The 54,998-nt window shown below is 67.6% G+C and carries 55 protein-coding genes (2 of these 55 cut by a window edge); 15 read left to right on the top strand and 40 right to left on the bottom strand.

The window, feature by feature from the left end:
* Positions 1-340: the 5' portion of a heme-binding protein gene (locus tag NMQ16_RS03650; protein WP_257079142.1), read on the bottom strand. The gene continues 80 nt to the left of window position 1, outside the view; 340 of the gene's 420 nt are visible here — the first part of the coding sequence; it begins with the start codon at positions 338-340; its stop codon lies beyond the left edge, outside the window.
* A gap of 319 nt (positions 341-659) precedes the next feature.
* Here NMQ16_RS03650 and NMQ16_RS03655 point away from each other — a divergent pair, with 319 nt between their 5' ends.
* On the top strand, positions 660-1,481 hold the full coding sequence (locus NMQ16_RS03655; protein ID WP_257079143.1) for a formate/nitrite transporter family protein: 822 nt from the start codon (positions 660-662) through the stop codon (positions 1,479-1,481).
* Between the two features lie 61 nt (positions 1,482-1,542).
* Here the strand turns inward: NMQ16_RS03655 and NMQ16_RS19195 are convergent, their stop codons facing one another.
* From NMQ16_RS19195 to def, 8 genes are all read right to left on the bottom strand, one after another.
* Positions 1,543-2,793, bottom strand: coding sequence for a sigma-54 dependent transcriptional regulator (locus NMQ16_RS19195; protein ID WP_306441647.1), 1,251 nt, complete (start codon positions 2,791-2,793; stop codon positions 1,543-1,545).
* 13 nt (positions 2,794-2,806) lie between these two features.
* Positions 2,807-4,909, bottom strand: coding sequence for an ATP-binding protein (locus NMQ16_RS03675; RefSeq protein ID WP_257079144.1), 2,103 nt, complete (start codon positions 4,907-4,909; stop codon positions 2,807-2,809).
* The gene (locus NMQ16_RS03680; protein WP_257079145.1) at positions 4,906-5,499 is read right to left on the bottom strand and encodes a DUF4390 domain-containing protein; all 594 of its coding nucleotides are present in this window, start codon (positions 5,497-5,499) and stop codon (positions 4,906-4,908) included. The genes NMQ16_RS03675 and NMQ16_RS03680 overlap by 4 nt, the downstream gene beginning before the upstream one ends.
* Positions 5,492-6,754 (bottom strand): 16S rRNA (cytosine(967)-C(5))-methyltransferase RsmB, encoded by a 1,263-nt coding sequence (gene rsmB / locus NMQ16_RS03685; protein WP_373566754.1) that lies wholly within the window; start codon positions 6,752-6,754, stop codon positions 5,492-5,494. Before rsmB ends, NMQ16_RS03680 begins: the two co-directional genes overlap by 8 nt.
* A gap of 115 nt (positions 6,755-6,869) precedes the next feature.
* Complete coding sequence (locus NMQ16_RS03690; RefSeq protein WP_257079146.1) at positions 6,870-7,259, bottom strand: DUF2237 family protein; 390 nt, start codon at positions 7,257-7,259, stop codon at positions 6,870-6,872.
* A gap of 1 nt (position 7,260) precedes the next feature.
* Entirely contained in the window at positions 7,261-8,109 is an 849-nt protein-coding gene (gene htpX / locus NMQ16_RS03695; protein ID WP_257079147.1) for a zinc metalloprotease HtpX, read from the bottom strand.
* 173 nt (positions 8,110-8,282) lie between these two features.
* Positions 8,283-9,242: a methionyl-tRNA formyltransferase gene (fmt, locus tag NMQ16_RS03700; RefSeq protein WP_257079148.1), complete on the bottom strand. Its 960-nt coding sequence runs from the start codon at positions 9,240-9,242 to the stop codon at positions 8,283-8,285.
* Positions 9,242-9,745 (bottom strand): peptide deformylase, encoded by a 504-nt coding sequence (gene def, locus NMQ16_RS03705; protein ID WP_257079149.1) that lies wholly within the window; start codon positions 9,743-9,745, stop codon positions 9,242-9,244. The genes fmt and def overlap by 1 nt, the downstream gene beginning before the upstream one ends.
* A gap of 329 nt (positions 9,746-10,074) precedes the next feature.
* On the opposite strand from def, the gene NMQ16_RS03710 reads away from it, so the two are divergent.
* From NMQ16_RS03710 to NMQ16_RS03725, 4 genes are all read left to right on the top strand, one after another.
* Entirely contained in the window at positions 10,075-11,094 is a 1,020-nt protein-coding gene (locus NMQ16_RS03710) for a LysM peptidoglycan-binding domain-containing protein (RefSeq protein WP_257079150.1), read from the top strand.
* A gap of 29 nt (positions 11,095-11,123) precedes the next feature.
* Entirely contained in the window at positions 11,124-12,209 is a 1,086-nt protein-coding gene (dprA, locus tag NMQ16_RS03715; protein WP_257079151.1) for a DNA-processing protein DprA, read from the top strand.
* A gap of 78 nt (positions 12,210-12,287) precedes the next feature.
* Positions 12,288-12,749, top strand: coding sequence for a DUF494 family protein (locus tag NMQ16_RS03720; RefSeq protein WP_069038828.1), 462 nt, complete (start codon positions 12,288-12,290; stop codon positions 12,747-12,749).
* A gap of 148 nt (positions 12,750-12,897) precedes the next feature.
* The gene (locus NMQ16_RS03725) at positions 12,898-15,561 is read left to right on the top strand and encodes a DNA topoisomerase III (RefSeq protein ID WP_257079152.1); all 2,664 of its coding nucleotides are present in this window, start codon (positions 12,898-12,900) and stop codon (positions 15,559-15,561) included.
* A gap of 156 nt (positions 15,562-15,717) precedes the next feature.
* On the opposite strand, the gene NMQ16_RS03730 is transcribed toward NMQ16_RS03725, so the two are convergent.
* Positions 15,718-15,861, bottom strand: coding sequence for an entericidin A/B family lipoprotein (locus NMQ16_RS03730; RefSeq protein WP_069038830.1), 144 nt, complete (start codon positions 15,859-15,861; stop codon positions 15,718-15,720).
* Between the two features lie 53 nt (positions 15,862-15,914).
* The gene (locus NMQ16_RS03735) at positions 15,915-16,310 is read right to left on the bottom strand and encodes a hypothetical protein (RefSeq protein ID WP_257079153.1); all 396 of its coding nucleotides are present in this window, start codon (positions 16,308-16,310) and stop codon (positions 15,915-15,917) included.
* Between the two features lie 180 nt (positions 16,311-16,490).
* Here NMQ16_RS03735 and NMQ16_RS03740 point away from each other — a divergent pair, with 180 nt between their 5' ends.
* The 6 genes from NMQ16_RS03740 to NMQ16_RS03765 all read left to right on the top strand — a co-directional run bounded on the left by NMQ16_RS03740 (position 16,491) and on the right by NMQ16_RS03765 (position 22,213).
* Positions 16,491-17,069, top strand: coding sequence for an NnrU family protein (locus NMQ16_RS03740; protein ID WP_257079154.1), 579 nt, complete (start codon positions 16,491-16,493; stop codon positions 17,067-17,069).
* Positions 17,070-17,079: 10 nt separating this feature from the next.
* Positions 17,080-17,508, top strand: a complete 429-nt coding sequence (locus tag NMQ16_RS03745; RefSeq protein WP_257079155.1) for a PPC domain-containing DNA-binding protein — start codon at positions 17,080-17,082, stop codon at positions 17,506-17,508.
* 327 nt (positions 17,509-17,835) lie between these two features.
* Entirely contained in the window at positions 17,836-19,527 is a 1,692-nt protein-coding gene (locus NMQ16_RS03750) for an ATP-dependent helicase (protein ID WP_257079156.1), read from the top strand.
* A gap of 6 nt (positions 19,528-19,533) precedes the next feature.
* A complete protein-coding gene (locus NMQ16_RS03755) occupies positions 19,534-20,559 on the top strand; it encodes a FecCD family ABC transporter permease (RefSeq protein WP_373566746.1) in 1,026 nt (341 codons plus the stop codon).
* Positions 20,556-21,335, top strand: a complete 780-nt coding sequence (locus NMQ16_RS03760) for an ABC transporter ATP-binding protein (protein ID WP_257079157.1) — start codon at positions 20,556-20,558, stop codon at positions 21,333-21,335. The genes NMQ16_RS03755 and NMQ16_RS03760 overlap by 4 nt, the downstream gene beginning before the upstream one ends.
* On the top strand, positions 21,332-22,213 hold the full coding sequence (locus tag NMQ16_RS03765) for a cobalamin-binding protein (protein ID WP_257079158.1): 882 nt from the start codon (positions 21,332-21,334) through the stop codon (positions 22,211-22,213). The genes NMQ16_RS03760 and NMQ16_RS03765 overlap by 4 nt, the downstream gene beginning before the upstream one ends.
* A 62-nt stretch (positions 22,214-22,275) precedes the next feature.
* Here the strand turns inward: NMQ16_RS03765 and NMQ16_RS03770 are convergent, their stop codons facing one another.
* The 7 genes from NMQ16_RS03770 to NMQ16_RS03800 form a co-directional block, all read right to left on the bottom strand.
* A complete protein-coding gene (locus NMQ16_RS03770) occupies positions 22,276-23,574 on the bottom strand; it encodes an MFS transporter (protein WP_257079303.1) in 1,299 nt (432 codons plus the stop codon).
* 160 nt (positions 23,575-23,734) lie between these two features.
* Complete coding sequence (locus tag NMQ16_RS03775; RefSeq protein WP_257079159.1) at positions 23,735-24,592, bottom strand: HDOD domain-containing protein; 858 nt, start codon at positions 24,590-24,592, stop codon at positions 23,735-23,737.
* Between the two features lie 111 nt (positions 24,593-24,703).
* Positions 24,704-25,006, bottom strand: coding sequence for a YqjK-like family protein (locus tag NMQ16_RS03780; protein WP_257079160.1), 303 nt, complete (start codon positions 25,004-25,006; stop codon positions 24,704-24,706).
* Entirely contained in the window at positions 25,003-25,383 is a 381-nt protein-coding gene (locus NMQ16_RS03785) for a phage holin family protein (protein WP_069038837.1), read from the bottom strand. The genes NMQ16_RS03780 and NMQ16_RS03785 overlap by 4 nt, the downstream gene beginning before the upstream one ends.
* A gap of 5 nt (positions 25,384-25,388) precedes the next feature.
* The gene (locus tag NMQ16_RS03790; protein ID WP_069038838.1) at positions 25,389-25,709 is read right to left on the bottom strand and encodes a YqjD family protein; all 321 of its coding nucleotides are present in this window, start codon (positions 25,707-25,709) and stop codon (positions 25,389-25,391) included.
* A gap of 51 nt (positions 25,710-25,760) precedes the next feature.
* Positions 25,761-26,795: an SGNH/GDSL hydrolase family protein gene (locus NMQ16_RS03795; RefSeq protein ID WP_257079161.1), complete on the bottom strand. Its 1,035-nt coding sequence runs from the start codon at positions 26,793-26,795 to the stop codon at positions 25,761-25,763.
* 49 nt (positions 26,796-26,844) lie between these two features.
* Entirely contained in the window at positions 26,845-27,639 is a 795-nt protein-coding gene (locus tag NMQ16_RS03800) for an exodeoxyribonuclease III (RefSeq protein WP_257079162.1), read from the bottom strand.
* Positions 27,640-27,691: 52 nt separating this feature from the next.
* Here NMQ16_RS03800 and pyrE point away from each other — a divergent pair, with 52 nt between their 5' ends.
* Together pyrE and NMQ16_RS03810 are read left to right on the top strand one after the other, a co-directional pair.
* Positions 27,692-28,312, top strand: coding sequence for an orotate phosphoribosyltransferase (gene pyrE / locus NMQ16_RS03805; protein WP_257079304.1), 621 nt, complete (start codon positions 27,692-27,694; stop codon positions 28,310-28,312).
* 2 nt (positions 28,313-28,314) lie between these two features.
* Positions 28,315-28,935 carry a DUF4124 domain-containing protein gene (locus NMQ16_RS03810; RefSeq protein ID WP_257079163.1) on the top strand — a complete coding sequence of 207 codons (621 nt, stop codon included), beginning with the start codon at positions 28,315-28,317 and terminating at the stop codon, positions 28,933-28,935.
* A gap of 9 nt (positions 28,936-28,944) precedes the next feature.
* On the opposite strand, the gene NMQ16_RS03815 is transcribed toward NMQ16_RS03810, so the two are convergent.
* From NMQ16_RS03815 to NMQ16_RS03825, 3 genes are all read right to left on the bottom strand, one after another.
* Positions 28,945-30,444, bottom strand: a complete 1,500-nt coding sequence (locus tag NMQ16_RS03815; RefSeq protein WP_257079164.1) for a YifB family Mg chelatase-like AAA ATPase — start codon at positions 30,442-30,444, stop codon at positions 28,945-28,947.
* 64 nt (positions 30,445-30,508) lie between these two features.
* On the bottom strand, positions 30,509-30,904 hold the full coding sequence (locus tag NMQ16_RS03820) for a RidA family protein (protein ID WP_257079165.1): 396 nt from the start codon (positions 30,902-30,904) through the stop codon (positions 30,509-30,511).
* 25 nt (positions 30,905-30,929) lie between these two features.
* Positions 30,930-31,298 (bottom strand): DUF202 domain-containing protein, encoded by a 369-nt coding sequence (locus tag NMQ16_RS03825; protein ID WP_257079166.1) that lies wholly within the window; start codon positions 31,296-31,298, stop codon positions 30,930-30,932.
* A 291-nt stretch (positions 31,299-31,589) separates the two neighbouring features.
* Here NMQ16_RS03825 and NMQ16_RS03830 point away from each other — a divergent pair, with 291 nt between their 5' ends.
* Positions 31,590-32,717, top strand: a complete 1,128-nt coding sequence (locus tag NMQ16_RS03830) for an aminotransferase class V-fold PLP-dependent enzyme (protein WP_257079167.1) — start codon at positions 31,590-31,592, stop codon at positions 32,715-32,717.
* On the opposite strand, the gene NMQ16_RS03835 is transcribed toward NMQ16_RS03830, so the two are convergent.
* The 4 genes from NMQ16_RS03835 to NMQ16_RS03850 form a co-directional block, all read right to left on the bottom strand.
* A complete protein-coding gene (locus NMQ16_RS03835) occupies positions 32,689-34,083 on the bottom strand; it encodes a sensor histidine kinase (RefSeq protein WP_257079168.1) in 1,395 nt (464 codons plus the stop codon). The two genes, NMQ16_RS03830 and NMQ16_RS03835, sit on opposite strands and share 29 nt — an antisense overlap.
* Positions 34,084-34,165: 82 nt before the next feature.
* Positions 34,166-36,229 (bottom strand): TonB-dependent receptor, encoded by a 2,064-nt coding sequence (locus tag NMQ16_RS03840; RefSeq protein ID WP_257079169.1) that lies wholly within the window; start codon positions 36,227-36,229, stop codon positions 34,166-34,168.
* Positions 36,230-36,441: 212 nt separating this feature from the next.
* Positions 36,442-36,942: a nickel-responsive transcriptional regulator NikR gene (nikR, locus tag NMQ16_RS03845; protein ID WP_257079170.1), complete on the bottom strand. Its 501-nt coding sequence runs from the start codon at positions 36,940-36,942 to the stop codon at positions 36,442-36,444.
* Between the two features lie 13 nt (positions 36,943-36,955).
* A complete protein-coding gene (locus NMQ16_RS03850) occupies positions 36,956-38,407 on the bottom strand; it encodes a nickel-dependent hydrogenase large subunit (protein ID WP_257079171.1) in 1,452 nt (483 codons plus the stop codon).
* 263 nt (positions 38,408-38,670) lie between these two features.
* Between NMQ16_RS03850 and NMQ16_RS03855 the strand changes: the two genes are divergently transcribed.
* Positions 38,671-39,324 carry a hypothetical protein gene (locus tag NMQ16_RS03855; RefSeq protein WP_257079172.1) on the top strand — a complete coding sequence of 218 codons (654 nt, stop codon included), beginning with the start codon at positions 38,671-38,673 and terminating at the stop codon, positions 39,322-39,324.
* Positions 39,325-39,344: 20 nt separating this feature from the next.
* Here NMQ16_RS03855 and NMQ16_RS03860 read toward each other — a convergent pair whose 3' ends face one another.
* From NMQ16_RS03860 to NMQ16_RS03930, 15 genes are all read right to left on the bottom strand, one after another.
* A complete protein-coding gene (locus NMQ16_RS03860) occupies positions 39,345-40,340 on the bottom strand; it encodes a HupU protein (protein ID WP_257079173.1) in 996 nt (331 codons plus the stop codon).
* Entirely contained in the window at positions 40,337-40,831 is a 495-nt protein-coding gene (locus tag NMQ16_RS03865; protein WP_257079174.1) for a hydrogenase maturation protease, read from the bottom strand. Before NMQ16_RS03865 ends, NMQ16_RS03860 begins: the two co-directional genes overlap by 4 nt.
* Positions 40,828-42,348 (bottom strand): Ni/Fe hydrogenase subunit alpha, encoded by a 1,521-nt coding sequence (locus NMQ16_RS03870; RefSeq protein WP_257079175.1) that lies wholly within the window; start codon positions 42,346-42,348, stop codon positions 40,828-40,830. The genes NMQ16_RS03865 and NMQ16_RS03870 overlap by 4 nt, the downstream gene beginning before the upstream one ends.
* Before the next feature lie 243 nt (positions 42,349-42,591).
* Positions 42,592-43,140: an NADP oxidoreductase gene (locus tag NMQ16_RS03875; protein WP_257079176.1), complete on the bottom strand. Its 549-nt coding sequence runs from the start codon at positions 43,138-43,140 to the stop codon at positions 42,592-42,594.
* Positions 43,137-43,829: a 2Fe-2S iron-sulfur cluster-binding protein gene (locus tag NMQ16_RS03880; protein ID WP_257079177.1), complete on the bottom strand. Its 693-nt coding sequence runs from the start codon at positions 43,827-43,829 to the stop codon at positions 43,137-43,139. The genes NMQ16_RS03875 and NMQ16_RS03880 overlap by 4 nt, the downstream gene beginning before the upstream one ends.
* The gene (locus NMQ16_RS03885; protein WP_257079178.1) at positions 43,826-45,658 is read right to left on the bottom strand and encodes an NAD(P)H-dependent oxidoreductase subunit E; all 1,833 of its coding nucleotides are present in this window, start codon (positions 45,656-45,658) and stop codon (positions 43,826-43,828) included. Before NMQ16_RS03885 ends, NMQ16_RS03880 begins: the two co-directional genes overlap by 4 nt.
* The gene (locus tag NMQ16_RS03890; protein WP_257079179.1) at positions 45,658-47,106 is read right to left on the bottom strand and encodes a sigma-54 dependent transcriptional regulator; all 1,449 of its coding nucleotides are present in this window, start codon (positions 47,104-47,106) and stop codon (positions 45,658-45,660) included. The genes NMQ16_RS03885 and NMQ16_RS03890 overlap by 1 nt, the downstream gene beginning before the upstream one ends.
* Positions 47,103-48,845, bottom strand: coding sequence for an enoyl-CoA hydratase-related protein (locus NMQ16_RS03895; RefSeq protein WP_257079180.1), 1,743 nt, complete (start codon positions 48,843-48,845; stop codon positions 47,103-47,105). The genes NMQ16_RS03890 and NMQ16_RS03895 overlap by 4 nt, the downstream gene beginning before the upstream one ends.
* Positions 48,845-49,921: a hydrogenase expression/formation protein HypE gene (gene hypE / locus NMQ16_RS03900; RefSeq protein WP_257079181.1), complete on the bottom strand. Its 1,077-nt coding sequence runs from the start codon at positions 49,919-49,921 to the stop codon at positions 48,845-48,847. Before hypE ends, NMQ16_RS03895 begins: the two co-directional genes overlap by 1 nt.
* Positions 49,922-50,202: 281 nt before the next feature.
* Positions 50,203-51,327: a hydrogenase formation protein HypD gene (gene hypD / locus NMQ16_RS03905; protein WP_257079182.1), complete on the bottom strand. Its 1,125-nt coding sequence runs from the start codon at positions 51,325-51,327 to the stop codon at positions 50,203-50,205.
* Positions 51,324-51,566, bottom strand: coding sequence for a HypC/HybG/HupF family hydrogenase formation chaperone (locus NMQ16_RS03910; RefSeq protein ID WP_257079183.1), 243 nt, complete (start codon positions 51,564-51,566; stop codon positions 51,324-51,326). The genes hypD and NMQ16_RS03910 overlap by 4 nt, the downstream gene beginning before the upstream one ends.
* Complete coding sequence (locus NMQ16_RS03915; protein ID WP_257079184.1) at positions 51,557-52,696, bottom strand: carbamoyltransferase HypF; 1,140 nt, start codon at positions 52,694-52,696, stop codon at positions 51,557-51,559. The genes NMQ16_RS03910 and NMQ16_RS03915 overlap by 10 nt, the downstream gene beginning before the upstream one ends.
* Complete coding sequence (hypB, locus tag NMQ16_RS03920; RefSeq protein WP_373566747.1) at positions 52,693-53,622, bottom strand: hydrogenase nickel incorporation protein HypB; 930 nt, start codon at positions 53,620-53,622, stop codon at positions 52,693-52,695. The genes NMQ16_RS03915 and hypB overlap by 4 nt, the downstream gene beginning before the upstream one ends.
* A gap of 181 nt (positions 53,623-53,803) precedes the next feature.
* Positions 53,804-54,148 carry a hydrogenase maturation nickel metallochaperone HypA gene (gene hypA / locus NMQ16_RS03925; protein WP_257079186.1) on the bottom strand — a complete coding sequence of 115 codons (345 nt, stop codon included), beginning with the start codon at positions 54,146-54,148 and terminating at the stop codon, positions 53,804-53,806.
* Positions 54,141-54,998, bottom strand: partial view of a hydrogenase formation protein gene (locus tag NMQ16_RS03930; RefSeq protein ID WP_257079187.1) — the 3' portion only. 234 nt of this gene lie beyond the right edge of the window; 858 of the gene's 1,092 nt are visible here — the last part of the coding sequence; its start codon lies off the right edge, out of view; the stop codon is at positions 54,141-54,143. The genes hypA and NMQ16_RS03930 overlap by 8 nt, the downstream gene beginning before the upstream one ends.

A 54,998-nucleotide genomic window follows, 5' to 3' on the forward strand; every position in this document is an offset into this window, starting at 1 on the left:
CCGATACGCCGACCCCGCCGACGCATTCGCCGTCCACGATGATCATTTCGCCGCCTTCCAGCGGCAGCACCGGCATGCGCAATGCGGCGAGGCGACCGCTGTTGACCACATCCTCGATCGCCTTGCTCGGCTTGCGAGCGAGCGCGCAGGTGCGGGCCTTCTCCGGTGCGATCTGGGTGCTCATCGGCGGCGCGCCATCAAGGCGTTGCAGCCACATCAGGTTGCCGCCGTCGTCGACGATGGCGATGGTGACGGGCCAGTTGCGTTTCAGGGCTTCGGCTTCCGCCGCGGCCGCAATCTGCCGCGCGTCGTCGAGCGTCAGGGTGAGGCGGGTTCTCATGGTCGTACTCCGTCAATGTCAAGAGAGGGCGTTGAACCCGAAAGCCGGTACTGCTCCGCTGCGCTGCGGAGAAGGCCGGTCAGGGGTTTTCGTGCGACGCTTGGCCGTGACGGGTGGTCCGGCGGGTGCGCGGGCCGGCGGGCGGATTGCTCACCGGCACTGTGCGTCTGGCTGACTTCTGTGGTGCATGTTCCACGCGGCGAGCAAACTGGTGGGCTGCCGCGGGGCCGGCAATCTACCGGCGTCACGGTCAGCATCCTACACTGTCGGCCTGCCCGCGCGAGACGGGTTCCGCACACAAAACCGACAAGGAGAACGCATGGCCAGCAATCTGGGGATCGATCTGTACTCGCCGAAGGAGATTGCCGAGAAGGTCGAAAACATCGGCATCGTCAAAGCCAACCTGCCGGTGCGCACGATGTTCATGCTCGGTGTGCTGGCTGGCGCCTTCATCGGCTTCGGTGCGCTGTACTTCACCCTGGTGGCCAGCGATGCCTCGCTCGGCTTTGCGCTGACCCGTGTGCTGGGCGGGCTTGCCTTTTCGCTCGGCCTCATCCTGGTGGCCGTGGCCGGCGCCGAGCTGTTCACCGGCAACAATTTCCTGGTCATGGCCTGGGCCGAGGGGCGCATTCCATTCAGTCTGCTGGCGCGCAACTGGGCCATCGTATATGTGGCGAATGCGGTCGGCGCGCTGGGCATGGTGGCCCTGGTGTTCCTGTCACATCACGGCGACATGAACGGCGGAGCGGTGGCGGAAACCTATGTGAAGGTGGCGGCGGCCAAGACGGCCACACCTTTCCTGATCGTGTTCGTGAAGGGCATCCTGTGCAATGCCCTGGTCTGTCTCGCAGTCTGGCTGGCGACCGCCGGGCGCAGCGTGACCGACAAGGTGCTGGCGATCGTGTTTCCGGTATCGGCGTTCGTGGCCGCCGGATTCGAGCACTGCATCGCCAACATGTATTTCATTCCGATGGGCATGTTGCTGCATGCGAACGGCGTGCTGCCGGCTGGCGTCGATCTGTCGGGACTGACCGCGGCCGGGCTGGCGGGCAACCTGGTCGCGGCGACGCTGGGCAACATCGTCGGCGGCAGCATTCTGGTCGCCGGGGTGTATTACATGACCTTCCGCCAGCGCGCCTGACGGAACCGGGGGCGTCCACCGCGCGGGCTTCGCGTTCAGGACTGCCGTTCGGTGCCGCCCATCAGTCCTGATGTTCGGTGCGGCGGCCGACCGGCAGCCCGAGTTGCTTGAGCTTGCGGTACAGGTGGGTACGCTCCAGCCCGGAGCGCTCCGCCAGCCGGGTCATGTTGCCGCCTTCGCGCTCCATGTGGTGTTCGAAATACAGCCGCTCGAACGCCTCGCGCGCATCGCGCAACGGCTGGTTCAGGCCGGGCAGTGCCGCGTTGCCGGCGGGGCGCAGCAGCGCGCGCAGCGCGCTCGCGTCCAGATCATCGTCGAGCGTGGCCAGCGCAGCCGAACGCAGTGCCGACACAAGTTCGGCGTAACCGCCCGGCCACGGGTGCTGGCGCAGCAGTGGCCGAGCCGACTCGGCCAGCGCGCGCACCGGAATTTCGCCCGCGTCCGCCAGATGTTTCAGCACGTCGTCAGCCAGATCGCCGATTTCGTCGCGCAGTTCGGCCAGCGTCGGCAGCGGCAGCACGACGTCGAACAGCCGCGACAGCAAGGCATCGTCCCAGCCGCCGGCGGCCTGCAGTTCCGCCAGCGGCTGGGCACAGCTGGCAATCAGTTTCGCGTCGAGCCGTTCCAGCCGGTCGACCGCGAAGGCGAGGTTTTTCTGCTGCATGCGCGACAGCGTGCCGATATCGCCAGCATGGATGACGCCGCCGCGCGCTGCGTCGAGCTGTTCCTGCGTGATGGCGCCCGGTATGCCGGCCAATTCGATCCAGCGCCGCCCGGGCACCGCCAGCGTGCGTGCTGCCAGTTCGGCGAAGCTCGACGGGCCGCAGCGCAGCATGATGATGCGCGAACGGCTCGCCATCTGTTCCAGCCGGCGGCGCAGGTCGCGCAGCGGGCCGCTGCGCGTGACGCCGGTCAGCGAAGGCGCGGCCGGGCGCTGTTCGGCTGGCGCACTGCGGATCAGCGCGCGCTTCACGCTGGACAGCAGCTTGGCCAGCGCGATCGGCTTTTCGAGGAAATCGAGTGCGCCGATGCGTGTCGCCTCAACGGCCGAATCGATGGTGCCGTGGCCGGACATCATGATGACCGGCATGGTCAGTTGCCCGCCCGAGGCCCATTCCTTCAGCAAGGTGATGCCGTCGGTGTCGGGCATCCAGATGTCCAGCAGCACCAGGTCAGGTCGCGCGGACAGACGCGCATTGCGCGCCGCAGCCGCGTTCTCCGCCAGCGTCACGTCATGCCCCTCGTCCCGCAGGATTTCGGACAACAACTCCCGGATACCCATCTCATCGTCGACCACCAGTATGCGAGCCATGTTTTCCTGACTTTCAGGCTGCCAGCGGCAGCGCTATGCGGATTTCAGCGCCGTGCGGCGCAATGTTTTCGATTTCGATGCGACCATCGTGCTCATCCACGATCTTCTTCACGATGGCCAGCCCAAGGCCTGTACCCCGTGCTTTCGACGTGACATAGGGTTCGAACGCGCGCGCCAGCACCTGGGCTGGAAAGCCGTGGCCGTTGTCGCGCACCGACAGCTCGACGCGGTTGCCGCGGCGGCGCGTGTGCACGCTGATCTGCGGCGTGCCGGCTTCGGCCGAAGCATCCTGCGCATTCTGCAGCAGGTTGTGGATGACCTGTCGCAGCTGGCCGGCGTCACCACTGATGTGCGGCAGGTCGGTCGCCAGATTCCGTTCAATGCGGGGCGTCGAGGTTTCGTAGAGGCCGAGCACTTCGTCCACCAGCCGGTTCAGGTCGAGCGGCGTCAGTACCGGCTGCGGCAGCCGCGCGTAGTCGCGGAAGGAATTGACCATGTTCTTCATCGCCTCGACCTGATCGACGATGGTCGAGGTGGCACGCGCCAGCAGGCGCTGGCCGTCCTCGTCGAGCTTGTCCGCCAGCTTGAACTGCAGCCGCTCGGCCGACAGCTGTATCGGCGTCAGCGGATTCTTGATCTCGTGCGCCAGTCGGCGTGCCACCTCGCCCCACGCGGCGCTGCGCTGCGCGGCAATCAGCTGCGTGATGTTGTCGAACACCACGACGAAACCGCCGCCGCCGGCCTGCGGCAGTTGCGAACCGCGCAGCAGCAAAGTCTTGCCCGGGCCGAACGGATCGGCGATGTCGATCTGCCGGCTCCACGACTCCTGCCCCTCGTCGATGGCCGCCAGGATGGTGTCGCGCAACTCAGGATGACGCGGCCATTGAGCCAGCGCAATGTCTTCCCAGCCTTCGAGCCGGTCATCCAGGATGGCCAGCGCGCCCTGGTTGGCGGCACGCAACCGGGTGGACGGACTGAACGCCAGCACACCGGTCGACAGATTGCCGAGGACGCCTTCGAGGTAGGTGCGTGCCGCCTCGGTCTCGCTGCGGCTGCGCTCGGCCTGCGCGCGCGCATCGTTGAGCTGTTCGGTCATGCGACGGAACGACTGGGTCAATGTGCCCAGCTCGTCGCGCGTGGCGAGCGCCGGGATCGGGCTGAAATCGCCCTGCATCACCGCATCGGTGCCGCGCGCCAGGATGGACAGCGGCGCCGACATGCGTCGGCTGATCACGAAGGCCACGGCCAGCGCCGACAGCAGCGCGAGCAGCAGCGCCAGCGTCAGTGTCAGCGCGAAGATGCGCTTGAGTCCGGCACGCGCCAGCGACAGTTCCTGATAGTCGCGATAGGCGCTCTGCACCGCCTCCGCATTCAGCGCCAGCGAAGCCGGCAGCGGCTGCAGCAGCTGCAGCACCGGGGCGTCGGACGCCAGTGTCGCGCCGCCGATGAACACCAGCGCACGCACGGTCAGGCCGTCGTTGCTGTCGGTGTCCACGGTGGTCAGACCCATGCCCTGACGCGCCTGGCGCAGCTGCGACGGCGATGGCAATGAAGGCACCAGCCGGGTGGCCGACGAACTGGTCGTGACCACCTGTCCCTGCGGCGAAAACAGCGTTGCACTCTCCACGCCGGCCTGCTCACGCAGCACGTCGAGCCGTGCGCTGCGCTTGAGCACCGGTGTGTCGGACAGGTCGCGCGCCATCGTACGGGCCTTTTCCAGCAGGTCGGCTGACAGGTAGTCGAGCGTGTTGCGACCGAGGATGAGGCCGCCTTCGAGTGCCTGTTCGATGCGCACGTTGAACCACGAATCGACGGAACGCGACACGAAATTCACCGACAGCACGTAGATCAGCGCGCCCGGCGCCACCGCCAGCGCAGCAAACGCCGCGAACAGGCGCAGCTTCAGGCGCGAGCCGAACACCGCGGCGCGGTGCTCGCGCAGCAGGTGCGCCACCAGCCAGGTCACAAGACCGAGCAGGCCGAGCGCCACAGCCACATTCAGGCCGAGCAGCAGCGGGTAGCTGCGCGCGAACAGCGCGGTATTTTCACTGGCCAGCGACAGCAGCAGCAGCAGCACGCCACTGAGCGCAGTACTGGCGAAGATGAAGTTCCTCATTGCCGCACCGCCTGCTGTGCGGTGAAACCCCAGCGCTGCCACTCGGATTCCAGCGTCCAGTCGCGATTGCTCATCGCGCTGAGCTGGAACGGCTTGGGCAGCTGGGTCACATCGAGCCGCAGGCGCAATGCGGCGACATAGCTGCCGCCGGCCTTCAGACGCCCCGAGTCGATGATCGGCCAGTTGCGCAACCGGCCGATCAGCTTGAGCGCTTCGTCCAGCGTGTCGAAGCCCTGATGCAGCGCGCCGGTGGATACCCGGTACTGCTGGGTCAGTGCGTGATAGCTCAGCCGGTAGGTCAGCGCGCGCTCGACCACGTCTTCATCAAGCCAGTACCAGCGTGGCCGGCTGATTTCGAATTCGAGCACGAAGTACAGCGCCACACCGCGTGTCACCGCTTCGGCAAGCCGCGGCGACAGCGTGACGCCGATGTCGGTCGACAGCTGATAGCCCTCGTCGCTGTGATCGAGCCGGACATCGCGCATTTCCACATCGGCCGCAGCGTGACCGGGGGTCATCAGGCAGACCGTCAGCAGGCAGGCCAGGATGCAGCGCCATACCCCCGGCCAGAGCGGGAGTCGTTCAGACACCGGGGGTTTTCTGCAGCAGGGCGTAGTAGAACCCGTCATGCTCGGCGTCCGGCAGCAGTTGCAGATCGAATGCGCCGCATGGGCTCAGGCGTTGGCAGTCGGCATGGCGGGTCACGAAGGCGGCGACCTGTTTGTGGTTTTCCGCGCGGAAGACCGAACAGGTGGCGTAGAGCAATTTACCACCTGGCGCCAGCACGCGCCAAAGGCTGTCCAGCATGGTGCGCTGCTGCTTCGCGAAACGGGCGATGTCGTCCGGCCGGCGCAGCCACTTCGCATCCGGATGTCGCCGCACGACGCCGGACGCGCTGCACGGCACGTCAGCCAGGATGCGGTCGAACAGCCTGCCGTCCCACCACTTGTCGACCGCCGCGGCATCGCCGATCTGCACCCGACCGTCCAGCCCGAGCCGTGCAAAATTCTCGCTGATGCGCTGCGCACGCGGCGCGCTGTGGTCGAGCGCCAGCAGTTCGATATCGGCGCATTCCAGCAGATGAGATGCCTTGCCGCCCGGTGCTGCGCAGGCATCGAGCACGCGCTGCCCAGAACGTACGTCGAGCAGTCCGGCGGCGCGCTGGGCACCCAGATCCTGCACCGACATCAAGCCGTCGGCGAAGCCCGGCAGGCGGGCGACCGGGCAAGGCTTGTCGAGCAGCAGGCCGGCATCACCGTGACGGGTCGTTGCGATGTCCTCGGCTGCCAGGCGGGCTTGCACCTCCTCCACGGTCGCGCGCCGGAGATTGACCCGCAGTGCCATTGGCGGATGGTTGTTGCCCTGCTGCGCGATGTCCTGCCAGTGATTCGGGTGGTCGCGGCGCAAGCGGTCAAGCCACCAGCGCGGGTGCTGCAGGCGCGCTGCGTCGTCACCCGCGACCGCGGCATCCAGTTCGTCGCCGCGCCGCTGCGCGCTGCGCAGCACCGCATTCATCAGCCCGCCGAAGCGGTCACCACCGAGCGTGCGCGCCGCGTCGACCGCCTGGCTGACCGTGGTGTGCGCGCTGTCCGGCCGCGCATCGAGGCGGCACAGCGCAACCAGCAGCAACGCACGCCGATCAAGCTCGCGCAGCGGCTTGGGCACCAGCACGGCGAGCCGGGCCTCGATCGCGGCATGCGCGCGCAGGCACTGGTAGGCCAGATCGCGCACGGCGGCGGTATTGGTCGACAGTGTGTCAGGCATGCGGCTGAACGCGTCGTCCAGCGCATCACCCTTGAGTACGGCAGCCACGGCGTGGGCGGCTCCGAGCAGGGCTGCCGCCAGTGAATCGGCGGCGACCGGCTGACCGGAAGAAGATACGGAATTCAATGCATGGGTACCGGCAAGAGGCGAGTCAGGACCCGCTCCGGAGCGGGTCCTGACGGGGGTAAGCAGACGATCAACCCGTCCAGGCGTGCTGGCGCAGCGCTTCGATCGGCGCATAGCGCAACGCAGCCTCGTGCGTGGCGACCAGGATCACCTTCGGTGCCTGACCGGCGTCAAAGGCTTCACGCCAGCGTGCTGCGCACAGGCACCAGCGGTCGCCGGCCCGCAGGCCGGGGAAGTCGTACTCCGGGCGCGGCGTCGACAGGTCATTGCCGCGCGCGCGGGAAAACAGCAGGAAGTCGTCGGTCAGCACCGCACACACGGTGTGCGAGCCGAAGTCGTTGTCGTCGGTGTTGCAGCAGCCGTCGCGGAAAAAACCGGTCAGCGGCTTGAACGAACAGGGCTCGAGCGGCCCGCCGAGCACGTTGCGGGCATTGCCGTCGGGCCGCCAGTCGCGATCCATGTCAGCGTGCCAGCGCGCGCAGGCGCGCCACGCGTTCCGCCGTTTCCGGGTGGGTGCTGAACAGGCCGCGCAGGCCGCCGCCCGAAAGGGGATTCATGATCATCATCTGGCCGGTCTCCGGGTGCGCTTCGGCGGTTGCCATGGGGATACCCCGCGCGTAAGCGTCTATTTTAGTGAGTGCGTCCGCCAATGCATGCGGATCATTCGATATTTCCGCGCCGCCCCGGTCGGCCCCGAACTCGCGCGTGCGCGAGATCGCCATCTGGATCAGCATGGCAGCAATCGGCGCCAGCAGGGCAACAATGATGCCGACCACCGGGTTGGCCGGACGGCCGTCCGCATCACGGCTGCCGCCGAACAGCATGCCGAACTGCGCCAGCGCCGAGATGGCGCCGGATACTGTGGCCGAAATGGTCGAGATCAGGATGTCGCGGTTTTTCACATGCGCCAGTTCGTGCGCCATCACGCCACGCAGCTCGCGCGCGGACAGCATGCGGACGATCCCGGTGGTTGCCGCCACGGCTGCATTCTCCGGGTTGCGGCCGGTTGCGAAGGCATTCGGTTGCGCTTCGTCGATCAGGTAGACGCGCGGCATCGGCAGTTCGGCCTGCTGCGCCAGTTCAGCCACCATGTTGTAAAGATAGGGCGACGAGGCGGCGTCGACTTCGCGCGCGTTGTACATGCGCAGCACCATCTTGTCGGAGAACCAGTAGGCCCACACATTCATCGCGCCGCCGAACAGCAGCGCGAGCAGCATGCCCTGCTGCCCGCCGATGGCCGCGCCGACGACGCCGAACAGCGCGACGATGCCGGCCATCAGGATCGAGGTTTTCAGCCAGTTGCCAAACATTGTGCTTACCAGTCAGTGAAATCGGACGCCGTATAGATTGCGCACTCAGCCGAAAATTCAAGCCGAAAACCGCAGTTGATCGGCGTTGCGGGCAGGGTGGCAGGAAAGGCGCGACTACAAGGCAGGAGGCTCCCTGCAAGGACGAGCAACGCCACCGGGCGCCCGGCCGACGCTCAGCCCGGCAGCTGTGCCTGCTGGCCCGCTGCAAGCGCGTGACCGCGCAGGAATTCGGCCACCGGCAGCCGGCGCCCGCCGGCCTTCTGCAGTTCGGTGATGCACAGAGAGCCTGCGCCGCAGCCGATCACCACGCCTTGATCATCGACCCGGCTGATCAGGCCGGGTGCGCCCGGCTCGGCCAGCACTTCGGCCCGCCAAAGCTTGATCGGCGTGCCATCCACCGACATCAGCCCGCCGGGAAAGGGATCGAAGGCGCGCAGCCGGCGACCCAGTTCGGACGCGGAGCGACGAAAGTCGAGGGCCGCTTCGGTCTTGCCGATCTTGGCCGCGTAGCACGCGCCATGGTCCGGCTGCGCGCGCGGCGTGACGCGGCCTGCCAGCAGGTCGGGCAGGGTATCGATCAGCAGCCGCGCGCCGGCTTCGGCCAGCCGGTCGTGCAGCGTGGCGGTCGTGTCGATGTCCGTGATGTCGACCACATGCTCGGCGAGCATCGGGCCGGTGTCCAGACCGATGTCCATCTGCATCAGCGTGATGCCGGTGCGGGCGTCGCCCGCTTCGATGGCGCGCTGTATTGGCGCCGCGCCGCGCCAGCGCGGCAGCAGCGACGCATGGATATTGATGCAGCCGAGGCGCGGAATGTCGAGCACGGCACGCGGCAGCAACATGCCGTAGGCGACGACCACCAGCAGGTCGGGCGCAGCCTCCACCAGCGGCGCGCGCAGTTCCGGCGTTTTCAGCGTATCGGGCTGATCCACCGTCAAGCCATGCGCCAGGGCGCACGCCTTCACCGGACTGGGCGTGAGCTTCATGCCACGGCCGGCCGGCCGGTCAGGCTGGGTCAGCACAAGCGGGATGTCGCAGTCGAAACCGATCAGCGCCTCGAGCGCACGAGCGGCAAATTCCGGTGTGCCGGCGAACGCGATGCGCGGCGGGTCAGTGAGTGAGCGTGAGGGCATCAGGCGCTTTCGCGGGCCTGCTTCGCGATGCGATTCTTGATGCGGCTCTGTTTCAGTTGCGACAGGTGATCGACGAACACCTTGCCCTGCAGATGATCCATTTCGTGCTGGATGCACACGGCGAGCAGGCCATGTGCATCGATTTCGTGCTCGGTGCCGTCGAGCGAAAGCGTGATGACCCGGATGTGCTCCGAGCGCGTCACCTTTTCGTAGATGCCGGGTACCGACAGACAGCCTTCCTCATACACCTGCTCGCCGTCGCGCTCGACGATGCGCGGGTTGATCAGCGTGATCAGCCCGGTCTTGTCCTCACTGATATCAATCACGATGACCTGCTTGTGCACATCGACCTGGGTCGCGGCCAGTCCGATTCCGGGTGCGGCATACATCGTTTCTGCCATGTCGGCGGCCAGTCTGCGCGTGCTTTCATCGACCCCCTGCACCGGCGACGCTTTCTTGCGCAGACGGGGATCGGGAAATTTCAGTATCGGAAGTAGTGCCATAAAAGTCGTGCTGATTTAATGGATTAGCAGTGAATTTTCATGCAGACTGTCATTAGTTGAAGCAGCTTGCTACACTGACGCATGCCGATGGCCTGAGCCTTGCCTGCCGTCATGCAACGCGCGCCGCAATCCATGGTGCAACCCATGATCTCCGGCGGCGGAACCAGGACGTGCGCGGCTCATGTCGCCGCGCACGCTGCCGTAGCAAACGCTTGAACCAATATCGAGAGGCAAACCCCCGGCCGGGTTCCGGCGGTGCAACACGAAACGAGGCGACCCTCCGTCCGTAACCGTTGTGCTACCGGCATCCGCCAGTGCGAGGCCACACCATGCGCAAGATTATATGCTCCCTGCTGGTCGCCCTTTCAAGCGCGACCGCCTTCGCCCAGTCAGACGGTGCGCCCGCCATTGCCAGCAACGCGCCTGACCGCCATGTCGTCAAGCCGGGGGACACGCTGTGGGGCATTGCCGGCCTGTTCCTGAAGGAGCCGTGGCGCTGGCCCGAAGTCTGGCGGATGAATCGCGAACAGATCCGCAACCCGCACCTGATCTACCCCGGGCAGATCGTCTATCTGGAAGATTTCAACGGCTCGCCCCGCCTGCGCGTCGGTCAGCCGGTCAAGCTTTCGCCCAGGACCTACGAAGAAGCGGTGCCCGAGCCGATTGCCTCGATTCCGCACAAGGCCATCGAACCCTTCCTGACCAGACCGATTGCGGTGGAAGCCGGTTTCAACGAAACGGCGCCGCGCATCGTCGGCACGCAGGAAGGCCGCGTGTACCTGAGCGCGGGCGATGTGGCCTACGTGACCGGCGTGACCGACAGCTCGTCGCTGTGGCATGTCTATCGGCCTGCCGCGCCGATCCGCGATCCGGAAACCAAGGCCGTGCTGGGCTTCGAGGCCGAATACCTGGGGGATGCGCGGCTGACGCGCGAAGGCGACCCGGCTACGTTCGAGGTCGAATCAGCACAGTTCGAAATGGGCAAGGGCGACCGGCTCATTCCGGCCCCACCGTCTGAACTGGTCGCCTACGTGCCGCGAGCCCCCGAAAAGAACATCGAAGGCAGCGTGGCGCGCATCGTCGGCGGCGTGGCGTCGGCCGGACGTCACAACGTGGTACTGCTGAACCGTGGCGCGAATGACGGCGTAGAGGTCGGTCACGTATTCGCTGCCTTCGTCGCCGGCAAGCAGGTCACCGAGCGCCGCGACCAGCAGATCAATACCTTCCAGATCCCGGACGAGCGCTCGGGCGTGGTGTTCGTGTTCCGGGTGTTCGACAACATTTCCTACGCGCTGGTGATGGATGCCAAGCGCCCGATCGCCGTCGGCGACCGCATCCGCAAGCCCTGAACGCCGACGACTCGATCGCGCGGTCGCCGGTGGAGCGCGTATCCGATGCATCGCTTGCAGCCTGGCTGCGGCTCACGCTGACACGCGGACTCGGGCTGGACGCACAACGCCGTCTGCTGTCGGCATTCGGCCCGCCGGAGCGGGTGTTCGCGGCGTCCGGCCCGGCGATCGCCGCGGCGGTCGGCGACAAGGCGGCCCGCCTGCTGGCCGCCTTCGATGACGATGCAGCGATCGCGCGAACGCTCGACTGGGCGCACCAGCCGGGCAATCACCTCGTCACGCTGGCCGACGCCGCGTATCCGCAAGCCCTGCTCGAAATCCCCGATCCCCCGACGCTGCTGTATGTGAAAGGCCGCGTCGAGTTGCTGAACCGGCGTGCGCTTGCCATCGTCGGCGCGCGCAACGCCACCGCACAGGGCGCACAGACGGCCGAACAATTTGCGCGCGAGCTGTCGCGCGGCGGCCTGACCATCGTCAGCGGCCTCGCGCTGGGCTGCGACGCCGCCGCCCACCATGGCGCGCTCGACGGCCCGGGTTCGACCATTGCGGTGATCGGCACCGGTGCCGACCGCATCTACCCGCCGCGCAATCAGGACCTCGCGCGCCGCGTGGCCGCGCAGGGCGCCGTGCTCACCGAATTTCCGCTCGGCACACCGGCGCTACGGGAAAACTTTCCGCGCCGCAATCGCATCATTTCCGGCCTGTCACGCGGTGTGCTGGTGGTCGAGGCGGCCGCACGCAGCGGCACGCTCATCACCGCCCGCCTTGCCGGCGACCAGGGGCGCGAGGTGTTCGCGATTCCCGGGTCGATCCACTCGCCGCTGTCCAAGGGCTGCCATCAGCTGATCCGCCAGGGGGCCAAGCTGGTGGATGACGCGCGCGACATCCTGTCCGAGCTGCAGCCTGAGGCGCCACCGGCCGGGGCCACCGCCGCACGCGTGACGGACGACGCCTCGGCGCTGCTTGATGCAATGGGCTTCGATCCGGTCGGAATCGACCTCATCGCGCAACATACCGACTTGACGGCAGACACCCTCTCCGCCATGCTGCTTTCGCTGGAACTCGAAAGGCGGGTGGCGTTGCTGCCGGACGGTCGATTCCAGCGCATCAGGTGATACGGTTCGGGTCAGCCCGAGCCGGGTGACAAACCGCCGGTGGGCCTTGCCGCCAACCGGCACGCGCGGAGCCGAATCATGATCGACGTTCTGGTCTATCTTTTCGAAACTTACGCGCATCTGGACAGTTATCCCGAGCCTAACCAGCTCGCGCGCAAGCTCACGGCTGCCGGTTTCGAGCAGGACGAAATCGAGGAAGCAATGGGCTGGCTGTCCGGTCTTGAAAGCGCCGGTGGCGCCGACAAGCCGAAGATTGCCGAAGAAAGCCGCTCCATCCGGCTGTACTCGGCGGCGGAGCAATCGCGGCTCGATACCGAATGCCGTGGCTTCCTTTCATTCCTCGAAGATGCCGGTGCGATCAACGCCCTGACCCGCGAAATCGTGGTCGAGCGTGCGCTGGCGCTGGAGGATGACGAGGTGTCGCTGAGCCAGCTCAAGGTGATCGTGCTGATGGTGCTGTGGAACCAGCAGGCGACCACCGACACCCTGGTCCTCGAGGAGCTGCTGTCCGACGAAGACGAGCCGCGCGCCCCGCATTGATCCGGCGCGCGACGTGGCGGGCATGGCGGGGTCCCGCGTATTCGCTTGCCTGTTCGGAATTTTTGTCCCTATCATGCGCCGCTTTCACGCCGCTTGATCCGGCGCGCACCCGGTGCGCCGCAGTCGGCGATCGGGTCATCGGGCAGGCATGGGCAAAAAACTGATCATCGCGGAAAAGCCGTCGGTAGCGCAGGACATCGCGCGCTCCGTCGGCGGATTCACGCGCGAAGGTGACTACTTCGAAAGCGACGACTACGTGTTGTCGTCCGCAGTCGGCCATCTGCTGGAACTGGCCGTGCCCGAGGAATACGAGGTCAAGCGCGGCAAGTGGTCGTTTGCCCACCTTCCGGTCATTCCGCCCCGCTTCACGCTCAATCCGATCGACAAGACCGCCGAGCGGTTGCGCCTGCTGACCCGGCTGATCAAGCGCAAGGATGTCGACAGCCTCGTGAATGCCTGTGACGCGGGCCGCGAGGGCGAGCTGATCTTCAATTACATCGTCGAGCACAGCAAATCGACCAAGCCGATCGAGCGTCTTTGGCTGCAGTCGATGACGACGACGGCGATCCGCGACGGCTTCGTGAAGCTGCGCAGCGCGCAGGAGGTCGAAGGTCTGCGTCAGGCCGCGATGTCGCGTGCCGAAAGCGACTGGCTCATCGGCATCAACGGCACGCGCGCGATGACCGCGTTCAACTCGAAGACCGGCGGCTTCCACCTGACGACGGTCGGCCGGGTGCAGACGCCGACGCTGGCCATCGTCGTGCGGCGCGAGGAAGAAATCCGTCGCTTCAAGTCGCGCGACTACTGGGAAATCGAAGGTCTTTTCGGCGCAGTGGCGGGTGAGTACACCGGCCGCTGGATCGACGAGAAATTCAAGCGGCCGGAAGGCGACGAGCACGCCCGCGCCGAACGCGTGTGGGACGAGGCGAAAGCGCGTGCCATCCAGGCCAAGTGCGCCGGCAAGACCGGCACGGTCGAGGAAGAGGCCAAGCCATCGACCCAGCTGTCGCCGCTGCTGTACGACCTCACGTCGCTGCAGCGCGAAGCCAACGGACGCTTCGGTTTCTCTGCCCGCGTCACGCTGCAGATCGCGCAGGCACTGTACGAGAAGCACAAGGTGCTGACCTATCCGCGTACCGATGCGCGCGCGCTGCCGGAAGACTATCTGCCGACGGTCAATGACGTTCTTGCACGCCTGCCGCAGACCTATGCGCCGCATGCCAACGAAATCGTGAAGCACGGCTGGGTCAAACCGAACAAGCGCATCTTCAACAACGCCAAGATTTCCGACCACTTCGCCATCATTCCGACCGGCACCGAGCCGAAGTCGCTGTCCGAGGCCGAAGCCAAGATCTACGACCTGGTGACGCGCCGCTTTCTCGCGGTGTTCTTTCCGGCCGCCGAATACCAGATCACCACCCGGATCACCCGCGTCGAGGGCGAAGCCTTCAAGACCGAGGGCAAGGTACTGGTGAATGCCGGCTGGCTCGCCGTGTATGGCAAGGAGGCGGCGCTGGTCGATGACGAGGCCAAGGCCAAGGGTGAAACCGTTGCGGCCAGTCTGGTGCCGGTCAAACCGGGCGAGACGGTCAAGGTTGAAGACATGCTGGTCAAGGCGCTGCAGACGCGCCCGCCGGCGCGCTACTCGGAAGCGACGCTGCTGTCCGCGATGGAAGGCGCCGGCAAGACCATCGACGACGAAGAGCTGCGCGCAGCGATGGCCGGGCGTGGTCTGGGCACACCGGCGACCCGCGCGCAGATCATCGAGAACCTGATCCTCGAAAGCTACATGCTGCGCGAAGGTCGCGAACTGATTCCGACCGCCAAGGGTTTTCAGCTGATGATTGCGCTGCGCGGCCTGAAGATCGACGAACTCAGTTCGCCCGAACTGACCGGCGAGTGGGAATACAAGCTGTCGCAGATCGAGCGCGGCGAGCTGTCGCGCGAAGCCTTCATGGGCGAGATCGCCGACATGACGCAGCGCATCGTGCATCAGGCGAAGAGTTACGAAAGCGACACCATTCCGGGCGATTTCGCGACGCTGGAAGAAAAGTGCCCGCGCTGCGGCGGTGTCGTGAAGGAAAACTACAAGAAGTTCCAGTGTCAGAGCTGCGACTTCGCGCTGTGGAAGATCGTCGCCAGCCGCCAGTTCGAAACGCACGAAATCGACACTCTGCTGCGCGACCATCAGGTCGGACCGCTGACCGGCTTCCGCAACAAGATGGGCCGGCCATTCAATGCGCTGATCAAGCTCAACGACAAGCTGGAGCCGGAGTTCGACTTCGGCCAGCCGCGCGATGACGAAAATGCCGAGCCGGTCGATTTCTCGTCGCAGACACCGCTTGGCGCCTGCCCGAAGTGCGCGGCAAGAGTGTACGAACAGCCGATGTCCTACATCTGCGAAAAGGCGGTCGGTCCGGACAAGAGCTGCGACTTCCGCTCGGGCAAGATCATCCTGCAGCAGCCGATCGAACCGGAACAGATGCAGAAGCTGCTGGAGGCCGGTCGCACCGATCTGCTGAAGGGGTTCGTGTCGTCGCGCACCAAGCGCAAGTTCTCCGCTTTCCTGGTGCGTCAACCGGATGGCAAGGTAGGCTTTGAATTCGAGCCGCGCGCGGTCAAGCCGAAAGCCGGGGCGAAGGAGACCAAGGCAGCAGTGCCGGGCGCCGATCTGGCGGAAAGCGAATCGCCTGCCGGAGCGGCGATGAAGAAGGCGGTCGCAAAAAAGGCTGCACCGGGCAAGACCGCAGTGAAAAAGGCCGCGCCTAAAAAAGCTGCACCGAAGAAGGCCGCTGCGAAAAAACCGGCCTGACGGCAGGGTTCTCTTCCTCGCCGATGTGATGCGCCTGGCGCATCCGCTCGCGCGAAGTCCGGTGCATGCGGGCTGGCCGCGTGATCTCTGGCGGCCAAAAAAATGCCCGACTCGAGGCCTGAGTCGGGCGAAGCGGGAAAGGGTGAAGCGCGGGTACTACATCTTCTTCTGCACGTCGCGCGCGGTGTCCTGCACCGCCTCGCCACCGGACTCGATGTCCTTGCCGGCGCCGGCAATCGTGTTGCAACCCGCCAGTGCAAGACCGGCACTCAGAATAAGTATCGTCATCAGCTTGTTCATGCTTGTCTCCGTTGGGAAAGTGGGTGCTGCGTTCATAAATCTGGCCTTGTGTTTCAGATCGTGCTGCGAAGCTGCGACACCGCGGGCAGGATTTCACCGTCATCGTCGCTCGAAGCCGCATCACCCTCTGAGTCGGGCGTCAACATCAGACCGTCGTCCACCGCCTGCAGACGATAGGCAGGCACCGCCAGACGCAGGCCGGCATTGCCCGAGCGCGACACGCGCACCATGGCGTAGCGCGCGCTGCGTTCGCCGTGGCGCCCGGACACGGTCTGCTCGACCACGCCCAATGTGACGCCGTCGGTGTCGAACACCTCCCGTCCATCAAGCTTCGACAATGCGGATAGGCTGTCGGGTGCGGCGGTGCCGCGCCCTATCTGGAAAGCGGTCAGCAACGCGGCGCTCAGCAGGGCGCCACACAGCGCCGACATCAGCAATCGAATCGTCATGATGCGTTTCTCCGTCTGCATGACACGACTGCAGTATGCGCAGCGGTCACGGCGCCGCCTGTCGTCCGCACGGCGGGGTGGCTGTAGGACGATTCCCGCATCGACGCAGGTGCGCACGGCCCGTCTCGGGTACGCTCGCGCTCTGACCCTTGCTCTGACCCCTCTCGTGGAGAAAATGTGATGGCTATGCTGGTACTCGGTCTGGTGTTGCTGCTGGGCGTCCACTCGACGCGGCTGATTGCTCCGGGCCTGCGCGACGCAGGCGTCGCGCGCCTCGGTCTGCTGCCGTGGAAAATCCTTTATGCGGTGCTGTCCCTGATCGGCCTGGTGCTGATCGTGCAGGGTTATGGCGAAGCGCGCATGGCGCCGACGCTGCTGTGGGCACCACCGGTATGGACGCGCCACCTGGCCGCGCTGCTCACGCTGCCGGCCTTCGTTCTGATGGCCTGTGCCTATGTGCCGGGCACACGCATCCGCGCAAAACTCGGCCATCCGATGGTGGCCGGCGTGAAGATCTGGGCGTTCGCCCACCTGATCGCCAACGGTACGCTGGCCGACCTGCTGCTGTTCGGCAGCTTTCTGGTGTGGTCGGTCGTCATGTTCGCCACGCTGCGCCGGCGCGACCGCGCAGCCGGTCTGCGACGCCCGGCGGGCAGTGCATCGCGCGATGCAATCGCCATCGTCGCCGGTGTCGTCGGCTGGGCGGTGTTCGCCGGCTGGCTGCATCTCGCGCTGATCGGCGTGAAGCCTTTCGGCTGAACGTGCGGCCATGATCACCCTGCACATCGAGCGGCTTCGCCCGGGCGACGATCTGAGGCGCTGCCTGGAAGCCGTCGCGCGCCGGCAGGACATCGGCGCCGCCTTCGTGCTGTCGGCGGTGGGCAGCCTGGCGCCCGCCACGCTGCGACTGGCGGGTCGCGACAGGGCCACCGTCATCGATGGCAACAGCGAGTTGCTGACGCTGTCCGGAACGGTGAGCCGACACGGCGTTCACCTTCATGTCATGGTGGCCGACGCCGACGGACGCGTCACCGGTGGTCACCTGCTGGCGGGCAGCATCGTGCGCACCACGATGGAACTGGTTCTCGGCATCGCCACCGGCTGGGACATCCGGCGCGAGATCGACCCGGCAACCGGTTTCGAGGAAATGGTGGCCGAGAACCTGCATGAACTGCTCGGCGCCCGTGGCCCCGATTGAGCACACTGCCTGCAAATGAGGCGTCGTGCCCACATCCTTGCTGGCGGCGGCGCTGCCCTCGCCATACAGCTTTCGCCCACAGCCTTGTCCACAGAAACTGTGGATGGACTGCGTGACCAGCATGCGCGAGCAATCACCTCAATTGTCCGCACCCTGCCTCAATAATGAGCAACCCTATTGACACCGTTGCAGCATGCGGCGCTCCGGCCGGTGTTACCGCGTGATGAAGCATCTTGTCCACAGATACTGTGGATAACCGGCATGCGGCGCACGGCGATCGGCACACGCCGTGTAAGCTCGCACCGATCTGACGACAGGACGCAACACGTGGCAAAGGTGGTACCCGATGGCTGGCGCGAAATGGATGGCGGCAACGACGCCGGCGATGCCATCCGTCCGGGTGCCGCAGCAGAGCGCGAACGCGCCACGCTGGCGCTGCTCGAGCGCGCGCTGCCGGCGGCCTACACCGTCTATCACGGCGTGCACTGGACGCGTCTCGATCAGGGGTTTTCGATCTACGGCGACATTGACTTCGTCATCGTCAACGCCGCCGGCAACCTGCTCGCCATCGAACAGCGCAGCGGCTATCTCGAAGAAGGTCAGCACGGCCTGCTGACCCGCCACCGCGGACGCGACCGCAATGTCGCGGTCGGCATCGCGCGCTCGCGCCATGCCCTGCACACCCGTCTGGCATCGCGTCTGGGCGGCGCCGATGCCACACTGCCCAGCCTCGAATACCTGCTGTACTGCCCGGACCACTTCGTGCGCCAGGCGCATACCGCCGGCATCGAGCCGGAACGCATCGTCGACGCGGCGCTGCGCGACACGCTGGCAGCGCGCATCCAGTCGATTCTTCCGCCGGGCGAACACGGCGCGCGCGCCGCCGAAGTGCATCGTTTCCTGCGCGACGAAATCAAGCTCGAAGCCGACGTCAGCGCGCGCATGGGCATCGCGCGCGAGCGCGTGACCCGGGTTGCCGGCGGCCTCTCGCAGTGGGCGCGCGCGCTCGACTTCACGCCCTACCGACTGCGCGTCGTCGGCACGGCCGGTTCGGGCAAGACGCAACTCGCGCTCGCCGAGTACCGCGCTGCAGTCGAAGCCGGGCTGCGTCCGCTGTATGTCTGCTTCAATCGTCCGCTGGCCGATCACCTCGCGCGCATCGCGCCCGAGGGCGGGCTGGCGTGCACCTTCCACCACCTGTGCGAGCGCGTGCTGGCCGAGCACGGCGAGCGGCCCGACTACGCACGCCCCGACGCGTTCGACGCGCTGATCGCGCGCGCCGGCGAACTCGACGTGCCGGACGCCCTCCGTTTCGACACCGTCATCGTCGACGAGGGCCAGGACTTTTCCACCGACTGGGCGACCCGGCTGTGGCGGCATGCCGCCGACGAGGCGCGTCTGATCTGGCTGGAAGACCCGATGCAGAACCTGTATGGCCGTACGCCGATCGATCTTCCCGGCTGGGTGACGCTGCGCGCGCGCAGCAATTTCCGCAGCCCGCGCCCTGTCGTGCACATGCTGCAGACGCTGCTGCAGGACGTGCTGCCCGAAGCCGCGCAGATCGAGGCGGCATCGCCGTTCGATGCCGACGACGTCGAGCGGCTGGTGTATGACGCCGAACATCCGCTGACCCAGCGCGTCAAGGAAGCGATCCGCCTGTGCTTCGCCGCCGGCTTTCGCACCGAAGACGTCGCCATCGTCAGCTGGCGTGGCCGCGAACAGTCGGAACTGCTGCGCCACGACCGGCTCGGCGCCAACGCGCTGCGCAGCTTCACCGGCCAGTACGACCTGCTCGGCCAGCCGGAATATTCCGAAGGTGATGTGCTGATCGAATCGGTCTACCGGTTCAAGGGTCAGTCGGCGCCGGCGGTCATCCTCGCCGAAGTCGACTTCGATGCGCTGGACGAGCGCACGCTGCGCAAGCTGTTCGTCGGCGCCACACGCGCCATGATGAAGCTGGTACTGGTGGTCAGCGAACGTGCCGGGCGCACGCTCGACGAACGCCTTGGGCGGGGCTAGCGGTACATGTCCATCCCTGCTGACGCCATGCAATCCCCTGCGTCCGTGCGCACCCGCACGCCGCGTCTCCGCACGCTGGCGCTGCCACTGCTCGCCATCGGCCTTCTGCTGTCGATCGCGCTGTCGCTGTCGCTCGGCAGCGTGCCGGTCAGCCCGGCACAGCTGTGGCAGATCATGACGACCGGCGGCGATGCCGGGGTGGCCGGCGACGTGGTGCTCGGCCTGCGACTGCCACGCGTGCTGGCGGCCGCAGCCTGCGGTGGACTGCTCGCGCTGGCCGGCGCGCTGATGCAGGTCCTGCTGCGCAATCCGCTGGCCGACCCCTACGTGCTCGGCATTTCCGGCGGCGCCTCGGTCGGCGCACTGCTGGCCATGGCGGCCGGACTGGCGGGCGCGCTGTTCGAGCTGTCCGCCCTCGCCGGGGCACTGACCGCGATGGCGCTGGTGTTCGGGCTGGCTCACGGCGAGGGCGGGCGCACGCCGACGCGGCTCCTGCTGACCGGCGTCATCGTGTCGGCCGGCTGCGGCGCGGCGGTGTCCTTCATGCTCACCGTGGCGAACGAGCAGTCGCTGCGCGGCATGCTGTTCTGGCTGATGGGCGACGCCGGCGTGGCCGCGCCGCCCGCAGCCGCGCTGTGGGCGCTGGCCATCGGCGTGCTGGTGTGCGTGCCGCTGGCGCGTGACCTGAACCTGCTGGCGCGCGGCGACCTCACCGCGCAGACGCTCGGCGTACCGGTGCTGCGCCTGCGCCTGGCGATCTACCTGATCGCGTCGGCGCTGACCGCCGTCGCAGTGACCACGGTCGGCGCGGTCGGATTTGTCGGTCTGGTCGTGCCGCACCTGATGCGGCTGGCGCTCGGCAACGACCAGCGTCTGCTGCTGCCGGCCAGTGCGCTGGCGGGCGCCCTGCTGCTGCTGCTGGCCGATACCGCAGCGCGCACCCTCATCGCGCCGGCGCAACTGCCGGTCGGCGTGCTGACGGCGCTGCTCGGCGTGCCGGTATTCCTGTTCCTGCTGCATCGCCGTCAATGAGCACCGTCGCTCCCCTGCTCGTCGCGCGCGGTGTCAGCGCCGGCATCGACGGACGCACCTTGTGCGCCGCGCTCGACCTCGACATCCGGCCGGGTGAAATGCTCGCGGTCATCGGCCGCAACGGCATCGGCAAATCCACCGTGCTGAGCACGCTGGCCGGGCTGCGTGCGCCGCTGGCCGGCCAGCTGACGCTAGACGGCATGCCGATCGGATCGGTGGCGCCGCGCGCGCTGGCACGCCGGCGCGCGCTGCTGGCGCAGTCGCACGAAGACGCCTTCGCGTCGACCGTGCTCGATACCGTGCTGGTCGGTCGGCACCCACACATCGGCCGCTGGTCGGACGACAGCGCGCACGACGTGCAGGTCGCGTTCGACGCGATGGCCCGCGTATCGCTCACCGGCTTCGAGGCGCGCGACGTGCGCACGCTGTCCGGCGGCGAAAGACAGCGTGTGGCCATCGCCGCGCTGCTGGCGCAGGACGCGCCGCTGTGCCTGCTCGACGAGCCGGTTACCCATCTCGACCTCGATTACCAGATGGACACGCTGTCGCTGTTCGCCGGCATGGCGCATGACGAGGGGCGCGCCGTGGTGGCCGTGCTGCATGACCTCAATCAGGTGCTGCGTTTCTGCGACCGCGCGCTGCTGCTGACCGGCGGCGGCGAGTGGGTCTGCGGAGCGGTCGACACGGTGCTGCAGCCAGACACGCTGTCACGCGCGTTCTGCCATCCGCTGCGCGAGCTGCGCGACGGTGAGCGTCGCTATTTCGTGCCGGCATGATGCGTCAGATCTGGCTGCTGATCGGACTGATGCTAGCCGCAAACCCGGCGCGTGCCGCCGTCAGCGTGACCGACGACGCCGGACGCCGCGTCGTGCTGCCGGCCCCCGCGCAGCGCATCGTCAGTCTGGCACCGCACGTGACCGAGCTGCTGTACGCCGCCGGCGCAGGCGCGAAGCTGGTCGGCGCGGTGGAATACAGCGATTTTCCGCCGGCGGCGCAGGCGCTGCCGCGGGTCGGCAGTTCCAGCGCCGTCGACATCGAGGCGGTCGCAGCGCTGAAGCCCGATCTGGTCATCGCCTGGCAGAGCAGCACCCGCGCCGCGCAATACGGTCAGCTCGACCGGCTGGGCATTCCGGTTTTCGTCAGCGAACCGCGCTCGCTGGATGACATTCCGCGCACGCTCGAACTGCTCGGCCGGCTGGCCGGTACGTCCAAGATCGCGGAGGCCGCAGCGCTCGACTTCCGCACGCGACGCGACAGGCTGGCGGCGCGCTATGCATCCCGCCCGCCGGTCGGCGTGTTCTACCAGATCTGGGACCGGCCGCCGATGACGGTCAATGGCGAGCATCTGATCAGCGCCGTGATGGCGCTGTGCGGCGGACGCAATGTGTTTGCCGATCTGCCCATCCTCGCGCCGACAGTGACCGAAGAGGCGGTGCTGGCCGCTGCACCCGAGGTCATCGTCGCCAGCGGCATGGCCGACGCGCGCCCGGAGTGGCTGGACGCATGGCGGCGCTGGCGCAGCCTGCCGGCCGTCGCCCGGGACAACCTCTACTTCATTCCGCCGGAACAGCTGCAGCGCAATACGCCGCGCGTTCTCGACGGCGCGACGCAGATGTGCGAACAGCTGGAACAGGCGCGCACGAAGCGACGCTGAAAGTCCGCAAGCGATCGCGCAGGACGGCGGGCGCCCGGAAACGGGCGCCGCCTTGACCCTTGCTAATTGCCCCGTTCCGCCCGCGCCGCCAGCCAGACCAGCGCGAGCACCGGCACGCCGAGCAGTGCGGTGCCGGTGAAGAAGAATTCATAACCACGCGCGTCCACCACGACGCCGGAGAACCCGGCGATGAACTTGGGCAGCAGCAGCATCAGCGAACTGAACAGCGCGTACTGCGTGGCCGAATACGCCACATTGGTCAGCCCCGACAGATAGGCCACGAAGGCGGACGACGCAATGCCGGCCGACAGGTTGTCAGCCGAGATCGCGAAGATGAGGCCGCTCACATCGTGGCCGCGACCGGCCAGCCAGACGAACAGCAGATTGGTGACCGACGAGAGCAGCGCACCGAGAAACAGCGTCTTCATGACACCGATGCGGGCCGTCAGCACGCCGCCGATCACCGCACCGGCGATGGTCATGCCCACGCCGTACACCTTGGCGACCGTCGCCACCTCATCCTTCGTATAGCCCATGTCGACATAGAAGGCGTTGGCCATGATGCCCATGACCACGTCGGAAATGCGGTAGGTGCCGATCAAAGCCAGCAGCAGAACCGCCTGCCAGCGGTAGCGGCGGATGAAGTCGAGCAGTGGCGACAGTGCGGCGCCGTGCAGCCACGCCGCCAGACGCAGCAGCGGGCCGTGCAGGCCCCCGCGCATAAGCCAGTCGCGGGCGCGCGCCTCGCGCTGCACGGTTTCGGCCGACACCACCACCTCCGGCTCGCGGATCAGCAGCGTGGTCACCACGCCGACCGACATGCTCGCCGCCATCACGAGATAGGCGAAGCGCCAGGGCGCGTGCTCATAAACGAGTTCGGTCGCATCGACCGATGCCGCCAGCCAGAGCACGCCGGCCGAGGCGACGATCATCGCGATGCGGTAGCCGCCCTGGTAGGTGGCCGCCATCGCACCCTGCAGCCGCTGTTCGACCGCCTCGATGCGGTAGGCGTCGAGCGCGATGTCCTGCGTCGCCGAGGCGAAGGCAACCGCCAGCGCACAGTACGCCATGCGGCTCAGGTTCTGCGCCGGATCGGTTGCAGCCATGCCGAGCAGCGCCAGCGCGATGGTGAGCTGCGACGCCAGCAGCCAGCTGCGGCGCCGACCGAGCATTCCGGTCAGCAGCGGCAGTGGCAGGCGATCGACCAGCGGCGACCACATCCACTTGAACGCGTAGGCGAGACCGATCCAGCTGAAATAGCCGATGGTAGAGCGATCGATGCCCGCCTCGCGCAGCCAGTACGACAGCGAGCCGAGCACCAGGATCAGCGGCAGGCCGGCGGAGAAGCCGAGAAACAGCATGCCGGCGACGCGCGGGTGCGCATAGACCTTCAGACTGTCGAGCCAGCCGGCAGCAGTGGAGTGCGGGGTCACGGGCGAGGCGCAGGGGCGGAGAAGAAGGCCGGAAGATACCAGCCCCGCCGACCGACCGCGCAGCGGCGCCGTTCGAACAACCGTGAGTTCAGGCGTATTCCGGGAAGAACAGCCCCATCACAGCGGCCATGGAACTGCTTGCTTCGGCGCATGCGCCCTCGAAAGCCTGCGGTTCCAGCCGGGTCATGTTCCACGCCTCGGGTACTACAGTGGCCACAATTCGGGCCGAATCGAGCAGTTCGCCGTCGTGGCCGACAGCGCAGCGCGCGAAATGCAGCAGGCAGGCTTCGAACTCGTGCGGTGCGCCACGTGCCGGGTCTATCTGCGCGCCGATGGCGGTCGAAAAGCTGACCGGCAACTGCCATGATCGCAGAAGTTCGGCACCAATTTCGGCGTAGTCGCATCCGATGACGTCGCGTTCGATCAATTCCGGCGCGGCGCCCGACGCGTGGCACTGCGCCAGCGCTGCTTCGGCCAGTTGAGGAACATGCATGTACATCACCATGTGGCCGATGTCGGCCAGCAGGCCGCCGACGAACAGACGTTCGGCATCAAGCAGGCCGCAGCTCTTGGCGGCCGCGCGCGCCAGCAACCCGCGCATCGCGGACGCGCGCCAGAAGCGGGCAACGTCCATGCGCTCGGGGCGCATGCCGGAGAAGACGGCGGTCACCGTGGTGGCCAGCACGATGTCGTGCACCTGCTGCATGCCGAGCACGCTGACCGCGCGCGACATGGTTTCGACCTTGCCGGGAAAGCCGTAGAAGACGCTGTTGACGACGCGCAGCACGCGCATCGTGATTCCGGGATCCGCCACCACCACTTTCGCAAGGTCGAGCACCGAACCTTCCGGGTCGTCGAAGACCTGTTTCACGCGATGGTAGATGGCCGGCAGGGTCACCAGCTCTGTCGTGCGCTGCGCCAGTTCCTGTGCGGTATGGAAGGACATGTCGGGTGTCGGAACGATGGCAGTGAGCTGAATTCGGCAATCTTGCCGAAAACTTGAGTTACCGGCGCCGAACCCGCGCCCGCTGGCGGGCAATCCCGATTCGCGCGCGGCTCATGATCGCCTGCCGTCGGAACCCAGCCTGTGCTGCAACTGCTGCAGCAATCGCCAGCCACCCCACAGCCGCAGGCCCCAGCGCCAGACGCGGCGCGGCCGCAACACGAACAGACAAACCGCTGCCCCCGCAATGATCTCCGGATGTACCCGCACCCACCGAACACCTTCGCGTACCGTGTCGCCAAAGCGCAGTGCCGGCGACAGCGCGGCCGATTGTTCCACGGCAATGCTGCGCAGCGTTCGCGAGCGCTCCAGCAGCCGCTCGCGCGTCAGGGCAAGGCGCATGCGTTGCGGATTCATGGTTGCAGGCTGTCGCGGTCGCGTTTCAGCTCGTCAAGCGACGATGCGAACAGTCTCGTGCCCTCTGCCATGCGCGCCCGCGCAACGACCGCCGCGAGCACCCCGAGCGTGATGAACAGCGTGGAAAACAGCGTCAGAGCCAGCAGGCGGTGGCTGTCCCACAGAAGCACCGTCAACAGTACCGCCAGAAAGGCGATGCCAAAGGTGAGAAAGGCGATGGCCAGTGCGCCATACACCAGCAGTTCGGTCAGACGCAGCGCTTCATCGCGCGCCTCTACCGTGACCAATTCCAGCCTGACATGGACAAGTTCGATCAGGCTGGAGAAGAACCCCTTCAGCGATACGGCAAGACGCTCGGGCCGTTGCGGTTCCGACATCGCGCTCAGCGACGACCGATCAGCAGCCCGATCAGCAAACCGGCGCCGGCCGCAACGCCGATCGCCTTCCACGGGTGGTCGTGTACATAGTCATCGGTGACGCGCGCCACTTCGCGCGACTTTTCCTTCAGCGCGGCTTCGGCGTCGGCCAGCTTGTGACGTGCGGAGGTCAGGTTCTCCTGCATGCGCACGCGCAATTCACCCACTTTTTCACCCGCCTGATTGGCCGTGACCTTCAGCAGTTCTTCCGCGTCCGCGATCACCACCTTCAGGTCCGCAATCAGCTTTTGCTTGGTTACCGTTGATTGATCGATGAGTTCGGACATTGATGTTCTCCTTGTTGAATGGGCTGCCTTTAAAGACAAGAAGTTAACCCCTTAAGTTGCCTCGCGCAACGCACCTGTGTGGGCCTGCACCCTTGAAGCACGTAGGCGACCGGCTACGCCGATCAGGCCAAGACCGGCCAGCAGCATGGCCCAGGTCTGCGCCTCCGGCACCGGTGCGAGTGCGGATGCGAAGGCGGACGCGACCTGCTGGTGAGCTGCCGTGGTGATGTGCACACCATCCCAGAACAGATATCCGGCACCGTTGCCGTCGATGCAGGACACGCTTTCGATGCAGGCGTCCGTCGCGTTCGTGAGGCCGAACGCTTGCGGATCGGCATTGACCGCGGTGGTCAAAGCGAAGGTATCGGCGGTGAAGAAGTTCGCATCCGGCAGCGCAGTGTCGAGATCGGCCAGCAGATCGGCCAGTGCGGCATTGTGTCCAAGCGATATCTGCGTCGCCACCAGCGAAATGAAGGGATCGTCGTCGGCCAGCTCGGGTACCAGACCGAGGTTGGGCAGGTTCGGGATCAGGAAATTCTTTGCGCCTGCGGCATACAGCGTGGTGACCGAACTGTAGAGATTGCCGATGGCGTTCGTCACGTAGTCCTGCGGATCGACCGATCCCGGTGTCGCTTCGGACAGCAGGAAGTAATCGTTCGGGCCGGCCCAGATGAAGTACAAACCGCTCGCGCTGGCTGTTCCACCGCTGCCGCCCAGGTAGCCGTTAACCTGGGCCACAACGCCGGTGCCGTTGAAGAAATTTGGCGGAAACAGCGAATCGTCGTCATCGATGAAGTTGTCCGAACCGCCGCCGACCGGTGTGCCGGTGCGGGCGCCCGCCACGGCAAAGTTCGACAATCCGGCGCCGAGCGTGTCGGCCAGATACTCGACCGCCGTGATGCCGTTCGACAATCGCCCCTCGAAATACGGGAGAGGCGGATAGAGGTTTCCGGTCAGCGCGTAGAGATTCCCGTCATCCGACAGGCTGTCGCCGAAGGCATAGATGCGGTCATACGCCGCAGCCGGCAGCGGCAGGGCGAATGGCGCGGTAAGCAGGGCAAACAGCACGACACGGCTTGTCTTCATGGAGCACTCCAGTGATGAACGGAAAACCCGATGGCTCGAGACTGAAGGATCAGGGCAGGCTGACATCGTAGTCGACAATCAACGGCGCATGATCGCTGAATCTGTGATCCTTGAAGACCCTTGCTGCGCGGGCCTTCGCGGCGATTCCCGGGGTCGCGATCTGATAGTCGATGCGCCACCCGACATTGTTTGCGCGCGCCTGGCCGCGGTTGCTCCACCAGGTGTAGCAGTCGTCGGTGGCGTCAGGGTGCAGGCTGCGATAGACATCGACCCAGCCGCCCTGGACGAGCAGGGTGCTCATCCACGCCCGCTCTTCGGGCAGGAAGCCTGAATTCTTCAGATTCCCCTTCCAGTTCTTCAGGTCGATTTCCCGATGCGCGATGTTCCAGTCGCCGCAGATGACGATTTCGCGGCCGCTGGCGCGCAACGCCGCCAGATGCGGCACGAAGGCGTCGAGGAAGCGGAATTTCGCCTCCTGCCGCTCCGGTGCGCTGGAGCCGGACGGCAGATAGAGCGAAACGACTGTCAGGTCACCGAAATCGGCTTCCACGTAGCGGCCTTCGTCATCGAATTCCTGCTCGCCGAAACCGGTGATCACGCGAGAAGGTACCCGCCGCGCGTACAGACCGACGCCGCTGTAGCCCTTCTTCAGCGCGTAGTGGAAATGGCCGGGCAGACCGCCGAGGGCGGCGGGGGAGCGCATCGCATCGTCGAGATCGGCCGCCTGCGCCTTCAGCTCCTGCACCGCCAGCACGTCCGGCGACTCGCCAGCCAGCCAGGTCCACACACCCTTTGTCGTGGCCGAGCGGATACCGTTGAGGTTCAGCGACACGATACGTAACATGGCCGGTTCATCCGATTCGTTGGGAAATTCCGTGGATTCTAGACGTTCATTCGTGCAGTTCGCCTGCGACACCGGCGTGCTGCGCTTCGGCAGCTTCACCACCAAGGCGGGTCGCCAGTCACCGTATTTTTTCAACGCCGGGTTGTTCAACAGCGGCGCGTCGGTGCTAAAGCTTTCCGAGTTCTATGCCGAAACAATCCTGAACCGTGCGCCTGCGTTCGACATGCTGTTCGGTCCGGCCTACAAGGGCATCGTGCTGGCCGCCGGCGCGGCGATGCAGATGGCGCAGCGCGGTCGCGACGTGCCATTCGCGTTCAACCGCAAGGAAGCGAAGGACCATGGCGAGGGCGGCACGTTGATCGGTGCGCCACTCAAGGGTCGCGTGCTGATCATCGATGACGTGATCAGCGCCGGCACATCGGTCCGCGAATCGGTCGAACTGATCCGTGCCGCCGGCGCGACGCCGGCCGGGGTCGCCATCGCGCTTGACCGCATGGAGCGCGGCAGCGGCGCCTTGTCAGCGGTTCAGGAAGTGGAACGTTTGTACGGCATGCCGGTGGTGGCCTGCGCCAGTCTCGATGATCTGGTGGGCTATCTGCAGCTCACCCCCGGCATGGAGAGCAATCTGGCGGCGGTGCAGGCGTACCGCGCGCAATACGGAGTCGGCCCCTGAAGATGAACACCCTGGAACTGCGTCACCTGCTGCCCGGTCTGGCTTTGATCGGCCTGATGTTCGCCCCGTTCGCCGAGGCGCGCGTCTATTGCTGCAAGGATGCGCGCGGACAGCAGGTGTGCGGCGACGTGCTGCCGGAATCCTGTGCCGACCGCAGCTACCGGGAACTCAACAAGCAGGGCGCCACGGTGAAGCAGGTCGATGCGCCGATCAGTGCGGAACAGCGCGCAAAGCGCGACGCCGCGGCGCAAAGGGCCAGCGACGAAGACCGCGCGCGCCAGGAACAGCGTCGGCGCGACGCCACGCTGCTCAATACCTATTCGAGCGAGCGCGACATCGACATGGCGCGCAAGCGCCGGGTGACCGACATCGAAGAGCTGCTTGTGCAACTGCGCGACCAGCAGCAGACGCTCCGGCAGCGCCACGTCAGCCTCGAAGCGGACGCCGCGCGCTTTGCCGGCAGGCCGGTACCGCCGGGCATCAAGGACCGGCTGGACACCAACGCGCAGGACATGCGCCTGCTGGCCGACAACATCGCAGCGAAAGAGCGCGATCTGGTCGAGACACAGCAGCGCTTCCAGGAAGATCTCGCGCGTTTCCGCCAGCTCGCCGGCCAGAACTGAACGAGCGATCTATCTGGCCGGCACGTCGAGCGCGCGCCGGTACTGGATCGCTTCGGCCACATGCGCCGGGGCGATGCAATCCATGTCCGCCAGATCGGCGATCGTCCGCGCCACCTTGAGACAGCGGTGATAGGCGCGCGCCGACAGGTTCAGCGCCGTCATCGCCTGGCCGAGCAGCTTGCGCGCCGGATCGGTGAGCACGCAGTGCAGATCGATGTCGGCCGCCTCCAGCGACTGGTTCGGCCGCGCCTGACGCGCGAGCTGCCGACTGCGTGCAACCTGCACCCGTGCGCGCACAACGGGCGTGGCTTCGCCCGGGCCTGCGCGCAGCTCATGCTCGGCCAGAGGCGCCACGGTCACCATCAGATCGATGCGGTCGAGCAGAGGCCCCGACAGGCGATTCCGGTAGCGCGCCACCTGATCCGGCGTGCAGCGGCAGCGCGCCGACGGATGACCCAGATAGCCGCACGGACAGGGGTTCATCGCCGCGACCAGCTGGAAACGGGCCGGAAACTGCGCCCGGTGGGCCGCGCGGGCAATCGTGACATGACCGGTTTCCAGCGGCTCGCGCAGTGCTTCGAGCACGCGGCGGTCGAATTCGGGCAGTTCGTCGAGAAACAGCACGCCATGATGCGCCAGCGAAATTTCGCCCGGCCGCGGTACGGCTCCCCCGCCCACCAGCGCGGCCGCGCTGGCCGAATGATGCGGTGCGCGAAACGGCCGGGTCGTCAGACGGGCGGCATCGAACAGGCCGGCGCCGGACAGCACGGCCGCCGTTTCGAGCGCCTCGGCTTCTTCAAGATCGGGCAGCAGGCCGGGCAGACGTGCCGCCAGCATCGACTTGCCGGTGCCGGGCGGGCCGCTCAGCAAAAGCGAATGATTGCCAGCGGCGGCGATTTCCAGCGCACGGCGGGCCTGCAGCTGGCCCCGCACATCGGCCAGATCCGGCCACACCGGTGCGGCACGCTGCGCCGGCGCACTCGCGCGGGGCAGCGCCTCGCGACCGCACAGGTGGGCGCACACGTCGAGCAGCGAACAGGCAGCGCGCACATCGACGCCGGCCACCATGACTGCCTCGGCCGCCGATTCCGCCGGCAGCACGAAACAGCGTCCGGCATCGCGCGCGCCAAGCGCCATCGGCAGCGCACCGCGCACCGGGCGCAGCGCGCCGGTCAGAGAAAGCTCGCCGGCAAACTCATGACGGTCGAGCGTTGGCGCGGCGAGCGCACCGGACGCGATCAGGATACCGAGCGCGATCGGCAGGTCGAATCGGCCGGATTCCTTCGGCAGGTCGGCCGGCGCCAGATTGACGGTGATGCGCCGGGCCGGAAATTCGAAGCCGGAACAGAGGATGGCCGCGCGAACGCGGTCGCGTGCTTCGCGCACTTCCGCATCGGGCAGGCCGACCAGCGAAAACGCGGGCAAACCGTTTGCGACGTGCACTTCGACCGCCACCTCCGGTGCGTGCAGGCCGGCCAGCGCACGGCTGCGCAGGATGGCGAGTGACATGTTGTCGTCATGGTATGCGATGGGCGCAGTCTAGCGCACACCCTGCCTTGCCATGCCATGGGAATCAGTCGATCGCTGTAATGCGGCGCCGGGCGGTTACTTCGATCTCGATTTTCATGCGCGGGTCGGCCAGGCCGGCGGACAGCATGGTGGCGGCCGGCCGCACGTCGCCGAAGTGCTTGCGCAGCACCGGCCAGCACTTCGGAAACGACGCCGCATCGGGCACGATGTAGGTCACGCGCACGACGTCCGCCAGCGTCGCACCGGCCAGCGCCAGCGCGGCTTCGATGTTGCGGAAGCACTGTTCGGTCTGTGCGACGAGATCAGCGGCGATCGTCATGGTTGCATAGTCGAAGCCGGTGGTGCCGGACACGAAGATCCAGTCGCCGTCGACCACGGCGCGCGAGTAGGCCGCCTGCGCTTCGAAGGTGGAACCCGAATCGATCCAGCGACGCATCATGATGTCTCCCGCACAATCAGGGCGCTCAGGCCGCCCGGAACAGCATGACCGCCAGCCCGGCCGCCAGCGCCGCCACGACCAGATTGACCCAGGCGCCCCAGCGCGCGCCGTAGCCGGGTGGAAACTCGGCCGGTGTCAGCGTGTGGAGCAGGCGCAGGTACTGTCGCGACGACCATCCGGCCACCCATGCGCCGAGCACGATGAACGCCAGCCCGAACCACAGCGACGCGCCGGACAGGCCGGCCCCCTGCTGTACCGGCGACACCAGCCGGATCAGGATGCCGGCACGTTCGACGACGAAACCGAAGGCGATCAGCGCCAGACTGGTACGGTTCCACGCCAGCAGCGTGCGCTCGGCGGCAAACAGCACGCGCGGGTCCTTCAGGTCAGACACGATGATGGGTCCTCTCGGGTGGTGACGCGGCAGGCACCACTGCAAGCAGCCTGCCCGCACGATGGATGCCAGACACGGACGTTAGCAGACCCGGCGAACGCTGCCCTGACGGGATGCGCGGGCCGGTCGAGCGAACCGGCCCGCGGTGATTTAGAATCGCGGGCCTTCGAGTACGCACGGCACGGCCATCCGCCGACCGACGACCCGTCGAATCGTCACAGGCACTGCCCTGCCGCCGCCACGAGCGACGGCGCGGTCCTGTCACACCACCTCATCTATCCGGAGAAAACCGTGCCCAGCCTGTTGCCCAATGTCGACCCCCAGGGGCTGCTCGAGTATTCGGTCGTGTACACCGACCGCGCGCTGAACCACATGTCGCAGTCCTTCCAGGGCGTCATGAAGGACATATCGCGCGTGCTCAAGCAGGTCTACAACGCAAAATCGGCGGTCGTCGTGCCGGGCAGCGGCACCTTCGGCATGGAAGCTGTAGCGCGCCAGTTCGCCACCGACAAGAAGGTGATGGTCATCCGAAACGGCTGGTTCAGCTTCCGCTGGACGCAGATATTCGACATGGGCCGCATCCCTTCCGAATCCGTCGTGCTGAAGGCGCGCCAACCGGTGCCCGGCTCGCAGAAGGCGTTCGCGCCGCCACCGATCAGTGAAGTGGTCGCCGCCATCCTCGAACACAAGCCGGCCGTGGTGTTTGCACCGCAGGTTGAAACGTCGGCCGGCCTGCAGCTGCCGGACGATTACCTGCGCGAGGTCGCCGCCGCGGTGCGCGAAGTCGATGGCCTGTTCGTGCTCGACGCCATCGCCGCCGGCACGCTGTGGGTGGACATGGGCGCACTGGGCATCGATATCGTCGTCAGTGCGCCGCAGAAGGGCTGGAGCGGTTCGCCGTGCGCCGGGCTGGTGATGCTGGGCGAGCGCGCGCGTACGCGCATCGATGCGACCACCAGCACCAGCTACGCCGCCGACCTGAAGAAGTGGCTGCAGATCATGGAAACCTACGAAGGCGGCGGCCATGCCTATCACGCCACGCTGCCGACCGACGGTCTGACGCAGCTGCGCAATGTCATGCTGGAGACCGAAAGCTTCGGCTTCGACAAGGTCAAGGCCAACCAGATCGAGCTGGGTCGCCAGATCCGCGCGCTGATGGAAGCGCGCGGCTTCGAAAGCGTCGCCGCCGAAGGTTTCAAGGCGCCGTGCGTCGTGGTCAGCTACACGAGCGATCCGGATATCCAGAACGGGAAGAAATTCATGGCGCAGGGCCTGCAGATCGCCGCCGGCGTACCGCTGCAGGTCGACGAACCGGCCGACTTCCGCAGCTTCCGCATCGGCCTGTTCGGTCTGGACAAGCTGCAGAACGTCGAACGCACGGTGCAGAACTTCAAGGCGGCGCTGGACAAGGTCGAGTAGTTTCGGCCGGGCCAGCGGTCGAGCGCGGCAGGTCGAGCACGAATTCCGCACCGCCCTCCGGGTGGTTGCGGGCGGACAGTACACCGCCGTGCTGTTCGACGATGCCGTAGCTGATCGAAAGGCCGAGGCCGGTGCCCTTGCCGACCGGCTTGGTCGTGAAGAACGGCTCGAAAATACGTGACAGGTACTCGTCGGGTATGCCCGGTCCGTTGTCGCGCAAGCGCATGCGCACCCGGTCGCCTTCGTTGGCGCAGCTCAATGTGAGTTCGGCGACCTGATCCTCGGTGCCGGCGGCATCGTAGGCGTTCTGCAGCAGATTCATCACCACCTGTTGCAACTGACCGGCGCTGCCGGTGACCACACAGGGCTCGCGCGTCGCCCAGTGCAGTGCAACGGCCGCGCTGGTGCCCTTGTGTATCCAGTGGATGGCCCGCTCGATCACGGCATTGAGATCGACTGCGCTGCGCCCTTCCGGGTCAACGGCGGAAAAGCGCTTCAGCCCGTTGACGATGTCGGCGGTGCGCTGCGCGCCTTCCATCGTGCCTTCGATCAACGACGGCAGATCCTTCAGCAGATGTTCGATGCGCAGCGCGGCGCGCAGCGCGGCCAGTTCGGCGTCCGACGCCCCGGCGTGCACGGCGTCGATGTAGCGGCCCATGCGTTCGCTGTACTTCTTCAGCGCGTGAACGTTGCCGAGCACGAAGCTGATCGGATTGTTGAGCTCGTGCGCGACTCCGGCCACCAGACGGCCGAGCGACGCCATCTTTTCCGAATGCAGCAACTGCTGCTGCGCCAGTTTCAGCGCCTCGTGCGCCTCGCGCAGCTCGTGGTAGGCACGCTTCAGTTCGGCGGTGGGCCGGCCGACCAGCACGGTGCCGGCGCGCCGGCCGTTGCGCGTGAAACGCGGCGTCAGATTGGTGTCCACCGGCACCCCGGCGCCCGCGGCGTCGCGCAGGTTCAATTCGACCGCCTCACCCCGGCGCGACGGATTGGCATCATCGAGCACACCGCGCATGCGGGCGCGGCTTTCGTCGTCGGCCAGCAGCGCGAACACCGGCGTACCGCGCAACGCGTCGTCGCTGCGCCCCACCAGCTCGCACAGTGCGGCGTTGGTTTCCTCGATCTCGCCGCGCTCGTTGCACACCAGCAGCACGTCCGACATCGCCGACATGACGCTGAAGATGAACTGCTGCGACTGTTCCAGTTCGACGTTCTTCTGCTCGAGCGCGATTTCGTCGCTGACCAGCTGCGAATACACCTCGTCCATGCGCTGGATCACGTCCAGCCAGGTCGCCTCGTCCACGCCTTCGATATGGGCGCGCGCGAGCAGAGCTTCGGTGTTGGCGGATTTCGGGCGTTCGGTCATCGCGGCAGGCAGGGGCGGCGTCAGCGGCGCATGGTAACGCCGACAGCGGCTACCCCGCCAACGGGTCGGAGCCCGCCCGTGGTCAGAAGCGTGCGCTCAGGGTGAAGCGCATGCTGCGTGGTTCGACCGGATGGAAATGACGGTCATCAATGCCGCCCGCCGCTTCGCCGCGCAGGCGAGAGGTGTAGAAGTACTCGATGTCGTTGTCACCGCTGTCGAACAGATTGAACACGTCAAGCATCAGCCGCAAGTCGCGGCTGAGCCGGTGGCCGACGCGCAGGTAGGCCAGCGTGGTCGAAGCGGAACGTTCGGAGTTGTCCTCGACCAGCGGACGCGGGCCGACGTGGCGAAGCTGCAGGTGACCGAACCAGCCGTTCGCCAGCGGATTGTCGTCGGTCAGGCTCAGGCCGGCAGCCACGACGCGGTCGACAGCGCCCGGCACGTGATTGCCGACCGGATCGCTTTCGGTGAAGCGGGCGCGCGAGGCAGCTACATCCAGATCGAACAGCAGCCACGGACGCATCGTCCAGCGGTTGTTCCACTCGACGCCGCTGCGCCGGCTGGCCCGGTTGGGCTCGGTTTCACCGGCATCGCCGACGAACAGCAGTTCCGAATCCAGCTTCAGCGTCCACACGGCGAGGGAGCTTTGCAGACCCGGTATGATTTCCGTACGTACTCCGACTTCGCTGCCCGTGGTGCGCACCAGCGCGTCCACCGGATCGGTCGGCAGCCCGCCGCGGGCGGTGACACGTGCAGTGGTACCGCGGGCATCGTTGCTGTGGAAGCCGTTGCCAAAGTTCACGAAGTACTCGGTGCGCGCCCACGGCCCGAAGATGAGCGACAGCTTGGGTGACGCGATGTGGTCATTCGCGTCGCCACTGTTGGCGGCGATCGAACTGCTGACGTCGAAGTCGTAGTGGTCCAGGCGCAGGCCGGCCAGGCTGCGCAGCCAGGGCGTCCATTGCACACTGTTTTCGCCGTACAGGCCGACGCTGGTCTGGCGCACGTCGCTCTGCTGGGTCACGCCGGTGGTGCGGCGCGCGACCGTGGTGTAGAGCCCGACCGGGCTCAGCCGGTCGTGTCGCACCTGCACGCCCAGCGTGTTGGTCATCGGGAGCCCGGCGAGCCGGCCGTCCCAGCTTCGACTGGCGGTCATGCCCAGTACCTTGCGCTGCTCGGACTGACGGAACTGGTCACCGTCGGCCGGGTTGTCGAGGAAGTAGGTGAAGTTGGACCATAGATCCAGTTCGGACTGGATGGCGTAGACGTTGAAGCGGAACGCGCCGTCGTCATAGGCGCGCTGGTGGTTCACCGACAGGCTGTAGCGCTGCGTCTTTCCGCCATCCGTCGGGTCCACCGTACCGTAGCGGTCGATCAGGCCGGACTGCACGGCGCGCAGCGGAATCTGGTCCGTCGAATCCCAGCGTGAGGTGTAGGCCATCGCGGTGACCGAGGTGCGGTTCGCACCTTCACCCAGGGTGTAGCGCAATACGCCGTTGATGCGCCGGAAATCTTCCGGGTTTTCCCACGGGCCGTCGTTGCGCGAAGTTTCGAGCGCATAAAGGAGGGTGCCCGCGCCGGCTTCATGGGCATTCATCAGCAGCGCGCGCCGGTAGCCGTCCTTGCCGATGCTGACTTCGGCCGTGCCGTAATCGAGCCGGTCGCGCAGGCCAAGGCGAGCCGAGCCGGCAGAGGCGAAGTCGCCCTCCTCGGCGTAGTAAGGACCCTTGCGGTAATCGATGCGCCCAATCAGCTCCGGTATGAGCCAGTTCAGGTCGGTGTAGCCGTGGCCGTGCGCGTGCGTCGGCATGTTGGCGGGCATGCCATCTATATAGGTGGCGAAGTCGGTGCCGTGGTCGAGGTTGAAGCCGCGCAGGAAGTACTGGTTCGCCTTGCCGCCGCCACTGTGCTGCGTGACGATGACGCCGGGCACGAACTCCAGCACCTCGGCCGGGCGAAGCGTCGGCCGGTTCTCGATCAGACGCGCCGTGACGCGGCCCTGACTCGCTGCATCGGAGCTGCCGACCGCATTGTCGTAATGCCCCTCGACCGTCACTGTATCCAGCTTGTGGGCGGACGGCGTAGCCTCATGGGCCAGCGCGGTGCCCCACGCCCCGATGACGGGCACGCAAAGCGCCCCGAACATCCCCCTTCTCAAGGTCACTGCAGCGAGCAAGTCTTTCGCCGACACAACTCTATGCCTGTTCACGTTCTTGTATGAAGAAACTAAAAACTTAGCATAAAAGGGAAAGATTACAGTTGGTGGACGCTGGCCGAATCCATGTTCCGGCGTGACAACCACCGTCCGGTGATCGGTCTTCGGCAGCTCGGTTCGGTGCGCCGGAGGCAGCGCTCGTGTCAGGTGGTCGGCTTGATGTGCACGTGGCCATGTCCGCCGCGCGCGTGCCGCCGCGTATAGCTGTGCCCGCCGGGCCCCGCGTGGTGGTGGCCGGCATCGAGCTCGACGCTGATCAGGTTGATCTGGCCATGATGCACGCCGCGCTCGGCGCACACCGCGTCGGCGAACTGCCGCACCGCCGCGATCTCGCCCTTCAGGATGACGGTCTCGAGGCAGTGGTCGTGGTCGAGATGGGCGTGCATCGACGACACCGTGAGGTCGTGGTGTGCGTGCTGCAGGCTGATGATGCGCTCGGCCAGGTCGCGTTCGTGGTGATTGAACACGTACGACAGGCAGGCCACGCAATGCGTCGCGCTGCCCGTCTGCTGGGCCGTGCGGTCCAGTTCGGCACGGAACAGGTCACGCACCGCCTCGGAGCGGTTGCCGTAGCCGCGCTGCGCGATCCAGTCGTCGAACTGGGCGGCCAGCTGGTCGTCAAGGGATATGGTGAAGCGCTGCATGCGGACTCCGTTGTCAGTGCACGGTGCACACCATGCAGGGATCGAAGGATCGCACGATATGCTGCACCGCCACCGGCGTGGTTTCGCCATCGCGCACCGGCGCGCCTTCGAGCGCCGATTCCAGCGCGCCGGGCCGGCCGGCGGCGTCACGCGGCGAGAAGTTCCAGGTAGTGGGCGCGACGATCTGGTAGTTGGCGATGCGACCTTCGCGTACCGAAATCCAGTGGCCGAGGCTGCCGCGTGCCGCTTCGCCGAGGCCGGCGCCGCAGCCTTCGTCCGGCAGCCGGCCGGGCGAGCAGAAGGGCTCGCCCGGCCGCACGGCGCGCAGCCAGTCCTCCACCATGATCACCACGCGCGCCAGTTCGAGCAGGCGCGCGACGACCCGGGTGTAGACCGTGCCGCCGTAACGGCCGACCAGATCGACGATGAGCGGATGGCCACTTGCCAGTTGACGCGCGATGGCGCCGGTTTCGACCACCTCGCCGGCCAGCCGCGGCGCCTTGTTCCAGGTGTAGGCGCCAGCCTTGTCCGGCTCCGGCAGCGTGACGCCGCTGCGCGGATGCTGCGGACCGCCGGCGTCGCTCAACCAGGCGTGGGTGGCGTCTTCGCGGATGGCGGCCGGGTCGAGCGGCGACAGCGCGCCGGCGTGCCACACACCGGCCCCGAGTGCGGTACTGCCGTCCGGCTGCGGGTAGGCGCCGTAGCTCAGGAAGCGGCCGGGGCCGGCACCGAGCGTGGCCAGCGCCGCATCGCGCGCGACGGTCAGGAAAAAGCGCAGGTCGCCGTTCAGCGGATCGGCCGCGTGCCAGGCGTCGAGCGCCGCTTCCGACTCGAGCGCGGCCACCTGTTCCAGCGGCGCGGCATAGGTGCGGGTTTCGAGGAAGCGGCGGAACTCGCGCACGCGCGCCAGCAGGCGCACCTTTTCTGCCGCGTCGATGGCGCGCGTCGAACCACCCGGATCGATGCTCTGCGTGTGCGGCCACTTGCCGGCCAATGTGCCGAGCAATGTGAACCAGCGCTGGCGCGCGGCGATCGCTGCTCGCACCTGTTCGCCGCTCTGCGGCGTGAAGCGGCGCACCGCCTCGGCATGCCAGGGCCGGCCGGCATACACCGGCCGCACGAAGTCGGGCATGAAGAACAGGTAGAAGTGAGTCAGATGATCGGCCAGGTTTTCGGTGGCGAGGATCACATTGGTGACGTGCTGGCCGTTGGCCGGCATCGCGATGCCGCCGAGCGCGGCCAGCGCGCGCGCCGCCGCCACCGACTGCGACACCGAACAGATGCCGCAGATGCGCGGCACATACACCAGCGCGTCATGCGGCTCGCGCCCGCGCAGGATCTGTTCGAAGCCGCGGTACATCGGCGCGTTCACGTGCGCCGACGCGACGCGACCATCGACCACGTCCAGCGTCACCTCGAGATCGCCTTCGACGCGGTTGAAGGGGCCGACGAGGAGGCGGGTCATGAAAACTTCCTGAAGAGCGTGCGGCAATTGTCGACACGCTTTACACCACGACGCCAGGATGGGTCGACATCTGCCGACGGAGACCCGCCTTCTCGCCCTGCATTCCGCGCCGGCTGTTGCATCCGGCGTTGGCGCAACAAGTCTGGCTCGATCCCTGCTTTCATCCGGGTTGCTGTCGACGACGTGCCTTCTCGCACGTTCATGACACGTCCGGCCTCGACGGAACGGACGTGTGTCCATCGCCCAAAGAAGGAAAGACCGACATGACCACACACCAAACGAGCACCCTGCTTCGTCGCCACGCCGCGCTGGCTGCCCTGATGGGCGGTCTGGTACTTGCGCCGGCTGCCCACGCGGCGAACTACACATTCGATGTGCTGTACGAAGGCGCAGGTGTGGCCGCTCTTGCCGCCGGCAGCGATGATCCGGGCGCCACCGTGCTCTACGACGGCGACACCTTCGTCTGGACCCTGTCCATCGTCGGCGATCGTTATTGGGAAGTACTCGAATCGGGCGATTTCTTTCCGCTGATGGCCTTCGGCGTCAGTGAAGCCGGCGACCGCACCGTGGACTACATGCTGACGCTCTACAACGACACGACCGAAGTATTCAGCGATACGGCGGCAGATGTGGTGAATTCGTCCGTGCATCTCGGTACCAACACCATCACGCTCGACGCCGGTGTCAAGTTCGACAGCATGCGTCTCGAACTGATGCTGATCAGTGCGACGGAAGACGGCAACCCCGCCGTCGCGATAACAACCTCGCCCTCCGGGCTGCTGCCCATCTTCGGCGCACCGGAACAGAACACTTTCTATCCGGGCATCGTGCTGGCGCCGATACCGGAGCCGCAACCCTGGGCGCTTGCCATTGCGGGCCTGATCACGCTGGGCGCGCTGAGCCGCCGCCGGCGCTGAATTCCGCACCCGTGCCGGCATCATTTCAGCCGCGTCCGCCGGGCCACCGGCGGCACGACGACATGGTCCGACACGGCGTTCACCTTCACCCGCTTCGGCGTGGCCGATTTGGATAGAGAGGCGAGCGCGACGAACCAGGCCTTGGGCATGTCGGTCGGCAGGCCGATCGGGATGCCGGCGATCTTCGGCGTGGCGTGGAAGGGGTGGCCGGGTTCCTGGAAGCCGGGTTCGGTGCAGCTGATGCAGGCGTAGCCGCCGCGCGTGCACGAGCCCTCGCCGTTCCACGGCCGGGTGTTGCAGTCGGCGTGCGCCTGCGTGCCCTTGCAGCCCATGTTTTCCATCATGCAGCCGAGGTCCGAGGGCTTTTCCGCGCTGGCCTTGAATTCGTAGTACTCGTTGCGCGTGCAGCCGTGGTGCACCAGCTGGTCGGCGTAGAAGCGCGGCCGGCCCAGCGTGTCGAGGTCGTCTTCCGCGAAGCTGTCGGCGGCCAGCGCCATCAGCGTGTCCAGCACCCAGCTCGGATGGGTCGGGCAGCCGGCGATATTGATCACCGGCAGGCCGCCGTGTGCGCGGAAACCGGCACCGAGCAGGCCGCCGCGCACGTCGTCCTCGTACTGCAGGCCGCAGGCGTCGGTCGGGTTGTCGCCACCCGCGGTGATGCCGCCCCAGGCGGCGCAGCTGCCGATGGCGATCACATGGCGCGCCTTTGCGGCGAGCTTGCGCACCCATTCGACCATCGGCACGCCGGTGCCGGCCATGACATGGAAGCGGCCGGTGCCGTTCGGCCCGCGCAGCAGCGACCCTTCAACGCACAGCGCATCCAGCGGCAGATCGCCATCAAGGATGCGGCCGAGCAGCGCGGTCACTTCGTTGCCGCTGTCCAGCGACAGCGATGGATGCCACAGCAGATCGATGCCTGCATCGCGCAGCTGACCGTGGAAATCGTCGGTATCGGCGCACAACAGCGACATGCTGCAGCCGCCGCAACCGCCGGACTGCAACCAGAGCACGTTCATGCATTCACTCCTTCGGTGTGCGCGCCGCCGGTGACGGTGTCGTGCAGCCAGCGGCGCGCCCGGGCGAGCGCCTGTTCGAGATCGGCCGCGGCCTGCGCATCCGGCTGCTCGCCCAGTTCCCAGCGGCGGCCACGGATGGCCAGTACATCACACACCGGCGGTGGGCGGCGCTGCAGGTCGACGAACACCTGCAGCAGCGCTTCCGGCGACAGCGCGTGGCTGGTGATCCGGCGCTCGCGCTGCGGCTGCACGCTGCGCACCTCATAGGCGGCATCCAGACCGCGCGCGGCGTCGACGAACAGCACGCGGTCGCGGCCGACCAGGTCGAGCGCGTGCTCGATCTGCAGCTGGTAGTCGTTGAGGCAGTCCACGCTGCCGGCGGGCAGGGCGCGTCCGGCATACGCCGCCAGCGCATCGACCAGCATCGGGCCGAGCGCGTCGTCGCCGCGGCTCGGATTGCCCCAGCCCAGCACCAGCAGCGGCGCCGTCATTGCGCCGCCTCGGCGTCGTGCGCCTGGCCGTCGCGCAACAATTCGCCGGTCGAACTGCGCAGCACGTGGTCGAGCACGCGGCCGTCGGCTGCGCGCAGGCTCACCGCCAGCGGCATCTGGCCAAGCGCGTGCGTGGCGCAGGACAGGCAGGGATCGTAAGCGCGGATGGCCACCTCGATGTGGTTGAGCAGGCCTTCGGTAATCGTTTCGCCATCGAGGTAGCGCAGCGCCACCGTGCGCACCGCCTCGTTCATCGCCTGGTTGTTGTGCGTGGTCGACACGATGAGGTTGCAGCGCGTGACCAGATCGTCGTCGCCGACTTCGTACTCGTGGATCAGCGTGCCGCGCGGCGCCTCGATGATGCCGATGCCGGAGCGCTGGCGCGGCCCTTCCGCCTGCAGCGGACCGCCGGTGATGAGCGGATCGTCGAGCAGCGCCGCCACGGTTTCGACGCCGTGCAGCAGTTCGACCATGCGCGCCCAGTGGGTGGCCAGCACGGCGTGCACCGGCCGCCCGCCGTGCGCGGCGACGAAGGCCTGACGCGCCGCTTCGGCATTCGGCGTCGGGATGAAGTCGCAGTTCTGCACGCGCGCCAGCGGACCGACGCGGTACCAGCCGTCGTCGACACCCAGGCTGCGGCGGTAGGGGAATTTCATATAGGTCCACGGCCGCACCGCCTCGTCGATCAGCTCGCGGTAGCGCTGGTCGTCGAAGCCGTCGACCGCGATGCGCCCGTCGGACTCGCGCAGCCGCAGCACGCCGTCGTACAGCTCCATCGCGCCGTCGTGGCCGACCAGCGACATCATGGCAGCAGGGGTGTCGGCGAAGTCGGCGTAGCGGGTCGGCAGATTCTCGTGCAGCCGGCGGGCCAGCGTCACCGCGTCCTGCGCCCAGGCCAGCACCTGTGGCAGTTCGGCGCGCAGCGCGTCGCGCTCGGCCGGATCGACCGCGCGGTTCATGCCGCCGGGTATCGAGCCGGTGCCGTGAATCCGCTTGCCCGAGGTGATGCGGATCACCTCCTGCCCGAACTTGCGCAGCAGGATGCCCTGACGCGCGGCGTCCGGAAAGGCCGCGGCCACGCCGACGATGTTGCGCTGGTCGACGCCCGCGTCGAAGCCGAACAGCAGGTCGGGCGAGGCGAGGTGGAAGAAGTGCAGCGCGTGGCTCTGCACGATCTGGCCGTAGTGCATGAGCCGGCGGATGTGCTCGGCCGCCGGCGGCACCGGCCAGCCGCCCGCCACGCGGTCGAGCGCCTTGGACGCTGCCAGATGGTGCGACACCGGGCAGATGCCGCACAGCCGCTGCACCATGACCGGCACTTCCCAGTACGGACGGCCTTCGATGAATTTTTCGAAGCCGCGGAATTCAACGATGTGCAGCCGCGCCTGACGCACGCGGTTGTCGTCGTCGAGCAGCAGCGTCACCTTGCCGTGGCCTTCGACGCGCGACAGCGGGTCGATCGCGATGCGGCGCAGGCCTGCGGGGTTGTCGGCGGTTTCGAGCGGGCGCGTGTTCATGATCCTGAAAACGTCAGTTGATCGGCGTCGTGGGGATGGTCGGCAGGGTGTACGGCAAGGCGCGAGGACGCGGCAGGATGGCTCCCTGCAAGGACGAGCAACGCAGCCGGGCGCCCTGCCGGCCGTCCACGCGACGTCGAAGCGGTCTCACCCGGAGGATGGATGGTGCAAAGCACCTAACAACGTTGATGGGCAGGGCTTCTGGTTTCATGGCAAGCGGTCAACTGAGGTTTTCAGGATTATTCAGTCATAGCGGATCAGTCCGGGTGCCGGCACCGGCGTGCGCCCGGCGATCAGGTCCTGCAGCAGTTGCCAGAAGGCGTCGGCCGGCGGCGGGCAGCCGGGCAGCGCGTGGTCGATATGCACCACCTCGTGTATCGGCAGGACGCGGTTCAGCGGCAGCGGCAGCTCCGGGTCATCCGGCACCTCGCCGTACACCGACTGCAGGATGTCGCCGACGTCCAGGTGATTGCGCAACGCCGGCAGGCCGCCGGTGATGGCGCAGGCGCCGACCGCCACCAGCACGGTGCAGTGCGCGCGGAAGGCGCGCAGCACTTCGACGTTCTCGGCATTGCACAGGCCGCCTTCGACCAGGCCGATGTCGCATTGACCACGCTCACCCACGGTCTTGATGTCGGTCAGCGGCGAGCGGTCGAACTCGACCCGCTCGATCAGTTCGAACAGCCGCTCATCGATGTCGAGCAGCGACATGTGGCAGCCGAAACAACCGGCCAGCGACACGGTGGCGACACGCAGCTTGCGCGGCGCTTCGGGGATGGGCGGCGCGTTCATCCGCGCGTGTCCCCGGTGTCGAAGCGGCGCCGGCCGATCGGCACCGCGAAGCCGACCCGCTTGGGCAGCAGCGCGCCGACCGGGCAGATGTGGGCGGCGCGGTCGTCCACCGACAGCGCGCTGTCGCCGAGTCGGCCGCTGGCGCTGTCGATCACCAGCCGGGTGGCGATGCCGTGGCCGCCGATGGCGAACACCCGCTTGCCGTCGATCTCCTCGCTGGCGCGCACGCACAGCTGGCACAGGATGCAGCGGTTGGGTTCGAACAGCACGTCCGGGTGACTGGCATCGACCGGCCGCTCCGGGTTCAGCACCTCGAAATTCAGGTCGGTCATGCCGGCGCGCTCGGCCTGTACCTGCAGCAGGCAGTGGCCGCTCTTTTCGCAGCCGGGGCAGAAGTGATTGCCCTCGACGAACAGCATCTGCAGCAGGCGCAGCCGCTGCGTGGCCAGCAACGCGGTCCGGCATTCCACCTTCTGGCCGGCCACCGCCGGCGTCACGCAGGCGGCCACCGGGCGGCCGTCTGCCAGCACCGTGCACAGCCGGCACGACGCGCTGGCCGACACCTCTGCACTCCAGCACAGGTGCGGCACCTCGTGACCGGCGCGCGCCGCGGCGGTCAGTATCGTGTCGCCCGGCTGCAGCGCGATCGGCTGGCCGTCAAGGTCGAAGGTCGGATCGACAGCGCTCATGCCTGCGTGTCCGTATGCAGATGCGCGCCCGCGTCGCTGCGGCCGGTGGCGCGGCGCGCCGACGACAGTTCGGCGTCGAGGTCGATGTCGGGCTGAAACTGGGGCGCGGTCGCGCGCTGCGCATATGCTTCGCCGAAATGCCGCAGCGTGTCGCGCAGCGGATTGCAGGCCGACGCACCGAGGCCGCAGTGGGTGCCGCTGTGCAGCACCGTATCGAGATCGTGCAGGCGTTCGATGTCGAAGGCCGACGCGCTGCCTGCGCCGCGCGCGTGCGCCAGCTTGTCCAGCCGCCGCACCACCAGTTCGGTGCCGACCCGGCAGGGCGTGCACAGGCCGCAGCTTTCGTGCGCGAAGAAGCGGGCGAAGTGGCGCGCCACTTCAAACAGATCGCGCGAGCGGTCGAACACCATGAAGGCGCCGGCGCTCGGCACGTCCTCGAAGGCGATGGCGCGGTTGAATTCGGACGCCGGCACACAGGCGCCGGACGGCCCGCCGACCTGCACTGCCTGCACGTCGCGGGCGCCGCAGTCGTCGAGGATCTGCGCAATGGGTGTGCCCAGCGGATATTCGTACAGACCGGGCCGCGCGCAGTCGCCGGACACCGAATGGATTTTCGTACCGGTTGATTGCGCGGTACCGATGCCGGCCCACCAGGCGCCACCGCGGCGCGCGATATGGGCGACCGCGCAGAAGGTTTCGACGTTGTTCACCACGGTCGGCCGGCCGAGATAACCGGCCTGCACCGGGAAGGGCGGACGGATGCGTGGCGTGCCGCGCTTGCCTTCCAGCGATTCGATCAGCGCCGATTCCTCGCCGCAGACATAGGCGCCGGCACCCAGGTGGATGGCGATATCGAAGTCGAAACCAACGACGCCGCACGCGTCACGGCCGAGCAGGCCTTGGGCGCGGCGACGCACGAGCACTTCTTCGAGCTGCGGTAGCAGGTAGCGGTATTCGCCACGCAGGTACAGAAAGCCCTGCTGCGCGCCGACCGCACGCGCCGCCGCCGTCATGCCATCGAACACGGCATCGGCATGACTCGCCAGCAGCACGCGGTCCTTGAAGGTGCCAGGCTCGCCCTCGTCGGCGTTGCAGACGACGCAGCGCAGCGGACCCGGCGCGTCGCGACAGGCCTGCCATTTGCGTGCGGTCGGGAAGCCTGCGCCGCCGCGTCCGCGCAGGCCGGACTGCGCCACTGCGTCGAGCAAGGCCTGCGGCGGCTGCGCGAGCACCACCGGCAACGTCGGCGCATCGGCGGCCAGACCGCTCAGCAGCACGTCGGCGCGCTGCACGCCGTCGATCACGTCGAACCACGCCGCCGGCCACTGCTCGACCGGCGTGCCGGCCAGCAGCAGATCGGCCAGCGCATCGACGCGTGCCGCGTTGAGCCGGGTAATCACCTGATGGTGATTCACCAGCAGCGCCGGCCCCTGGTCGCACAGCCCGGTACAGGAACAGCGGTCGACGCTGAAACGGCCCTGCGCCTCGATTTCGCCAGGCGCCACGCCGAGGCGTGCGCAAAGTTGCGCCAGCAGCGCTTCGCTGCCCAGCATGCGGTCGGTGATGTTGTCGGAAAACAGAATCCGCGTGCGGCCGACCGGGCGGGTGTGGAAGAAACGGTAGAAGCCGGCCACGCCTTCGACCTGGGCCAGCGTGAGGCCGAGCGCGGCGGCGATGTGGGCAAGCAGCGGGCGCGGCAGCCAGTGCGTGACGGCCTGCGTTTCGCGCAGCACCTGCACCAGCGCGAGCGGATCACGCTGCCAGCGGTCGAGCACCGCGTCGGCGGCCGCCCGCGCCGCCTCGCTCGCGATGTCCGCAGCGTCGCCCATCAACCCTCCAGCCCGAAGCGCACCATCTTTCCACGCAGACCGACGCGCGACAGGCCCAGTTCCTTGGCGGCGCGCGTCTTGTTCCAGCGGTGGCGCAGCAGGGTTTCGCGCAACACCATGGCTTCGATGGCATCCAGCCGCTCGGCCAGCGTGCCGCTGGCCGGCAGCGGGGTGGCGCTGGCCGTGGCGGTCAGGCCGGCCTGACCATGCAGCACGCGCAGCGACAGCGACTGCGCCTCGATGCGTTCGCTGTCGCTCAACGCGAGCGCGCGCGCCAGTTCGTTGCGCAGTTCGCGGATGTTGCCGGGCCACGGGTAGCCCATCAGACAGGCCATCGCCTCATCGCTCAGCGAGGCGCCGGGGCGCCCCAGTTCGATGCCCACCTCATCGATTACGCGGCGAGCGATCGGCTCGATGTCGCCGACCCGCTCGCGCAGCGGTGGCACGGTGAAGGTGGCGCCGGCGATGCGGTAATACAGATCCTCGCGGAACAGCCCTTCGCGCACCCGCTGTTCGAGCTCGCGGTGGGTGGCGGCGATGACGCGCACGTCCACCGGCAGCGCGCGTGTGCCGCCGACCGGACGCACCTCGCCTTCCTGCAGCACGCGCAGCAGGCGCACCTGGAAGGCGGGCGATGTTTCGCCGATCTCGTCGAGGAATACGGTGCCGCCGTCGGCGCGCTGGAACAGCCCGATATGGTCTTCGTAGGCACCGGTGAAGGCGCCGCGCTTGTGGCCGAACAGTTCCGATTCGAGCAGGGTTTCCGGTATCGCCGCGCAGTTCTCGACGACGAAGGCGCCGCCGGCGCGCGGGCTGGCGTAGTGGATGGCGCGCGCCAGCAGTTCCTTGCCGGTGCCGGATTCGCCGAGCACCAGAACCGACAGGTCGTAGCGCGCGACGCGCGCCGCCATTTCGCACACTGCATCGAGCGGGCTGCCGGGCGCGCGCTCGATGCGGTCGAAGCCGAAGGTCTTGCGCGCGCGCTCCAGCCTGTGCGCGGCACGCTGACGCAGCACCGGCGTGGCGGTGCGCAGTTCGAGGTCGAGGCGGGCGGTTTCCTGCTGCAGCGTCTGCGCTTCAGCGGCGTTGCGCACGGTGGCCAGAAGGTGGTCGGGCACCCAGGGCTTCAGGATGTACTGGTAGATGCCGGCGTCGTTGATGCCGGCGATGATGTCTTCCGAATCGGTGTAGCCGGAAATGACGATGCGCACGACGTCGGGCCAGTGCTCGCGCACCTCTTTCAGGAACAGCACGCCGGTCAGCCCCGGCATGCGCTGGTCGCACAGGATGACGTTCACCTCGTGCCGCTCCAGCAGCTGGCGCGCGTCGTCGGCACCGCTTGCGGTCAGCACGGAGAAGTCCTCCTCCAGCGTGCGGCGCATCGCGTCCTGCGAGCGCACTTCGTCGTCGACCACCAGCACGGTGGGCAGGCGCAGCGTGGCGTTCATCGTGCGCCGGCCTCGCGGTGCATTGCCAGATGGCGCGGCGTCCAGGCATGCGGCAGCTTGTGCACGAAGTGGTGGCGTGCGATGTGGAAGCTGGGGTCGAAGCCGTAGAAGTTGCGGTGCATGCGGGACAGTTCTTCCTGGCGGTAATCGGCGAGTGGACGGTCGGCTTCGTGGGCCGCACGCTCGATCTGTTTGCGCATCACGCGATCGCGCAGATTGTACGACGCAGCCAGCAGGCGAGCGTCCCGCACCGCCGCATCGAGCGCGTCGCGGGCCGGCACGTCGAGACTGCGGTCGATGAAGCCGATGCGCAGCGCCTCGGGCGCCGACAGCGGCAGCCGGCGCTGCATCAGCACGTGCGCAGCGTCGGCGCCGAGCCGGCGCGGCGCCAGATAGGTCCAGTATTCCGATCCGTACAGATTGCCCATGTTCCTGTAGTGCGGGTTCAGCATGACGCCGCGCTGCGCCCACACCTCGTCGGCCGCCAGCGCGAGGAAGGCGCCGCCGGCACCGGCGTTGCCGCGCAGCAGCGACACGGTGAGGCGGTCGGTGGTGGTGATGATGTCCAGCGCGACGTCGTTCATCGCGTTGATGTTGCGCCACGATTCGTCGGCCGCGCTGTCGCCGTCGCGGTGCGCCGCCGCCTCGATGCCGTTGAGGTCGATGCCATTGCTGAAGAAGCCGTCGCCGCCAGCGATCAGCAGCAGCTGCGTGTCGCGCCGCTTCACCTCGGCCAGCGCGTCACGCAGGCGCAGACACTGCACGGTGGACATCGCGCCGTTGCAGAAGTCGAAACTCAGCACGCCGACGCGGGCGCCGCGCTCGCCGTGCTCGGTGTAGCGCAGCTCGCCCCACTCATCGGCCGCCCGCGTGAGCGGCACGGCACGTTCGGGCAGCGTCGCGGCCTCCGCCGCAAAGGCCTGCGTCGCCGGCAGCTTGATCGGCGACGCGGCGTCGCCGAGCGCGACCGACACGCGGCCTATCCAGACACCGCCATCCACGGTACGGCGCAAAAGCGCACCGTCGCGCTGCGCCAGCACATCGCCCGGTGCCCCACCGAAACCGGCCAGCGCCTGCGCGCTCGCCGGGTGTGCGTCGAACAGCCGGCAGGGCCGGCCGAACAGCGCGTCGGCCACGCCCGGCTGGCCGTCGGACGCACGGATCTTCGCCAGCACGGTGGCGCTGTCGTCGCGCGACCAGTCGATCGCGCGGCGCGCCTGCGGCAGCACGCCGCGCCAGCCGTCGGCGGCGGGCACGCTTTTCTGCGGCGTGTCGCAGGCGGTGAAGCGGGCGAGCGCCTGCAAAGTCGCCGCGACCGCCGCCTCGGTCACCTCGCGCCGGTAGATGTCGCCCTTGGACGCCGCACGCAGCGGGAAGGTCGCGGCCGCCCAGACCGGACCGGCGTCGAAATCGCCATCCGCCTGCAGCACGGTGACGCCCCATTCGCGCCGGCCTTCCAGAATCGCCCAGTCGAGTGCCGCCGGGCCGCGGTCGCCCGGCGGACCCGGGTGCACGACGAAGCACGGAACGGCGCGCCACACCGGCTCCGGGATGCGCCGCTTCAGGAAAGGCGCCAGCACGAGGTCCGGCTGGAACAGCGCAACCGCCTCTTCGGTCACCGCGTCGGCGATGTCCAGTTCCACCGACAGCACATGACCAAGCGCCGTCAGTTCGGCGTACAGACGCTGGCTCAGGCTGTTGAAGCTGTGGCACAGCAGCAGGATGCGCAGCGCCGGCATCAGCAGATGCGCGGCAACTGCTCTCCGCTCAGCCAGTCGACCACGCGCCGGCCACCGAAGCGGGTGTTCATCTGCACGAAGTGGTGCGCGTCTTCCTGCACGACGCCGATGCGCGCGGCGTCCGCACCGTGCGGATGCGCGCGCATGGCCGCCAGCACCGTGTCGGCGTTCTCGGGCGGGACGATGGCGACCAGCTTGCCTTCGTTGGCGACATACAGCGGGTCGAGCCCGAGCAGTTCGCATGCGGCATCGACTTCCGGTTTGACCGGTATCGCCGCCTCGTCGAGCAGGATGCCGACGCCCGACTGGCCGGCGATTTCGTTCAGCGTGGTGGCCAGGCCGCCGCGCGTCGGGTCGCGCAGCACGCGGATGGCCGGCGACGCGGCCAGCATGGCGGCGACCAGCGTGTGCAGCGCTGCGGTGTCCGACACGATGGTCGTTTCGAATTCGAGCGATTCGCGCTGCGACAGCACGGCCACGCCGTGGTCGCCCACGGTGCCGGACAGCAGGATGACGTCGCCCGGCCGCGCGTTCGCGCCCGACACGTCGATGCCGTGCGGCACCACGCCGACACCGGTGGTGCTGATGAACACGCCGTCGCCCTTGCCCTGTTCGACCACCTTGGTGTCGCCGGTGATGACCGGCACGCCAGCTTCGCGCGCCGCCGCCGCCATCGACTGCACGATGCGCTTCAGATCGGCCAGCGGAAAGCCTTCTTCGAGGATGAAGCTGGCCGCCAGGTAGAGCGGCGTCGCGCCCATCATCGCCACGTCGTTCACCGTGCCGTGCACGCTCAGTGCGCCGATGTCGCCGCCGGGGAAGAACAGCGGCGAGATCACATGCGCGTCGGTCGCCATCACCATGCGCTGGCCGGCCGGGAGGGCGAACGCGGCGCCGTCGTTGCCCTGACGCAGCCACGGGTTGTCGAAGGCGGCGAGGAAGATTTCGTCGATCAGCTGCGCGGCGGCGCGGCCACCGGCGCCATGGCCCATGTCGATGCGACCGTGCCGGATGTCCAGCGGCCGGACGTAACCGGCGCGCACCGTGCCGCCCTTGCTGTCGTCTCTCGCGTTCATGCGCTCACCTTGACGGGAATGTCCCAAGGAGTGTCTGAATGAATCGATCGCACAAGCGTTGCCGACGCGCACCCCGCAGCCAAGGCGCGCAACGAAGTCGAGACTGGCCGTCTCGACGAGGCGTGCAACGCAGGCTGCGGGGTGCACGCCGGCAACCCTTCGGGGCGTCGGCCAAGCCTCCCCGTGCCGCGTTGCACCTCCTTTGCTGACAGCCAGTCAGCACGCGTCGGTGCGCCTTGCACGCGAAGGCTTGGCCATAGCCGCTTGTGTGATCGATTCATTCAGACACTCCTAAACCGGCCATACGCGTAATGCGCGGCACAGGCGCCCTCGCTCGACACCATGCACGAGCCCACCGGATTCTCCGGCGTGCACACGGTGCCGAATATCCTGCAGTCGGTCGGCTGCTTGACGCCGCGCAGGATGGCGCCGCACTCGCAGGCCTTGTTGTCGGCGACCGGCGTGTAGCCGAGGCCGAAGCGGCGCTCGGCGTCGAACTGCGCGAACGCCGGGCGGATCTTCAGCGCGCTGTACGGCACTTCGCCCAGACCGCGCCATTCGAAGGTCGGCCGCAGCTCGAACACCTCGGACACCTTCTGCTGCGCGCCGAGGTTGCCGTCGCGGTCGACCGCGCGCGAGAACTCGTTCTCGACGTGCGCCCGGCCTTCGTTCACCTGCCGCACCAGCATCAGGATGGCCTGCATCACGTCCAGCGGTTCGAAGCCGGCGATCACCACCGGCTTGCGGTATTCCTCGGCGAAGTGCTCGTACGGGCCCGAACCGATGACGATGCTCACGTGCGCCGGGCCGACGAAGCCGTCGATCGGCACCGTGCCGTAGCGGCGCACCTCGGGCGATTCGAGAATGTGAGTGATGGCCGACGGCGTCAGCACGTGGCAGCACAGCACGCTGAAATTCTCCAGCTCCTCGCGCTGCGCGCGCAGGATGGCCAGCGCGGTCGGCGGCGTCGTCGTTTCGAAGCCGATGGCGAAGAACACCACTTCGCGCCCCGGGTTGTCGCGCGCGACGGTGAGCGCGTCGGTGGCCGAATACACCATGCGGATGTCGCCGCCGCGCGCCTTGGCCTTCGTCAGCGACAGGTTGTCGGAGGCCGGCACGCGCATCGTGTCGCCGTAGGTGCATACGATGGCGCCGCGTTCGAGCGCCAGGCCGATCGCCATGTCGACGCGGCCGATCGGCAGCACGCACACCGGGCAGCCCGGGCCGTGGATCATGCGCACGTTCGGCGGCAGCAGTTCGCGCACGCCGTAGCGTGAAATGGCGTGCGTATGGCCGCCGCAGAACTCCATGAAGCTGTACTGGCGGGCCGGATCCGCTTCGGCCCGCAGGCGCTCGCCGATCTTGCGGGCGACGTCGCCGTCGCGGAATTCGTCGATGTATTTCATGCGGATGCTCCGTCTGCGGCGGCCGCTTCGGCCATTTCGCCGAACAGCGCCAGCGTGCGCTCGGCCTCTTCCGGGTCGATCATGCCAATGGCGTGACCGACATGGACGATGACGTAGTCGCCGACCTGCGCCTCGGGCACCAGTTCGATCGACACGTCCTTGCGGATGCCGCCGAGGTTCACCACGGCGCGTTCGTCCTCGCGCAGTTCGACCAGGCGGGCGGGAATGGCTAGGCACATGACAGGGACTCCGTGAGCACGCCGGGTGCGAGGTGGATCTGCTGTGCGACCGCCCAGGCCTGGCCCAGGGCCAGACCGGCATCGCCACAGGAGGTGGCCTGCGGTCGCAGCACGCGCAGGCTGCGGCGCTGCAGCCGCAGCGTGACGCGGCGGGTCAGCAGCGCGTTCATGAAACAGCCGCCGCCGAGGCAGACGGTGTCGACCTGGGTGGCCTGCGCGGCGGCGATCGCCCACTGCGCGAGGCCGTCGGCCAGCGCCACGTGGAACCAGGCCGCGGCTTCGTCGGCCCTGCCGTCCGGCCAGTCGAGCAGGCGGGCAAGCAGCGGGCGAAGGTCCAGCATGCTGTCGCCCGCGACCTCGACGACGCTGTCCAGCGTCGGCTCGCCGTGAACGGCAAACCAGCGCTGCGCGGCCGCTTCGAGCGCGATGGCGGCTTCGGCCTCGTGCGACTGGCGCACGCTGACGCCGAGGGCGCCCGCGGCGGCGTCGAACCAGCGGCCGGTGCTGGTGGTGGGCGGGCTGTTCAGGCCGGTATCGAGCATGCGGGCGACGGTGCGGGCGGCCTGCGCGCCGACTTTTGAGCTGTAGCGCGCTTCGATGTCGGCGCCACGGCCCAGCGTCTGCATCGCAGCGGCCGACATGCGCCAGGGCTCACGCGCGGCCACGTCGCCGCCGGCCAGTCGCAGCGGCCAGAGGTGGCCGAGCCGGCGCCAGTCGCCGGGGGCGACCCACAGCAGTTCGCCGCCCCAGGCGAGGCCGTCGGTGCCGAGGCCGACGCCGTCGAGCGCCAGCCCGATCACCGGTTCGGTCAGTCCATGTTCCGCCATCACCGCGGCGATGTGCGCGTGGTGGTGCTGCACGCCGATGGCCGGCACGCCGAGCCGGTCGGCCAGCGCAACCGCCCGCTGCGTGCTGAAGAAGTCCGGATGCAGATCATGTGCGATCGCTGCGACCGGCGAGGTCGCCTGCGCGAGCAGGGTGTCCAGCGAACGGCCGAGCGCCACACAGGCCTGCGGGTCGCCGAGGTCGCCGTGCAGCGGCGACCACATTGCGCGGCCGTCCTCGAACAGGCAGGCGGCGTTCTTCAGCCAGGCGCCGGCCGCCAGCACGGTGGGCGTTGTCTGGCTCATGAGGCGACGCTCCGCACGATGTCGTCCAGACCGGCCCGCAGCCCGGCCACCGCGTCGCATGACAGCCGTGACTCCATCCACGCCAGCCAGTCGCCCATGCCTTCGCCGGTGGTGGCCGACACGCGTATCACCTGGATGTCTGGATTGACGCGGCGCGCGAAGGCGATGCAGCGTTCGACGTCGAAATTCAGATACGGCAGCAGGTCGATCTTGTTCACCAGCATGAGCGTACTGGCGGCGAACATGTCCGGGTATTTCAGCGGCTTGTCCTCGCCTTCGGTGACCGACAGGATGGCCACCTTGGCCGCCTCGCCCAGGTCCCACATCGCCGGGCACACGAGGTTGCCGACGTTCTCGATGAACAGCAGGCTGCGGCCGTCACCGTGCCCACGGTCGTCGCGCTGCAGGCGGGCGAAGGCTTCGGCCACCATGGGCGCGTCGAGGTGGCAGCCCTTGCCGGTGTTGATCTGCAGCGCCGGCGCGCCGGTGGCACGGATGCGGTCGGCATCGAAGGAAGTCTGCTGATCGCCCTCGATCACCGCCACCGGAAAGCCCGGCGCGCGCGCCTTCAGCGCCTCGATGGTGGCGCACAGCAATGTCGTCTTGCCGGAGCCCGGGCTGGACACGAAATTCAGCGCGGTCACGCCGTGCGCCGCGAACAGTGCGCGGTTCTGCGCGGCCACGCGGTCGTTCTCGCCGAGGATGTCGGTTTCGAGCCGGATGGCGCGCGCCTGGCTCATGCCGGGCACCGACACCTTCGCCGCACCGGCGCCGAAATGCAGGTCGCCGCTGGATGGGTCGACCGCGATGTGCGACGCATCGGCCGGCGTCGGTTCCGCCAGACGGATCGCCGGCGCACCGGCCTTCACCCGGCGCGCCGCCGGCGAATAAGGGCTGGGCGGATGGGCGTGCCCGTGCCCCTCCATCGTCACCTGGCTCCCGTCTCCGGCACATCCGCATACAACGCACATATCGATCTCCTTGGTCCTTGCCCGGTCCGGGCCCCGACTTCCGTGTTGGCGAGCGTGCCCGCGACGGCGCGAAAATCCTGCAGCGCTGCGCAACCGCTCGATCGCGAGCACGCTCGCTCCCACAAAAAACCGCTTCTCAATCCTCGACCTGCATGTCGATCACCTTCAGTTCGGTGCCGCCGGTCGGCTGCAGCCGGTAGCCGCCGCAGTGGGCGCAGGCGTCGCCGCGCTGCGCGATCTCAACAGTGAGGCTGCAGTCCATGCACCACGCCTGACCCGGCGGTTCGTCGATGTCGATCCGTGCGCCGTCGAGCAAGGTGCCGGGCGCGATGGCTTCGAGTGCGAAGCGCAGTGCTCGCGACTCGACGCCGGCCAGCTGGCCCGCCTCCAGCCGCAGATGCGTGACGCGGGCGAAGCGCTCGCGCTCGGCAGTACGTTCGACCAGCTGCAGGATGCCGCCGGCCAGACTGGCTTCATGCATGGGCCGCCTCCGGCACACCCGCCACCTCGTAGCGCACGCAGGGGTCGTACGCCGCCATCAGCAGCGCGACACGGCGCGCGCAGTCGGGTTCTGCGGGGTCAAGTTTCTCGATCGCGGCGGCCACTGCGCCGTCAGCATCGAAATTCCATTCGGTCGGCGCCAGCACGTGACAGGCATCGATGCGCGCGTCGTCGCTGCGACCATCCAGCCGCACGTGATGCATCAGCAGGCCGCGCGCCATTTCCACCCAGGCCAGCCCCTCGCCCGGTGCCAGTGCAATGCGGCCGCTGCGCAAACGGCATTCGCCGCCGGGCAGGGCAAGGCGCACCAGTTCGGCCAGCCGCGACGCGTAACGGTCGGACGCAGAACGCGGCGGCACGGAATCCGCCAGCCGCGTCCAGCAGCCGGTTTCGGCACAGGCACCATCGATGCGCGGGCGACGGGTGAAGGCCGGGTCAGCCGTCATCTCGGCGGCCAGTGCGCGCAACGCCGCTTCACTGGCATGCACGTGCAGCAGAGGCGCCGCGGCGACCGGTGCATCGGCCAGCGCGGCGTTGTCGCGCAGCAGGCGGGCCAGCCAGGACGGTGCGGCATCGCGCCAGTCGGCAAAGGCCTGCAGCGGTGAACGCTCGAAGGCGGCCAGCCAGGGCGCCGGCGCGACGCCGAGGAGGTGGCGCTCGATCCAGTCCGGCATGTTGTCGGCGAAGGCGGCGTCGCACCCGCCGGCGCGCAGCACCGGACAGGTGGCGAGCGCGCGCTGTGCGTCGGCCGATGGCCCGGCCGTCAGCAGCGCCGGCCAGTCGAGCAGGATGCGGCGCAGGTGTTCGCGCAGTGTTTCGCCGCGCAGAGT

This window comes from Methyloversatilis sp. XJ19-49 (assembly GCF_024580145.1).
Lineage (GTDB): Bacteria > Pseudomonadota > Gammaproteobacteria > Burkholderiales > Rhodocyclaceae > Methyloversatilis.

What these genes read in the sequence shown, in the direction of transcription:
- NMQ16_RS03815 (WP_257079164.1), bottom strand. Translation starts at nt 30,444, where the DNA reads ATGTCACTCGCCATCCTGCGCAGCCGTGCGCTGGCCGGCCTGCACGCA.
- fmt (WP_257079148.1), bottom strand. Translation starts at nt 9,242, where the DNA reads ATGCCCTCACGCTCACTCACTGACCCGCCGCGCATCGCGTTCGCCGGC.
- NMQ16_RS03735 (WP_257079153.1), bottom strand. Translation starts at nt 16,310, where the DNA reads ATGACGATTCGATTGCTGATGTCGGCGCTGTGTGGCGCCCTGCTGAGC.
- NMQ16_RS03710 (WP_257079150.1), top strand. Translation starts at nt 10,075, where the DNA reads ATGCGCAAGATTATATGCTCCCTGCTGGTCGCCCTTTCAAGCGCGACC.
- nikR (WP_257079170.1), bottom strand. Translation starts at nt 36,942, where the DNA reads ATGCAGCGCTTCACCATATCCCTTGACGACCAGCTGGCCGCCCAGTTC.
- NMQ16_RS03880 (WP_257079177.1), bottom strand. Translation starts at nt 43,829, where the DNA reads ATGAGCGCTGTCGATCCGACCTTCGACCTTGACGGCCAGCCGATCGCG.
- NMQ16_RS03835 (WP_257079168.1), bottom strand. Translation starts at nt 34,083, where the DNA reads ATGACCGAACGCCCGAAATCCGCCAACACCGAAGCTCTGCTCGCGCGC.
- NMQ16_RS03730 (WP_069038830.1), bottom strand. Translation starts at nt 15,861, where the DNA reads ATGAACAAGCTGATGACGATACTTATTCTGAGTGCCGGTCTTGCACTG.
- NMQ16_RS03810 (WP_257079163.1), top strand. Translation starts at nt 28,315, where the DNA reads ATGAACACCCTGGAACTGCGTCACCTGCTGCCCGGTCTGGCTTTGATC.
- hypD (WP_257079182.1), bottom strand. Translation starts at nt 51,327, where the DNA reads ATGAAATACATCGACGAATTCCGCGACGGCGACGTCGCCCGCAAGATC.
- NMQ16_RS03760 (WP_257079157.1), top strand. Translation starts at nt 20,556, where the DNA reads ATGAGCACCGTCGCTCCCCTGCTCGTCGCGCGCGGTGTCAGCGCCGGC.
- NMQ16_RS03655 (WP_257079143.1), top strand. Translation starts at nt 660, where the DNA reads ATGGCCAGCAATCTGGGGATCGATCTGTACTCGCCGAAGGAGATTGCC.
- NMQ16_RS03755 (WP_373566746.1), top strand. Translation starts at nt 19,534, where the DNA reads ATGTCCATCCCTGCTGACGCCATGCAATCCCCTGCGTCCGTGCGCACC.
- NMQ16_RS03865 (WP_257079174.1), bottom strand. Translation starts at nt 40,831, where the DNA reads ATGACGGCGCCGCTGCTGGTGCTGGGCTGGGGCAATCCGAGCCGCGGC.
- hypA (WP_257079186.1), bottom strand. Translation starts at nt 54,148, where the DNA reads ATGCATGAAGCCAGTCTGGCCGGCGGCATCCTGCAGCTGGTCGAACGT.
- NMQ16_RS03855 (WP_257079172.1), top strand. Translation starts at nt 38,671, where the DNA reads ATGACCACACACCAAACGAGCACCCTGCTTCGTCGCCACGCCGCGCTG.
- NMQ16_RS03795 (WP_257079161.1), bottom strand. Translation starts at nt 26,795, where the DNA reads ATGAAGACAAGCCGTGTCGTGCTGTTTGCCCTGCTTACCGCGCCATTC.
- NMQ16_RS03875 (WP_257079176.1), bottom strand. Translation starts at nt 43,140, where the DNA reads ATGAACGCGCCGCCCATCCCCGAAGCGCCGCGCAAGCTGCGTGTCGCC.
- NMQ16_RS03910 (WP_257079183.1), bottom strand. Translation starts at nt 51,566, where the DNA reads ATGTGCCTAGCCATTCCCGCCCGCCTGGTCGAACTGCGCGAGGACGAA.
- hypB (WP_373566747.1), bottom strand. Translation starts at nt 53,622, where the DNA reads ATGGAGGGGCACGGGCACGCCCATCCGCCCAGCCCTTATTCGCCGGCG.
- NMQ16_RS03745 (WP_257079155.1), top strand. Translation starts at nt 17,080, where the DNA reads ATGATCACCCTGCACATCGAGCGGCTTCGCCCGGGCGACGATCTGAGG.
- NMQ16_RS03725 (WP_257079152.1), top strand. Translation starts at nt 12,898, where the DNA reads ATGGGCAAAAAACTGATCATCGCGGAAAAGCCGTCGGTAGCGCAGGAC.
- NMQ16_RS03820 (WP_257079165.1), bottom strand. Translation starts at nt 30,904, where the DNA reads ATGATGCGTCGCTGGATCGATTCGGGTTCCACCTTCGAAGCGCAGGCG.
- htpX (WP_257079147.1), bottom strand. Translation starts at nt 8,109, where the DNA reads ATGTTTGGCAACTGGCTGAAAACCTCGATCCTGATGGCCGGCATCGTC.
- NMQ16_RS03775 (WP_257079159.1), bottom strand. Translation starts at nt 24,592, where the DNA reads ATGTCCTTCCATACCGCACAGGAACTGGCGCAGCGCACGACAGAGCTG.
- NMQ16_RS03890 (WP_257079179.1), bottom strand. Translation starts at nt 47,106, where the DNA reads ATGAACGCCACGCTGCGCCTGCCCACCGTGCTGGTGGTCGACGACGAA.
- hypE (WP_257079181.1), bottom strand. Translation starts at nt 49,921, where the DNA reads ATGAACGCGAGAGACGACAGCAAGGGCGGCACGGTGCGCGCCGGTTAC.
- NMQ16_RS03915 (WP_257079184.1), bottom strand. Translation starts at nt 52,696, where the DNA reads ATGAGCCAGACAACGCCCACCGTGCTGGCGGCCGGCGCCTGGCTGAAG.
- NMQ16_RS03870 (WP_257079175.1), bottom strand. Translation starts at nt 42,348, where the DNA reads ATGAACACGCGCCCGCTCGAAACCGCCGACAACCCCGCAGGCCTGCGC.
- NMQ16_RS03675 (WP_257079144.1), bottom strand. Translation starts at nt 4,909, where the DNA reads ATGAGGAACTTCATCTTCGCCAGTACTGCGCTCAGTGGCGTGCTGCTG.
- NMQ16_RS03885 (WP_257079178.1), bottom strand. Translation starts at nt 45,658, where the DNA reads ATGGGCGACGCTGCGGACATCGCGAGCGAGGCGGCGCGGGCGGCCGCC.
- def (WP_257079149.1), bottom strand. Translation starts at nt 9,745, where the DNA reads ATGGCACTACTTCCGATACTGAAATTTCCCGATCCCCGTCTGCGCAAG.
- NMQ16_RS03740 (WP_257079154.1), top strand. Translation starts at nt 16,491, where the DNA reads ATGGCTATGCTGGTACTCGGTCTGGTGTTGCTGCTGGGCGTCCACTCG.
- NMQ16_RS03840 (WP_257079169.1), bottom strand. Translation starts at nt 36,229, where the DNA reads ATGTTCGGGGCGCTTTGCGTGCCCGTCATCGGGGCGTGGGGCACCGCG.
- NMQ16_RS19195 (WP_306441647.1), bottom strand. Translation starts at nt 2,793, where the DNA reads ATGGCTCGCATACTGGTGGTCGACGATGAGATGGGTATCCGGGAGTTG.
- NMQ16_RS03770 (WP_257079303.1), bottom strand. Translation starts at nt 23,574, where the DNA reads ATGCTGTTTCTCGGCTTCTCCGCCGGCCTGCCGCTGATCCTGGTGCTC.
- NMQ16_RS03785 (WP_069038837.1), bottom strand. Translation starts at nt 25,383, where the DNA reads ATGTCGGAACCGCAACGGCCCGAGCGTCTTGCCGTATCGCTGAAGGGG.
- NMQ16_RS03780 (WP_257079160.1), bottom strand. Translation starts at nt 25,006, where the DNA reads ATGAATCCGCAACGCATGCGCCTTGCCCTGACGCGCGAGCGGCTGCTG.
- NMQ16_RS03720 (WP_069038828.1), top strand. Translation starts at nt 12,288, where the DNA reads ATGATCGACGTTCTGGTCTATCTTTTCGAAACTTACGCGCATCTGGAC.
- NMQ16_RS03860 (WP_257079173.1), bottom strand. Translation starts at nt 40,340, where the DNA reads ATGAACGTGCTCTGGTTGCAGTCCGGCGGTTGCGGCGGCTGCAGCATG.
- NMQ16_RS03690 (WP_257079146.1), bottom strand. Translation starts at nt 7,259, where the DNA reads ATGGATCGCGACTGGCGGCCCGACGGCAATGCCCGCAACGTGCTCGGC.
- NMQ16_RS03790 (WP_069038838.1), bottom strand. Translation starts at nt 25,709, where the DNA reads ATGTCCGAACTCATCGATCAATCAACGGTAACCAAGCAAAAGCTGATT.
- NMQ16_RS03850 (WP_257079171.1), bottom strand. Translation starts at nt 38,407, where the DNA reads ATGACCCGCCTCCTCGTCGGCCCCTTCAACCGCGTCGAAGGCGATCTC.
- NMQ16_RS03800 (WP_257079162.1), bottom strand. Translation starts at nt 27,639, where the DNA reads ATGTTACGTATCGTGTCGCTGAACCTCAACGGTATCCGCTCGGCCACG.
- NMQ16_RS03765 (WP_257079158.1), top strand. Translation starts at nt 21,332, where the DNA reads ATGATGCGTCAGATCTGGCTGCTGATCGGACTGATGCTAGCCGCAAAC.
- NMQ16_RS03895 (WP_257079180.1), bottom strand. Translation starts at nt 48,845, where the DNA reads ATGCCGGCGCTGCGCATCCTGCTGCTGTGCCACAGCTTCAACAGCCTG.